Source organism: Bacillus sp. F9_6S_D1_P_5 (assembly GCF_054823925.1).
Window position 1 is genome coordinate 56,702 of the sequence record NZ_JBTREW010000020.1, and the last position, 41,310, is coordinate 98,011.

At 35.7% G+C, this 41,310-nt stretch carries 43 protein-coding genes and 1 riboswitch (1 of these 44 running past the window's edge); of the genes, 13 read left to right on the forward strand and 30 right to left on the reverse strand.

What is annotated here, in order from left to right; genetic code table 11:
- The 5 genes from ACUXEY_RS21655 to phaR all read right to left on the reverse strand — a co-directional run.
- Window positions 1-536, reverse strand: partial view of a TrkH family potassium uptake protein gene (locus ACUXEY_RS21655; RefSeq protein WP_461301570.1) — the 5' portion only. Its footprint begins 814 nt before the window's first position; the window shows 536 of its 1,350 coding nt (coding positions 1-536); its start codon is at window positions 534-536; its stop codon lies beyond the left edge, outside the window.
- Window positions 537-558: 22 nt separating this feature from the next.
- Window positions 559-1,752: an NAD(P)/FAD-dependent oxidoreductase gene (locus ACUXEY_RS21660; RefSeq protein WP_461301571.1), complete on the reverse strand. Its 1,194-nt coding sequence runs from the start codon at window positions 1,750-1,752 to the stop codon at window positions 559-561.
- Window positions 1,753-1,846: 94 nt separating this feature from the next.
- The gene (gene phaC, locus ACUXEY_RS21665) at window positions 1,847-2,932 is read right to left on the reverse strand and encodes a class III poly(R)-hydroxyalkanoic acid synthase subunit PhaC (protein ID WP_087957950.1); all 1,086 of its coding nucleotides are present in this window, start codon (window positions 2,930-2,932) and stop codon (window positions 1,847-1,849) included.
- A gap of 83 nt (window positions 2,933-3,015) precedes the next feature.
- Entirely contained in the window at window positions 3,016-3,759 is a 744-nt protein-coding gene (locus tag ACUXEY_RS21670; protein WP_166704874.1) for an acetoacetyl-CoA reductase, read from the reverse strand.
- A 153-nt stretch (window positions 3,760-3,912) separates the two neighbouring features.
- On the reverse strand, window positions 3,913-4,395 hold the full coding sequence (gene phaR / locus ACUXEY_RS21675; RefSeq protein WP_098344500.1) for a polyhydroxyalkanoic acid synthase subunit PhaR: 483 nt from the start codon (window positions 4,393-4,395) through the stop codon (window positions 3,913-3,915).
- A gap of 198 nt (window positions 4,396-4,593) precedes the next feature.
- Between phaR and phaQ the strand changes: the two genes are divergently transcribed.
- The 7 genes from phaQ (at window position 4,594) to ACUXEY_RS21710 (ending at window position 10,068) form a co-directional block, all read left to right on the forward strand.
- The gene (phaQ, locus tag ACUXEY_RS21680) at window positions 4,594-5,046 is read left to right on the forward strand and encodes a poly-beta-hydroxybutyrate-responsive repressor (RefSeq protein WP_000903018.1); all 453 of its coding nucleotides are present in this window, start codon (window positions 4,594-4,596) and stop codon (window positions 5,044-5,046) included.
- A 42-nt stretch (window positions 5,047-5,088) separates the two neighbouring features.
- The gene (gene phaP / locus ACUXEY_RS21685; protein WP_075308595.1) at window positions 5,089-5,613 is read left to right on the forward strand and encodes a polyhydroxyalkanoic acid inclusion protein PhaP; all 525 of its coding nucleotides are present in this window, start codon (window positions 5,089-5,091) and stop codon (window positions 5,611-5,613) included.
- Window positions 5,614-5,714: 101 nt separating this feature from the next.
- The gene (locus ACUXEY_RS21690; protein WP_461301572.1) at window positions 5,715-6,158 is read left to right on the forward strand and encodes a MaoC family dehydratase; all 444 of its coding nucleotides are present in this window, start codon (window positions 5,715-5,717) and stop codon (window positions 6,156-6,158) included.
- Between the two features lie 147 nt (window positions 6,159-6,305).
- Complete coding sequence (locus ACUXEY_RS21695) at window positions 6,306-6,491, forward strand: alpha/beta-type small acid-soluble spore protein (protein WP_000241212.1); 186 nt, start codon at window positions 6,306-6,308, stop codon at window positions 6,489-6,491.
- 114 nt (window positions 6,492-6,605) lie between these two features.
- Window positions 6,606-7,925 (forward strand): TrkH family potassium uptake protein, encoded by a 1,320-nt coding sequence (locus ACUXEY_RS21700; RefSeq protein WP_429598822.1) that lies wholly within the window; start codon window positions 6,606-6,608, stop codon window positions 7,923-7,925.
- 38 nt (window positions 7,926-7,963) lie between these two features.
- Window positions 7,964-8,129, forward strand: a riboswitch (yybP-ykoY riboswitch).
- A gap of 90 nt (window positions 8,130-8,219) precedes the next feature.
- Entirely contained in the window at window positions 8,220-9,014 is a 795-nt protein-coding gene (locus tag ACUXEY_RS21705) for a TerC family protein (protein ID WP_166704877.1), read from the forward strand.
- Window positions 9,015-9,216: 202 nt separating this feature from the next.
- On the forward strand, window positions 9,217-10,068 hold the full coding sequence (locus ACUXEY_RS21710) for a formate/nitrite transporter family protein (RefSeq protein ID WP_048561446.1): 852 nt from the start codon (window positions 9,217-9,219) through the stop codon (window positions 10,066-10,068).
- A gap of 27 nt (window positions 10,069-10,095) precedes the next feature.
- On the opposite strand, the gene ACUXEY_RS21715 is transcribed toward ACUXEY_RS21710, so the two are convergent.
- The 9 genes from ACUXEY_RS21715 to ACUXEY_RS21755 form a co-directional block, all read right to left on the reverse strand.
- Window positions 10,096-10,407: a cyclic-phosphate processing receiver domain-containing protein gene (locus ACUXEY_RS21715; RefSeq protein ID WP_429598819.1), complete on the reverse strand. Its 312-nt coding sequence runs from the start codon at window positions 10,405-10,407 to the stop codon at window positions 10,096-10,098.
- A gap of 14 nt (window positions 10,408-10,421) precedes the next feature.
- Window positions 10,422-11,144, reverse strand: a complete 723-nt coding sequence (locus ACUXEY_RS21720) for a prepilin peptidase (RefSeq protein ID WP_429598816.1) — start codon at window positions 11,142-11,144, stop codon at window positions 10,422-10,424.
- Window positions 11,145-11,256: 112 nt separating this feature from the next.
- Window positions 11,257-11,967 carry a LutC/YkgG family protein gene (locus ACUXEY_RS21725; RefSeq protein WP_166704881.1) on the reverse strand — a complete coding sequence of 237 codons (711 nt, stop codon included), beginning with the start codon at window positions 11,965-11,967 and terminating at the stop codon, window positions 11,257-11,259.
- A complete protein-coding gene (locus ACUXEY_RS21730; protein WP_000061914.1) occupies window positions 11,967-13,388 on the reverse strand; it encodes a LutB/LldF family L-lactate oxidation iron-sulfur protein in 1,422 nt (473 codons plus the stop codon). Before ACUXEY_RS21730 ends, ACUXEY_RS21725 begins: the two co-directional genes overlap by 1 nt.
- 16 nt (window positions 13,389-13,404) lie before the next feature.
- Window positions 13,405-14,124 (reverse strand): (Fe-S)-binding protein, encoded by a 720-nt coding sequence (locus ACUXEY_RS21735; RefSeq protein WP_461301573.1) that lies wholly within the window; start codon window positions 14,122-14,124, stop codon window positions 13,405-13,407.
- A gap of 168 nt (window positions 14,125-14,292) precedes the next feature.
- On the reverse strand, window positions 14,293-14,982 hold the full coding sequence (locus tag ACUXEY_RS21740) for a FadR/GntR family transcriptional regulator (protein ID WP_269732695.1): 690 nt from the start codon (window positions 14,980-14,982) through the stop codon (window positions 14,293-14,295).
- A gap of 228 nt (window positions 14,983-15,210) precedes the next feature.
- On the reverse strand, window positions 15,211-16,611 hold the full coding sequence (locus ACUXEY_RS21745; RefSeq protein WP_000494792.1) for a sensor histidine kinase: 1,401 nt from the start codon (window positions 16,609-16,611) through the stop codon (window positions 15,211-15,213).
- Window positions 16,612-16,614: 3 nt separating this feature from the next.
- A complete protein-coding gene (locus tag ACUXEY_RS21750; protein ID WP_000049882.1) occupies window positions 16,615-17,286 on the reverse strand; it encodes a response regulator transcription factor in 672 nt (223 codons plus the stop codon).
- A complete protein-coding gene (locus ACUXEY_RS21755) occupies window positions 17,279-18,253 on the reverse strand; it encodes a YncE family protein (RefSeq protein ID WP_461301574.1) in 975 nt (324 codons plus the stop codon). Before ACUXEY_RS21755 ends, ACUXEY_RS21750 begins: the two co-directional genes overlap by 8 nt.
- Before the next feature lie 136 nt (window positions 18,254-18,389).
- On the opposite strand from ACUXEY_RS21755, the gene ACUXEY_RS21760 reads away from it, so the two are divergent.
- The 4 genes from ACUXEY_RS21760 (at window position 18,390) to ACUXEY_RS21775 (ending at window position 23,695) form a co-directional block, all read left to right on the forward strand.
- Window positions 18,390-19,505, forward strand: a complete 1,116-nt coding sequence (locus ACUXEY_RS21760; protein WP_166704884.1) for a CdaR family transcriptional regulator — start codon at window positions 18,390-18,392, stop codon at window positions 19,503-19,505.
- A 117-nt stretch (window positions 19,506-19,622) separates the two neighbouring features.
- The gene (glcD, locus tag ACUXEY_RS21765) at window positions 19,623-21,035 is read left to right on the forward strand and encodes a glycolate oxidase subunit GlcD (RefSeq protein WP_461301575.1); all 1,413 of its coding nucleotides are present in this window, start codon (window positions 19,623-19,625) and stop codon (window positions 21,033-21,035) included.
- A complete protein-coding gene (locus ACUXEY_RS21770; protein WP_461301576.1) occupies window positions 21,032-22,360 on the forward strand; it encodes a (Fe-S)-binding protein in 1,329 nt (442 codons plus the stop codon). The genes glcD and ACUXEY_RS21770 overlap by 4 nt, the downstream gene beginning before the upstream one ends.
- Window positions 22,361-22,825: 465 nt before the next feature.
- Window positions 22,826-23,695: a CAP domain-containing protein gene (locus ACUXEY_RS21775; protein ID WP_461301577.1), complete on the forward strand. Its 870-nt coding sequence runs from the start codon at window positions 22,826-22,828 to the stop codon at window positions 23,693-23,695.
- 41 nt (window positions 23,696-23,736) lie between these two features.
- Here the strand turns inward: ACUXEY_RS21775 and ACUXEY_RS21780 are convergent, their stop codons facing one another.
- The 11 genes from ACUXEY_RS21780 to inhA1 all read right to left on the reverse strand — a co-directional run bounded on the left by ACUXEY_RS21780 (window position 23,737) and on the right by inhA1 (window position 36,874).
- Complete coding sequence (locus ACUXEY_RS21780) at window positions 23,737-24,342, reverse strand: DUF1648 domain-containing protein (protein WP_429598798.1); 606 nt, start codon at window positions 24,340-24,342, stop codon at window positions 23,737-23,739.
- A 91-nt stretch (window positions 24,343-24,433) separates the two neighbouring features.
- A complete protein-coding gene (locus tag ACUXEY_RS21785) occupies window positions 24,434-25,357 on the reverse strand; it encodes an RluA family pseudouridine synthase (protein ID WP_429598795.1) in 924 nt (307 codons plus the stop codon).
- 98 nt (window positions 25,358-25,455) lie between these two features.
- On the reverse strand, window positions 25,456-25,872 hold the full coding sequence (locus tag ACUXEY_RS21790; protein WP_048526774.1) for a hypothetical protein: 417 nt from the start codon (window positions 25,870-25,872) through the stop codon (window positions 25,456-25,458).
- Between the two features lie 101 nt (window positions 25,873-25,973).
- Entirely contained in the window at window positions 25,974-28,166 is a 2,193-nt protein-coding gene (locus tag ACUXEY_RS21795; RefSeq protein ID WP_461301578.1) for an MMPL family transporter, read from the reverse strand.
- A gap of 109 nt (window positions 28,167-28,275) precedes the next feature.
- Window positions 28,276-28,923: a phosphatase PAP2 family protein gene (locus ACUXEY_RS21800; protein WP_429598789.1), complete on the reverse strand. Its 648-nt coding sequence runs from the start codon at window positions 28,921-28,923 to the stop codon at window positions 28,276-28,278.
- 59 nt (window positions 28,924-28,982) lie between these two features.
- The gene (potD, locus tag ACUXEY_RS21805) at window positions 28,983-30,032 is read right to left on the reverse strand and encodes a spermidine/putrescine ABC transporter substrate-binding protein PotD (RefSeq protein ID WP_144613668.1); all 1,050 of its coding nucleotides are present in this window, start codon (window positions 30,030-30,032) and stop codon (window positions 28,983-28,985) included.
- Window positions 30,033-30,070: 38 nt separating this feature from the next.
- On the reverse strand, window positions 30,071-30,871 hold the full coding sequence (gene potC / locus ACUXEY_RS21810; RefSeq protein ID WP_000714198.1) for a spermidine/putrescine ABC transporter permease PotC: 801 nt from the start codon (window positions 30,869-30,871) through the stop codon (window positions 30,071-30,073).
- 6 nt (window positions 30,872-30,877) lie between these two features.
- On the reverse strand, window positions 30,878-31,726 hold the full coding sequence (gene potB, locus ACUXEY_RS21815) for a spermidine/putrescine ABC transporter permease PotB (protein WP_000715494.1): 849 nt from the start codon (window positions 31,724-31,726) through the stop codon (window positions 30,878-30,880).
- Window positions 31,723-32,706 (reverse strand): spermidine/putrescine ABC transporter ATP-binding protein PotA, encoded by a 984-nt coding sequence (potA, locus tag ACUXEY_RS21820; protein WP_000720319.1) that lies wholly within the window; start codon window positions 32,704-32,706, stop codon window positions 31,723-31,725. The genes potB and potA overlap by 4 nt, the downstream gene beginning before the upstream one ends.
- A 238-nt stretch (window positions 32,707-32,944) precedes the next feature.
- The gene (locus ACUXEY_RS21825) at window positions 32,945-34,312 is read right to left on the reverse strand and encodes an aldehyde dehydrogenase (RefSeq protein WP_429598782.1); all 1,368 of its coding nucleotides are present in this window, start codon (window positions 34,310-34,312) and stop codon (window positions 32,945-32,947) included.
- Between the two features lie 171 nt (window positions 34,313-34,483).
- On the reverse strand, window positions 34,484-36,874 hold the full coding sequence (inhA1, locus tag ACUXEY_RS21830) for a M6 family metalloprotease immune inhibitor InhA1 (RefSeq protein ID WP_429598779.1): 2,391 nt from the start codon (window positions 36,872-36,874) through the stop codon (window positions 34,484-34,486).
- A 342-nt stretch (window positions 36,875-37,216) separates the two neighbouring features.
- On the opposite strand from inhA1, the gene ACUXEY_RS21835 reads away from it, so the two are divergent.
- Both ACUXEY_RS21835 and ACUXEY_RS21840 read left to right on the forward strand, forming a co-directional pair.
- Window positions 37,217-37,351: an anti-repressor SinI family protein gene (locus tag ACUXEY_RS21835; RefSeq protein WP_000276219.1), complete on the forward strand. Its 135-nt coding sequence runs from the start codon at window positions 37,217-37,219 to the stop codon at window positions 37,349-37,351.
- A 79-nt stretch (window positions 37,352-37,430) separates the two neighbouring features.
- Window positions 37,431-37,754 (forward strand): helix-turn-helix domain-containing protein, encoded by a 324-nt coding sequence (locus ACUXEY_RS21840; RefSeq protein WP_000578877.1) that lies wholly within the window; start codon window positions 37,431-37,433, stop codon window positions 37,752-37,754.
- Between the two features lie 77 nt (window positions 37,755-37,831).
- Here ACUXEY_RS21840 and calY read toward each other — a convergent pair whose 3' ends face one another.
- The 5 genes from calY to ACUXEY_RS21865 form a co-directional block, all read right to left on the reverse strand.
- Complete coding sequence (calY, locus tag ACUXEY_RS21845) at window positions 37,832-38,425, reverse strand: biofilm matrix protein CalY (RefSeq protein WP_166704893.1); 594 nt, start codon at window positions 38,423-38,425, stop codon at window positions 37,832-37,834.
- Between the two features lie 419 nt (window positions 38,426-38,844).
- Entirely contained in the window at window positions 38,845-39,633 is a 789-nt protein-coding gene (locus ACUXEY_RS21850) for a DUF4047 domain-containing protein (RefSeq protein WP_461301579.1), read from the reverse strand.
- A gap of 148 nt (window positions 39,634-39,781) precedes the next feature.
- Complete coding sequence (locus tag ACUXEY_RS21855) at window positions 39,782-40,369, reverse strand: CalY family protein (protein WP_166704895.1); 588 nt, start codon at window positions 40,367-40,369, stop codon at window positions 39,782-39,784.
- A 62-nt stretch (window positions 40,370-40,431) separates the two neighbouring features.
- Complete coding sequence (gene sipW, locus ACUXEY_RS21860) at window positions 40,432-41,001, reverse strand: signal peptidase I SipW (protein ID WP_166704896.1); 570 nt, start codon at window positions 40,999-41,001, stop codon at window positions 40,432-40,434.
- A gap of 209 nt (window positions 41,002-41,210) precedes the next feature.
- Window positions 41,211-41,306 (reverse strand): IS3 family transposase, encoded by a 96-nt coding sequence (locus ACUXEY_RS21865; RefSeq protein WP_461301580.1) that lies wholly within the window; start codon window positions 41,304-41,306, stop codon window positions 41,211-41,213.
- Window positions 41,307-41,310: the final 4 nt, after the last annotated feature.

A 41,310-nucleotide genomic window follows, 5' to 3' on the forward strand; every position in this document is an offset into this window, starting at 1 on the left:
TCAAATCCGCCGTTCGTAGTTGCACTAACAGCCGCAAAGAAACCGTGAAAATAAGCTTCTTGCCAAGTTGGAAAATAAAGTAGAAATCTTGTACCTAATAGTATTGCTCCAATAAGTTCTATCGAAATAATTACAATTAAAATAGAACGCATCAATTCTACAAGGCCTGATAAATTCCCTTGATTATGGTCTGCCATAATGAGTCGTCTTCTCTGCAAACCGATCTTCTTCCCCGTTATAATCCAAACGAACGTACCAAGTGCCATAATTCCTAAGCCGCCTAATTGTAAAATAAGGGCTAACATAATAATTCCCGCCGTAGTAAATGTATCTGAAATCGTAACGACAGACAGGCCAGTCACACTTACCGCACTAACAGATGTAAAGAGTGCATCGATAAATGTCCATTTCACACCAGCCTTCGTAACAAACGGGAAACTAAGCAATATCACCGATACGACTACTGCTAATAAATAAAACAAAACAATGAGTTGTACAGGACGTAATTTTTGCAAAAACTTTTTTATATCTTTCATTCCATCACTTCGCTACCTTTTTCTATCGATTAAATAAAGAAAAATCTTTACTTTCTTTATTTGTAAATAACTGCTCAAATAATTTGGCAAATACCATTCCATACACAGTTCCATTACCGCCATGTGACAATGCGTAAAATAAATTATGTATCTTTTTGTCTTCTTTTAAAATAGGGAGTCCATCATGACAACTTCCAAATGCTGCCGCCCAATAGTACTCTGCCTGTATATTCTTATACTGCGGGAACATCTCTTTTACAATGTTAATAAGGATATCACGCTTATGCAATAATTTCGTATCACCAATTGTTTGAACTTGCATCGCTTCATCTAACCCGCCTATAATAATACGGTTTTCATATGTTCGAAAATATAAGTAAGGCTGTGCTGTTTCCCAAATTAATGATCGTTCATACCAACCTTCAAATGAATCTACCTTATTTGTTACAACTGCATAAGATGTTTCTACTGTTGTATTTTTTTCTTTCTTTCCGAAAAGTGCTTCATAACCTGTCGCCATAATAATATTCTTTGCTACAATTTGATTTCCTGTTTTCGTATAACAAATTAAATCATTTTGGCGTTTTTTTATATGTATGGCCTCTGTATGCTCATATATAGTAGCTCCCATTTGATTTGCTTTATGCAAAAGGCTATGCGCTAATAAATACGGATTCACCTCGGCATCACCGTGTGTATATAATGCCGCTTGTTTTGTAAAAGAATAACGATCTTTCACATCAGTTTCTGTAAAATACTCAACTGGAAATCCATAATTATGTAACGTATTATACTCCTCTTGTAAAAATGAAACATCCTCACTTTTACTTGCATAATATAAACTACTTCGCGGAATAAACTGGGGATCAATATCGAGAGTCGGTACAACTTGCTCCATCGTTCGTAACGCTTCATAACAAAGCTTATATGCTCGTATCCCTTTTTCTTCACCAAATGTATGGATAAGTGAGGTTAACGATTTATCATGCAAAAATTGTAGTAAACCTGTATTAGCAGCTGTGCTACCGCAAGCGATTGCTCGTTTTTCAATGAGCGTAACACGCATTCCAATTTTCGCTAACAAATACGCTATATGAGCACCTACTTCTCCGCTTCCGACTACAAGCACATCACATATCATATCATTTTCTAATGATGGATAACAAGGTATAGAAACTCCTGTATTCCAAAACAACTTACCAGTCATAAGTTTCATAATTATACTCCTAAAATATAAATTTCTCCTTTCTATAGTTTGTTATTTCTTATAAAAAAATCCAACTAACATACGCTAGTTGGATTTTTTATTTTTAATTAGAACGCTCTTCTAGCCAATTTCCAACCGTCGGATATGTTTGTTTTACCGCTGTTCCACCGTAAACGATTGACATATGTCCCGTCGGTAAACATACATATTGTTTATCTGTGCTAGAAATATGATCTAGCAACGCTTCTACTTGGCATGGCAAAGCGATATGATCACGTTTCGCAGAAATATTTAAGACATTCGCCTTAATATTTGCAAGGTCTACCTTTTGTCCGCGAATAACGAGTTCACCTTTCACTAATTTATTATTTTGATAAAAATCACGAATCCATTGTCTATAAGATTCACCCGGGAATGGAATACCGTCACCAACCCACTTTTGAACTAATTTCCAGCTTTCGACGAAGCGCTCATTTTCTGAACGATCGAGTAAAGCGATATATGGACCTACAAAGTTTGTGATTGGTTTTAACATCTTATTTCCGAAATCAATCATTTCTGGCGGAATATTTCCGAATGTATCAACAGCTTTATCTAAATTGAAGTATTTCTCATCTAATAAAGGACCGTATAATCCTGTTTCAGAGAAATCAAAAGGACTTGTCATAAAGATTAAGTTACGAATTGGCATGTGTGGATGAAGTGCCGCATAAATAGAAGTTAGCGTTCCACCCATGCAATAACCAAGTAAAGAAATCTCGTCCGATTTTGCAGTTCGCATTACTTTCTTCACTGCTTTTGCAATATAATCAAACACGAAATCATCAAATTTCAAATGACTATCTTCTAAACCAAATGTGCCCCAATCAAGCATATACACATCAAAACCACGATCTACTAAATATTCCACTAAACTATTTCCTGGAGTTAAATCCATAATATACGGTTTATTAATAAGCGCATATATTAATAGAATTGGAACTCTCTGTGTTTTTTCTTGTTTTGGAATGTAACGATACAGCTTCGTCTTATTCTTCGTCCAAATAACTTCTTTCGGTGTTAAACCAACTTGTGGTTCTGGTTCGCGTAATAAAACTTCGCTCGCTCTTTTCACACGACGATATGCTTTACGATATTCTTCTGGGTACAACTCCAATTGCTTTTCCCATTCCGTTACGAATGTAGTCATTTTTCTATCTCCTTTTCGGTCGATTTCTTTCTAAAAAAAAGAAGTGCATTCCTGCTATGGATATGCACTTTTTTCTTACTTCATTACATGTATAATCCACCGTTAATGTTTAATTGCTGACCTGTGATATATGCACCATCACGGCATAGGTATACTACACCTTTTGCAATTTCATCAGCTTGACCAAAACGTTTTTTCGGGATTTTAGCAACGATTTTTTGACGTACTTCTTCTGGTACTTCTGCTACCATTTCAGTATCAATAAATCCTGGGCAAATTGCGTTTACAGTTACATTTGTTTTTGCAAGTTCTAACGCTAATGATTTTGTAAATCCTAACATACCTGCTTTCGCTGCTGAGTAGTTTGTTTGTCCAAATCCACCAGCTTGGCCAATAATAGAAGAAATACTAATGATTCTTCCTTCTTCTGCTTCCGTTATGTATGGAAGGACAGCGCTTGTCGTATTAAATACGCTGCTTAAGTTCACGTCAATTACGCGCTCCCAATCTTCACGATTTAACTTTTTGAATGTACGATCTCTTGTAATACCAGCATTATTAACAAGAATATCAACTTTACCAAAATGATTCACAGCTTCTTCTACAAGTCGGTTTGCATCTTCTACTTTCGAAACATCCGCTTGAACTGCATAAACGTCATGTCCTTCTTTTCCTAATTCATTTACTAAGATTTCAGCTGCTTCTTTACTGCTGTTATAGTTAATAACTACTTTTGCTCCCTCTTGTGCTAACGCTACTGTAATTGCTTTTCCAATTCCTTTTGCCCCACCTGTTACGATTGCTACTTTGCCATTTAATTGAACCATTTCTTTTCCCCCTTAAATGAATTTGTGAACGATTGTTATGAATCATTTTGGTACTCATATGAATAGAGTCCATATATTAATTATGTTTCGTTGTTTATACATGAAAAAGAGATTCTCCCCCTCTCTTTTTCACGTTATAAACAAACGCTATTATCATTTTTTATTTTCCGGCTTATTCGCAGGCTTTACTTCTTCTTTTACAGGTTCTTGTAGTTTCGCTAGTACTGCATTTTGCTTTTCTAGCAATTCCAAAATTTGATCCACTTTCGTTTCTAATGTGCGAATATCTTGTTTTACTTTCGTAACATCACGCTTTAATGTAGGAGCTTGTCCTAGTGAATCCACTTTCTCTTCTAGAACTTCCTCGATATTATCAACTTTATTTTCTAAGTTAATAACAAGCGTAGCTACTCTAGCGATATCCTCTTTTGTAGGCACATTCACCTGTTCTAAATAACTTTTTGTTGTATCATTTAACGCTTTTTGATAAAACAAATTCAAGTCTAGAACGCTGCCCATCCAAGCAGAATATTCTTCTGTTTTAATTGTTTCATTGAGCGCTTTTCCCCAAAATGTTTCGGTTTGTTCATAAGCATTTTTCCATGCTTGCAATGGATCGAATTTTTGATCAATCACTTCGCCTACACTCCCTTTTTTGTTTTTGAAACAATTCAACCTATTCACTATTTTCTAATATTCTGAATAAAACTTCAAGTCTATATTTTATTTTTCTTTATTTTCCAATAAATGTGTTGACATTAAAAACAGATAGGTGTAAATTGCACTTATAAGCAAAAAATTCCATCTAACTGATTCATGAGGTGATGCACAATCATGCTACATAATGAACCAGAACACCCAGAAAGTTTGGAAAAAAACCAAGCGAAACAACCAAACTCCATGCCAAAAAACTTCTTAGTTCCTTTCTTACTTCTCTGTCTAAAAGACTGGAGTCTTCATGGTTACAAACTCATTCAAATGCTAATGGACATCGGCTTTTCTTCTGTTGACCAAGGTAATGTGTACAGAACATTGCGCAAGTTAGAAAAAGAAAATCTCATTTCTTCTACTTGGGATACAAGTGAAGGCGGGCCAGCGAAACGAATTTATTCTTTAACAGAATATGGAGAGCAATATTTAACAACATGTGCGACTTCTTTTGAACATTATCAAAATATGTTGCGGACGTTTTTTACGTTATACACCAATGCATTCTTTCCATTTTCTACTTCTCCAGAAAAGGATGAAAAGGATTCTTCATCTTCACCTGGTGGTACAGCAGAGTAATCTGCGTTCACAATATGCAAAAAAACATTTGGAGGTCAAACAATGGAAACTAAACCATACGAATTAGTCGATGCATTTTGGAAAAACTGGTCTCAATCTCTTTCCCTCTTCTCTTCAGCTGGGAAACAATTAGAACAACTTACTTTAGAAACATTAAAACAACAACAAGACGCTTTGCATAAATTAACATCAGGAGTAGATGAACTAGAAAAAGAACTACAACAATTCACTGCTCAGTTCAATAACCAATATACAGATTACGTGAAGCAATTAACTGGAAACTCCTTAAATGATCAAATTAACGAGTGGCAAGGGAAATGGAATGAACTTTCTACTCAGATGCACCAACTTACTGTTTCTCCTACGAAAACATCTTTGTCTATTCTTACTCAAACTAGCGGTCAATTTGAAGAAACAACAAAACAATTTATTGAACAACAACAATTACAACGTGAAGAGGTTCAAAAACAGTTAGAAGTTTTTTTGGGAGAGTTCAAGTCCAAACAACTAGAACTCGCAAAGCAGTTCGAGGAAAACTCAAAAAATTTATTTACTTCCATCAAGTAAGAAAAATGTGGGAGCTAACTGCAGCACAAACAAAACTCTTTCTTCCTCCTACTACATCAAGATGGCTGGCATTTTTCGATATGGAAAAGAAGGAGGCCAAAATGAATCCATTTCAAGAAGCACAAACTGTTCCAGAGCTTCGTTATGATGAGATTCAAGTCGGTGATCAAGCATCCCTTACAAAAACGATTACGGATGAGGACGTTATCAATTTTGCAAAATTAACTGGAGATGTGAACCCTATTCATCTTTTAGATTCTTTTGCAAAAACGACTATGTTTAAAGAACGTATTGCTCATGGCATGCTCGTTTCCAGTTTCATTTCGACGATTCTTGGTACGAAACTCCCTGGCAAAAACACGATTTATTTATCTCAAAACGTTTCATTCCGTGCTCCTGTCAAAATTGGTGATACACTTCGCGTTGTGGCAGAAGTTATAAAAAAACGGGACGATAAAAAAATCATTACGTTGCAAACAAACATATACAATCAATCCGATGATATTGTCGTGGAAGGTACAGCGACAATACTGAAAAAAGAGTAGCAAATTTGCTACTCTTTTTTCTATCCAATAACTTCTAATCACACCGATTACTTCCGCGTATGAGTACGTCGTTTCCACATAAAATAACGTTACCAGTTTAGATAAGTACTTAGCTGAACTGGACTACTCATAAGGATGTGTATCAACATGGTAAAAACAAACAAATTACTAGTTCCAGGTGCGGAACAAGCACTTGAACAATTTAAATATGAAATTGCACAAGAATTCGGCGTAAGCTTAGGATCTAATACAGCATCTCGTTCTAACGGTTCAGTTGGTGGTGAAGTAACGAAACGACTTGTTGCTTTAGCTCAACAACAATTACGTGGATAATACTATAACATATGGCTTAGAGGCAGATATTCTCTGCCTCTTTCTATTTTTAACATACATAATCGTGCTTTTTCACATACTAGTAAGAGCAAACTGAAAGGAACGATATGTAACATGAAACGGATTAACATTAGCATGAGTCCTCCCCGTGTTCTTACTTTGTCTTTTATTATGTTATCAATTATCGGTACATGCTTATTAAAGCTACCAATTGCTACAACAACGTCTATTTCATGGCTCGATGCTTTATTTACAACCGTTTCTGCTTGTACGGTTACAGGGCTCGGTGTTGTGGACACTGGGAAAGTATTTACCTTATTTGGCCAATGTGTCATTTTAACGCTTATACAAGTGGGCGGACTTGGCATTATGAGCTTTGCCGTTTTAATTGCAATTATGCTCGGCAGAAAAATCGGTCTTCAAAACCGAATTTTACTACAACAAGCGTTAAATCAAACGAATATTGGAGGCGTCATTCGTCTTGCCAAAGCGTTATTTTTATTCTCTTTTACAGTCGAATGTATCGCTACTTTCATTCTTTCTTTCGAATGGGTACCAAAATACGGGATTGCTAAAGGGATCTATTATAGTTTTTTTCATTCCATCTCTGCTTTTAACAATGCTGGTTTTTCTGTGTGGAGCGATAATTTAATGTCGCATTCTCATAGCATTCTTGTCAATCTCGTCATTTCCTCCCTCATTATTTTAGGTGGGATTGGTTTTACAGTAATCGTAGATATAAAAAGAAAGAAAAATTTAAAAAACCTTACATTACACTCAAAACTTATGCTCTCTTCTACTCTAATCGTTAATATTATTGCGACCGTTTTTATTTTCATATTCGAGTTCCACAATTCTCTTTCTATGAGAGGCTTTACTCCATTTGAAGAAGGAATGGCCGCTTATTTCCAGGCCGTTTCAACGCGTACTGCCGGGTTTAATACAGTTGATATTTCTGCATTATCAAAGCCTTCCCTTTTATTAATGATGCTTCTAATGTTTATTGGAGCTGGGAGCGCTTCAACTGGTGGTGGAATTAAGTTAACAACATTTTTAATCATGTTTTTTGGGGTATTTAAATTTTTACAAGAACAAGATGATATTGTCGTATTTAAAAAATCTATTAAAGATACTCTCATCGTCAAATCATTGACCATCACTATTATTTCCATTTCATTTATCTTTTTTGCTATTTTAATTTTAAGTATTACTGAGCGAGTTCCCCTATTGATGAGTGCTTTCGAAGTATTTTCAGCATTTGGGACTGTCGGTCTCAGTATGAATTTCACACCACACTTAACGATGATCGGAAAAGCTATTATCATCTTTATGATGTTTTTCGGGAAAATGGGACCTTTAACACTTGCTTTTTCATTTGCACGTAAAAAGAACAGAAAAATAAAATATCCGAATGAAGATATTTTAACAGGTTGACAACCGTATAATTTATCCATATAATGAGAGTACAATAGCATATCTCCAAAGGGGAGTAGCGTCCAAGAATATTTCTTGGAAACAAAGTCGTCATTACGTAGAACTTAGTTCTTCCGGCTTTGTTGGCATTTTCATTACATATGTCTAGCAAGACCTTTGCCTATTAACGGCAGAGGTCTTTTTTGTATTCATTACCAAATTCTTCCAAAGTTAATAGGCAGGAGTATGGGGAAACTAAATAGTGGGGAAATTCTTCACTTATTTAGTACTTATAGAAATGAGAGGAGAATGTACATGGATGTATCATTATTATTGGAGTATGGTTGGGTATTACTCATCCTAATTGCACTAGAGGGGATTTTAGCAGCTGATAACGCTCTTGTTCTTGCAATTATGGTAAAACATTTACCAGAAGAAAAACGTAAGAAAGCACTATTTTACGGATTAGCGGGGGCATTTGTTTTCCGTTTCGGATCATTATTTATGATTTCGTTCTTAGTCGACGTATGGCAAGTGCAAGCAATCGGTGCCATTTACCTTATGTTTATCGCTGGTAATCACTTATTTAAAACGTATGTTAAAAAGAATACGGATGAAGAAACAGAAGAAAAAGAAGCAAAGAAAAAACAAGAGAATTTTTGGTGGACTGTATTTAAAGTTGAGGTTGCTGATATCGCCTTCGCAGTTGATTCTATTTTAGCTGCTGTTGCATTAGCAATGACTTTACCAAAAACAGGCTTAGGTACAATTGGTAGTCTTGATACTGGGCAATTCGTTGTAATCTTTGTAGGTGGACTTATCGGATTAATCATTATGCGATTTGCAGCAACTGCTTTCGTACAAATCTTAAAACGTAAACCAGGACTTGAAACTGCAGCATTCTTAATCGTAGGTTGGGTTGGTGTGAAATTAGCAGTTTATACATTAGCACACCCTGCATTAAATGTAATTCCACATTCATTCCCAGAATCTACACCATGGAAGCTTACATTCTGGATTGTATTAGTCGGAATCGCAGTTGGCGGCTGGTTCTTCTCGAAAGAAGTAGAAGGAAAAGTAGAAAAGAATTTAGACGAAAAAGCGCTGTAATTACAGCGCTTTTTCTTTTTCCTTTCTCCCTCTCAATGTCCAGAAAAATTTCTATTATACTATCTTTTGTAAACGTTTTCTCGATGTATGTATGTCCTTTTTGTGAAACATTGCACAAACTTATTGAAACTATGACCGAATCCATGTACTTTATTCATATAAGGAGTATTTATAGATGATGTATTAAAGGAGCGTATTACTCATGCTAGAACAAGGATTAGATTATGTTGTCAAACTGGCTAAGAGCAAAAAACAAATGCTAGATACAAACCCGATGCAATATTTCATTCGTGCCGCACTTGCGGGTATTTATATCGGTTTTATTATTGTACTATGTTTTAAATTAGGTAACTTTTTTCACATTGCAGATTCACCAGCAACTTATTTAGCAGCTTCTATGTTTTTCGGAATTGCCCTTGTCCTTATTATATATGGCGGTGCTGAATTGTTTACTGGAAACACAATGTACTTCACTGTAGCAACTTTAAGAAAAGAAACAACGATTTCTGATACACTTCGTAACTGGGTCGCTTGTTATGCAGGCAATTTAGCTGGCGCTTTATTCTTTGCCTTACTATTTTATGCAACTGGAATTTTCGAAGCAATTGATCACGGACATTTCATGAATAAAGTAGTAGAAGGAAAAATGAATACACCTACAATGCAATTATTCTTTAAAGCCATTTTATGTAACTGGCTCGTATGTCTTGCTTGTTTCTTACCTTCTCAAGTGAAAGGTGATACAGCAAAAATTATGATGATGATGCTACTCGTTTTCACATTCTTCTTATCTGGTTACGAGCATAGCATTGCAAACTTATCACTGTTTGCCTTATCTTTAGTTTCACCGCATCCGGAGACAATTTCTTTTGCAGGTGCTATTCATAACTTAATTCCAGTTACAATCGGTAACATTATTGGCGGGTCTGTATTTGTCGGTATGGTATACCATTACTTAACAAAAAAAGTACCTGATGTAAAACAAGAAGAAACTGAATTAGTAGCAGCTCAACAAGAAGAGATTATTCCTTTGCAAGCTCATATGAAACATTAAAAACTCCAAAGTTTTACTTTGGAGTTTTTAGCTCCCCACATATTTAACAACAAGGTGAGGATTAATTTCCCCTTCTTCCTTTCCCTTATTAATCCTCCGTTTCATCTTGTGCATACCGATGACATCATTCGTATGAAAGTGCATTTCATTTACATATAAACCCTCTTTACAAAAAGCATCTACAAAATCTAATCCACTTTTTTCTCCCCATCCCATGTTAAAATCAAGGGAAAGAATATTCACATCATAATCCCGAACCATTTGCAAAGCACGTTCTACTGTAGTTACGAGCACATACCCGTATGGACAACTTCTTTGATCATCCATATATACATTCATGTTCTATCCCCTCTCTATTTTGCATACGTGATCAACATGTAACATATTGCCCCAAGGCTAATAAAAGGACCAAACGGAATTTGAGTCCTCATTTTCACACGCTTTAATACGAGACCAACTCCAAAGAAACAAAGACTAAGGCAAGAGGCTAAAAATAAAATCATAAAAACCCCTTTTAGTCCCACTATAAATCCAAGTAGCGAAAGTAATTTTACATCACCTCCCCCAAGCCCTTCTGGATATATCTTTTGCATGCAATATAACAAAATGAATATAACGCCACTACCAACTATACTATCTGGCCAAGTGACTAACGGTACAAAAATACATTCTAAAATGAGTAAACAGGCAAACCAAACTAAAATACGATTTGGGATTAACAGATATATGTAATCTGTAACTGAAATAATAAGAAGTAATGAAAAAAGCGATAAAATGATAATAAGCTCTCGTTCCACCCCGATCATATATACCGTAAGAAAAAATATCATTCCGGTTACAAGTTCAAATACTACGTACAAAATTGAAATCGCCCTCTTACAATTCGTACAACGTCCCCTTTGTATACAAAAAGAAATAATTGGAATCAATTCTTTTGGCTTTAGCACATACTTACAATAATGACAATGTGAACGAGGGACAATGATAGACTCCCCTAGTGGAACTCTCATCGCAATTACCATAAAAAAGGAACCAAACACCATCCCCACTAACAATGCATATACATAAGTGAACATCCCTTCCTCTCCTTTCCAGAAGAACATAGCAAAAAAAGGAGAGAACTTCTACTTCATATTATCTCTATTCTATTAAAAAAGCAGGCCATTTTCTGGCCTGCTTTCCCCTCTTTTATACGATGAAATATACTGCTTTTAATGGTCCATGTACGCCGACAACAAGATTCATTTCAATATCTGCCGAGTTACTAGGTCCTGTAATAAAGTTAATACAAGATGCCACTTCCTCACCATTTTCTACACGTGAGTTCATATCCTCAACTGCTTGTGTAATACGAGGCACAAGTGTTTCACGTGGAATAATAGCAAAGTATACAGTCGGTAAAAAGTGTAAAGAACGACCTTGGCCTTTATGACTTTGTACAACGATCGTACCAGATTCAGCTAAAGTATAATCACTAAAGGCAATTCCAATATTCGCTCTTTCTGCGATACGCATATTCTCTTCTTTTTTCTCAGGATCCCATACATTTACTTCAACATTTTGCTTTGGAAGCTCTTCTTTAAATAAAGAAGTCAATCCATAAGAATCAAAACGTTCATCTGCCGATAACATAATAGGTCCCCCGCCGTTTTCCACGATTACTTTTTGAATATCTTCACGTAAACGGTCGTTTGTCGTTTCCACAACAGTTGTATGAATGTTTGTACATTGATTTTTAAATACTTCTAACAATTCTTCTTGTGAATAATCTTTTAACGTTTCTTTATTCACATTATTTTTCCACACTGGACGTTTTACACCATCCGTTTTACGCGCGCGTCCAAGTTCTTTTGCAATATTCTCTAGAAAGGACTCACGGTTTTGAATTAATCCTGTCATTATTTGTCCCCGCCTTTCTTATGGTCTTTATACCAATCACGGAATCGTTCTTTACTTGGAGCCGGGAATTCACGAATATCTGTCCAGTTTTTAAGTGGCCCAACACCTTTTGATACACGGTTACCCGATGTAAATGGACTCATTGCCGCTGGCGCCATTTTTGATCCCATTTTGTATAAAGCTGCTGAAGATGCACCCATACTAAACATTTTCATTGCCAATTTCTCTGCAAGTGGAGCACGTCCTTCTTGCTCAACGATAACTTGACGATGTTTTAATAATAAATCATGTAATGGAATTTTTACTGGACAAGCTTCTGTACACGCTCCGCATAAACTAGAGGCATAAGGAAGCTCTTTGTAATCATCATATCCACCTAAAAGTGGTGTTAATACCGCACCAATTGGTCCTGAGTATATAGAACCATATGAATGTCCACCAACGTGACGATATACAGGGCATACGTTAACACAAGCAGCACAACGAATACATTGCAACACTTGACGGAATTCAGATCCAAGAATTTGAGAACGACCATTATCGACAACAACTAAGTGGAATTCTTCTGGTCCATCTACTTCCTCTTCTTGAATTGGTCCCGCTACAGTTACATAACTTGTTAACTTTTGACCTACTGCACTACGACATAGTAAACCAACTAAAACATCTAATTCTTCCATTGTTGGAACCATACGTTCCATACCCATTACTGCAATTTGTGTTTTCGGAATCGACATAACAAGATCGGCATTACCTTCATTCGTTACTAAACAAAGAGAACCAGTATTTGCAACAGCGAAGTTACAACCTGTCACACCAATTTCTGCATCCATAAATTTTTCACGAAGTTGTTTACGAACAAACTTCGTCATTTCGTATGGATCATCAGAATTTTCATAGCCAAGCTTTTCTTTAAATACATCACGAATTTGCGTTCTATTTTTATGAAGTGCAGGCGCAATAATATGTGAAGGTGGATCGTTATCTACTTGCAGAATATACTCTCCTAAGTCACTTTCTAACACTTCACAACCGATTTCTTCAAGCGCATGGTTCATACTAATTTCTTCTGTTACCATCGACTTTGATTTTACTACTTTTTTTGCCTGCTTCTTTTTTGCAACGTCTTGAATATACTTTGCCGCTTCCTCTTTCGTTTTCGCAAAGTACACATGTCCGCCTCTTTTTGATACATTTTCACTTAACTGCATTAAGTAATAATCAAGATTTTCTAACGTATGTTGACGAATTTCTTCACCGAGTTCACGCCATTCTTCCCAGTTTCCTAATTCATCCGCTGCTTTTAAGCGATTCGTATATAAGCGTGTTTGTGCAGAAGATACTGCTCCGCGCATAAACGAATCTTGAATTCCATCGCCAACGCGATCATTAAATTTTTTCTCACTGATTTTCATAGACATAGCTTATGTTCCCCCTTCATGAGCGACTATTCAGTACCTCAGCAATATGCATTACTTTTATTTCTTTTCCTAAACGCTCAATACGTCCGCCAATGTTTAACAAACACCCACAATCTGCACCGATTAAATAATCAGCACCTGTTTCCATTGCACTCTCTACCTTTTCATCTACCATTTGCTCAGAAATTGGAGTCATCTTCACTGAAAACGTTCCCCCAAACCCGCAACAATTTTGCACATTTGGTAACTCTCTCACAGTTAATCTTTTTACATTTGATAATAAAATTCCTGGTGCCTCTGTTACTCCAAGCATACGTGTCATATGACATGATTTATGAATAGTAGCAATTCCTGGTAAACTTGCACCAACATCAGTAACCTTTAAAACATCTACAATAAATTGTGTGAATTCATATGTTTTATCAGCAACTTTTTGTGCACGTTTAGCCCACTTCGGATCATCTTTAAAAACATGCGGATACTCATGAAACATTGTCGCACAAGAACCAGATGGCGTAACGATATATTCTGCATCTTCGAAAGTTTCAATCATATGTTTCATCGCTTCTTTTGCTGCTTCTACATGGCCGCTATTATAAGCAGGCTGACCACAACAAACTTGTGCTTCTGGAAATTCAATTTCACAACCTAAACGCTCCAACACTTCAACTGTTGCTTTGCCGACGTTTGTTTCAAACATATCAACTAAACAAGTAACAAATAAAGTAACTTTCATAATTATTACTCCCCCTTTTTACAACTCCACCAACAAACATATGGTCATCAGATGACTAATAAAAGAAGAAGTAGGCTCAACCATGGCCTATCCTCTCCCTCTTCTAAAGAAAACGCTTACTTAATCTCTCTCTATTTTATCAAAAAATTTGATTTTTAAAAGATTAAATTACGAATTTATATCGTTTTTACCTGTGACAATATGTTCTACATTTGTTAAATGATCTAGCATTGCTTGCTGCGCTAATTCTACATCTTGCTTTAACACTGCATCATATATAACTTGATGCTCTTCTATAAGTCGTTCTGATGTTGTTTGTTCACCATATAAAATAATGCGTCTTGATTCACCAATTGTTTCAGCAATCATCTCTGAAACGTGATTCATGAGTTCAAGCAAAATGTTGTTATGCGAAGACTCCGCAATTCCCATATGGAACTGAAAATCTGCTTTTTCACCAGCTTTTTCATCTCCAATGCTCTTTGCCATTTCATCTAACCAATGCTTCATATTTTTCAAATTCTCTTCCGTACGTTTTGCCGCAGCTGCTCGAACTGCCCCCACTTCAAGCACCTTTCGTACTTCTAACAAATTCAAAATATCTTCTTTCTTCATTAATAATCTATTGTTTAATGATTTTGTTAATGAAGAAGAATCGAAATTCTTCACATATGTACCTTCTCCTTGTTTCATCTCAATTAAGCCCATCGCTCTTAGCGCACTTAACGCTTCACGAACAGCAGATCTGCCAACTTGAAACTGCTCAGCTAATTGATGTACAGGAAGTAGTTTGTCACCAGGTTTTAACGTACCATTTTTAATCATTGTTAAAATAGCTTCAGATACTTCTTCGTAAATTTTTTTCGGTTTAATCGATTTGTACTCCAGTTAAATCACCTCAGTATCTTCCAAACAACAATTGAAACGATTTATAAGAACTTTGCATCATAACTATTTTAGAACGAATTGGTAAGAAGTACAAATGTTTTGTTCATAAAATCGTCAAAATTTCGATATTTATTATATATTAATTTATATCTTTCTGTATAACTATTGTCTCCTATACAAAAAAGCATGCCCTAAATATTAGAACATGCTCCCCTCATCCTGTACTTTCAATTTAATAATAACCGTCGTCCCATTTCCTTTTTCACTTTCAATTCGCCACTGTCCATCATGTATATGAACAATTTGTCTTACAATAGCAAGACCTAAACCTGTTCCACCATGTTGGCGACTTCTCGCTTTATCAACGCGGTAAAAACGTTCGCCAAGATTTTCTAAATGCTCCGTATCAATACCGATTCCCGTATCTTTTATGTTCAATTCACAGTAATCATCTATCTGCCTAAGCGTTATCACAATATCCCCATTTGGATTCGTATACCGTATCGCATTATCTAACACGTTATGAAGTACTTGCTGCATACGATCCTCATCAATCATTACAATAATTTCTGGATTTAAATTTGTTGAAATGCGAATTTTCTTTTCTATAAATTTAATCTCATACGTATCTAACACATCTTCAATCAGTTGTGAAAAAACGATAGGTTGTTTCTTTAACGGAAAATGTTCCCCTTCTAATTGTGCTAAATCTAACAAATCATGAACGAGACGCTGCATACGATCTGCTTCTTTATGAATGAGCTGTGTTACTTTTTCCTGCTGTGGTCCCTTCGCTACACCATCTAAAATAGCCTCGCTATATCCTTTTATATAACTCAGCGGTGTTCTTAGTTCATGTGAAACGTTAGCTAAAAATTCCTTACGCTTTACATCTTCTGTCTCTAAAGAATTTGCCATTTTATTAAATGCTTTTCCTAATCGTCCAATTTCATCTTCGGAAGAAATCGTAATTCGTTCTGAGAAATCTCCCGTAGCTAAATGATTAGCAACTCGTTCCATTTGCGAAAGTGGTCTCGTAATAGCAATAATAATCTTTCTACCAATCCATATTGTCAGTAAAGTTATAGCAAGTGCTAACGGTGCCAAAATAAGGCCCATATCATATATTAAGTCTTTTATACTTTTTAAAGGAATATAAGAATATACAATGCCAACTAATTTTTTATTTTCTAAAACAGGGATGACAACCCCCATAATATTACGTTCAAAATGTTCCTCATATCCTATCTTCGTCACAGTTTTCCCATCTAATAATGCTTGCCTGTCCCCTTCACTTATAAGAGAATGATGATGCACATCAAAAGGTAAACATGCGCTTAAATCACGTGGGTTCGATACGAAAAGAACGTCTGAACTAGATATTTGATCAAATGCTCTTACTTTCTCTTCAAAAGTTGATATGCCTTCACGCTTATCATATTGCGCAGCAAGACCCTTCCCCTCCGTTACTAATGAATCTTTTAAATTATCAACGTATAGTTTTTCGTACGAGTATAAAGATACAAAATAAAGAAAAGAAACTGTTACAAATACTGCACATACTACTGTCAGCCAAAGCTTCTGTATCATCGTAAACATACGTTACACCTCAAATTTATAGCCTACACCCCAAACAGTTTGAATGTAGTTTCCACTTTCTCCAAGTTTCAAACGCATCGTTTTCACGTGCGTATCTACTGTTCTTGTACTTCCGGCATAATCATATCCCCATACCTTTTCCAGCAATTGTTCTCGGCTAAATACTTGTCCCGTATGTTGGCAAAGAAAATAGAGTAAATCAAACTCTTTTACTGTAAGAGAAATCGGCTCACCATCCGCCTCAATCTTCCTACTTTTTTCATTAATCAGGATCGGTCCAAACTGAACCTCCTCTTGTTGTTCTTGCTTTGTATAACGTCTTAACACAGCTTCCATACGAGCAATTAATTCTCCAGGGCTAAATGGCTTTACAATATAATCATCTGCTCCCATACGTAAGCCGTTCACCCTATTCCACTCTTCACCTTTTGCTGTTAAAAATATAATTGGTACATCTGACGTCTTTCTAATTTCTTTACAAACTGAAAGTCCATCCATCTCTGGCATCATAATATCTAGTACAACGAAATCATAATGATTCGTCTCTAATTTTTGTAGAGCTTCTTTTCCATTTTCAGCTTCTCCCCACTCGTACCCGAAATTATCTAAGTACATACCAACAAGCTGTCTCATATCACTTTCATCATCTACAACTAGCACCCTATATTTACTCATTGTCCTTCCCTTCTCTCTCTATGAGTTGAAACGGCCCTTTTCCGACTTTAATTGTTTGTTTTATTTTCAAATTCTTCATATCTATGATGCACAATTCATCACTATCGTAGCTTGCTACGTATCCTTCTGCTCCGCTCTTCAAAAATGCAAATGGGTTCGATCCTACTTCTACAGAAGCAACCTCTTTATACGTACCAACATCAAACTTTCTAAGCGTATTCGAACCGTGACTCAATGCATATACATACTTATTATCCTTCGTTATATTCACAGGCATAAACGGAGCGTGTAAAGAACGTACCATTTCTCCGCTCTGCAAAGAATACACTAATACTTTCTCATTCACTTGATTTCCATCACCATGCCCGCCAATCCATATTTCTTTTCCATTCGGACTAATTGTCGCTCCCGTTGACGCTGGGGGAATTATAAAGGATTGGATTACTTCTTTTTTCTTTGTATCAATTGTCGTTAACTTCGTATCATAAAAGTTTAGTACAGATAACTGGTTATCGTGCTCTACCATCGTTATTGGTCCTTTTCCGGTTGACACACTCCCTGCCTCTTTCCCTTTTACCGTAAAAAACCTTACCTTTTGAGCCTTTTGATCAGCAGTAAATAATTGCTTTTTATCTTCGGATACGACCACATTTACAATGCCTTTTCCCGTTTTATATTTTTCCACTTGCCTTCCTTCTGCTAGTGAATATACATACATGTACTCTAACTGCTTGCCATATACAAGTATGTCCTCACCGTTTGGAAGTAGTGCAATTCCTGCCATTGGTTCATTAAGTTCCCATGTCGTAATTAACTTTTTAGTTTGTTTATCTACAAAACTAAGACTACCTTCTTTTATATTCGTTGTTATAATAACACTTTTATCTTTAGCAATCGGTGTATATGAACTTCCTTGACACCCTACTAATAGAAATAAAAAACAGAGAAGAAAAACATACTTTCTCAAAAGATTCCCTCCATCTTCGGATGATTTCGTTATAATTGTAAAATAACAAATAAATGTGTGGAAAGTGTGAAATTTCCCTTTCTTACATCATTTACATATATAATGTACAACAAATAGAATTTGAGGTGTGCAAATTATGCTTTTTCCTGATTTAGCGAATAAAATTGTACGAGAAGTACGCAGACTAATTAAAGAAAATATCATTATTATTAATATACAAGGCGTTATTATCGCAAGTACAGATGTAGAAAGAATCGGTCAATTTCATGAAGGTGCACTCCGATGCGCGAAACAAAAGAAAACTGTCATTATTACAAAAGAAGATGAACGACGTTTGCAAGGCGTAAAGGCGGGTATGAACCTCCCCTTACTATTTCATGACGAAGTAATTGGTGTCATTGGAATTACAGGTGAACCTGAAAATATTTCGCAATACGGAGAAATATTACGTAAAATGACCGAACTACTCATTCACGAAAACTACTTTTTAGAACAACTAGAACTTGAACACCGTTCTTATGAAGCATTTGTCTTTGATTGGCTTCAAAATACAGACTGGTCTCCAAGCTTTCTCGATCGCGCAAAAACACTTGGTATTGATTTATATAAGAAGAAACAACTTATTTTGTTCTCAATCGATCAAAATGACACGATGCTTCAGCGTAAAGTTTGGCAACACGTACGTAATCTATTAACAAAGGAGCATCTATTTGTTCGCTGGGGAAATGATCGATTTATTTTATTTACAGCCACACACTCTAAAGAGCAAACGTATCAATTTTTAAACCGATTAAAACAAGACTGTGAAACTTTATTTTCTATTCCTTTATATATTGGGATTGGACAATCCGTTATGCCAAACAATATGAACTTATCGTACGAACAAGCATTACAAGCTCTTTCTGTATCACTTGAAACGAAAAAAATTGTATTTAATGAAGATTTACGTTTAGAAATGTGCTTGCAAGATATTTCTGCTGAAACGCGGGAACAGTTTCTAAGACGCACGATCGAAAACTTACTATCATCGCCTGAACTTATGCACACTTTACGTTTATTTATTGATTATAACCAATCTTATAAACAAACAGCTGAGCAATTACATATACACATTAACACATTGCATTACAGGCTTAAAAAGATTGAGGAGCATACAGGACTTGATCCGAAACAATTCAAAGACTTAAACATTTTATACTTCTCGCTCCTCTTATTAGATAATCATACAAAAAAGAATGATAAAACAGATTAATCTTTAGATGATTATACATAGAAAGAATCCCCCAACTTTTTTATCATTATAATGAAAGCACTGTTACAACGTTTTTTATTATGACTAAATACGTTAACAGTTTGAGGGGGATTTCCAATGTTAGAAAAGCAAATTATTCATTCATTCGTATCCATTGTTGGCGAAGATAATGTAGATACATCGAATATGGGGCGTTTAACGTATAGTTATGATGCCACTCCAAACTTCCAAGCAATGCCTGATGCAGTCATTGCTCCTCGTAATACAAATGAAGTAGCTGAAGTATTAAAAATATGTAACACTCACAAAATTCCTGTATATGTTCGTGGGTCTGGAACAAACCTTTGTGCAGGTACATGTCCACTTGAAGGCGGTATCGTCCTTATCTTCCGCCATATGAATAATATTTTAGAAATTGATGAAGAGAATTTAACAATTACTGTCCAAGCTGGTGTCATTACACTTGATATTATTAAAGCAGTAGAAGAAAAAGGTTTATTTTATCCACCAGATCCAAGCTCGATGAAGATTTCTACAATCGGCGGTAACATTAATGAAAACTCAGGTGGATTACGCGGATTAAAATATGGCGTCACACGTGATTATGTGATGGGTCTTGAAGTTGTCTTACCAAATGGCGATATTATTCGTACTGGAGGTAAATTAGCTAAAGATGTAGCTGGTTACGATTTAACTCGTTTATTTATCGGTTCTGAAGGAACGCTGGGCGTCGTAACAGAGGCAATATTAAAACTTGTTCCTATGCCTGAAACGAAAAAAACGATGCTTGCGCTATATGAAGATATAAATGAAGCTGCACGTGCAGTTTCTTCTATTATTGCAAATAAAATCATTCCAGCGACACTTGAGTTTTTAGACCAGCCGACAATTGAAGTTGTAGAAGAGTTTGCACAAATTGGTTTACCAACTGACGTAAAAGCAATTTTATTAATTGAACAAGATGGCCCGCCCGAAGTTGTCAATCGAGATATTGAAAAAATAGCTCACGTTTGCCGCTCTATGAATGCAGTCGATGTTCGCGTTGCAAAAGATGAAGCGGAAGCAGATGCGCTTCGGACAGCTCGCCGTAGTGCACTATCAGCACTTGCAAGATTAAAACCTACAACAATACTGGAAGATGCAACAGTACCACGCTCACAAATTGCTCCGATGGTTGAAGCTATTAATGCCATTGCAAAAAAATATAATATTCCTATTTGTACGTTTGGACATGCTGGTGATGGTAACCTACATCCAACTTGTATGACAGATGCTCGTAATGAAGAAGAAATGCACCGAGCTGAACAAGCTTTTGCTGAAATATTTGCGAAAGCAATCGAACTTGGCGGCACGATTACTGGTGAACATGGTGTTGGCGCGATGAAAGCTCCGTATTTAGAAATGAAATTAGGTAAAGAAGGTATTGCTGCTATGCAAGGAATTAAACAAGCCTTCGATCCAAATAACATTATGAATCCAGGAAAGATGTTCGCGAAAGACACTCGTAAAAGAGTGGTGGTTGAGCGATGACAACATTAAATAAAGAAAACATTCAAAAAGAATTTAAAGAACGATTAAGTGAAGATGAACTATTAAACTGTATGCGATGCGGTTTCTGCTTACCAACTTGCCCTACTTACATTCAATCTGGATATAAAGAATCACATTCACCACGAGGACGCATCGCATTAATGAAAGCAGTCGTTGACGGTTTAATTGAGCCAGATGAAGATGTTGAAAATACATTAAACGTTTGCCTCGGCTGCCGTGCTTGTGAACCTGTTTGTCCATCAGGTGTGAATTATGGACATTTATTAGAAGAAGCTCGTGATATTATAAATCAAAATAAAAAGTTCTCGGTACCAGTGAGAGCCGTTCGTAAAGTCGTTTTTGAAGGACTATTCCCGCATCAAAATCGAATGAGAGCATTAACAGGATTAATTGGATTTTACCAACGTTCTGGTTTACAAACGCTAACACATAAAACAGGGATTATGAAGTTATTCCCTGAAACACTTGCAACGATGGATCTCGTTTTGCCAAAAGTTCCTAAAATGAAAGCAATGAAAGATCGCCCAGCATTTTTACCTGCTGAAAGTACAAAGAAGAAACAAGTTGCATTCTTCACAGGTTGTTTAATGGATACGATGTTTTTAGAAACAAATAACGCAACGATGAAACTTCTTCAGTTAGCTGGTTGTGATATCGTTATTCCGAAAACACAAAGTTGCTGCGGGGCATTACATGGGCATGCTGGTGAAAAAAGCGGAGCAAAGGAACTAGCGAAACGCAATATAAAAGCATTCGAAGATTTAAACATCGACTATATTATTACGAATGCAGGTGGTTGCGGAGCTTACCTCGTAGACTACGATTATCTTTTAAAAGACGATCCACAGTGGGCTGAACGCGCAAAGCAGTTCGTTTCTAAAATTAAAGATATTACCGCTATTCTAGTAGAACTAGATTTCCATAAACGAAAAGACTTACGACTCACACCGCAAATTATTACGTATCAAGACTCTTGTCATTTACGCAATGTTATGCGAACATCTTCAGAACCTCGTAAGCTACTAGAAGCAATTCAAGGTGCAACATACCGTGAAATGAAAGACGCGGATCGTTGCTGTGGTTCCGCTGGTATTTACAATATTGTTCATTCAGAGTTATCAATGGAATTTCTAGATTACAAAATGGACCGTGTGCATGAAACAGAAGCAGCAACCATTGTTACTGCAAACCCAGGTTGTTTATTACAAATGAAATTAGGGATTGAACGAGAAGGTCTTTCTCATAAAATGAGAGGAATTCACATTGTAGATCTATTATTAGAAGCAATTGAAACCAACTCGTAATAACTCGTAACATACGTAATAATAAGAAAACGGCTATCTCCTTCGTCTACGTAAAGAGATAGCCGCTTTTTTGTCCGCTACAACATTAAAAATATGTTACTTTATTATAAAAAAGAACAACAGAAACATTACAGTTTTGTAAAAATCAATCCAGTATATTCCTCAAAAAAATGCTCAAACCATTGATACAATAGGATTCTTCATTTTCATTATAGGTACATTTATCCAAAAATCCCCTCTTAAAACGAAGTATAAAAATGCTGAAAATTCCTTTTATACTCTATGTTTCTCTTATTTCCCCTCCTTTCCCCTCTTAGGATAAATTAGGTAAATTTTAAGTCTATGAATTTTTTTCCATCTTTTTTCTTGCAAATTGTATGCTACGATGAATTTGTCAGTCAGACAGGCTGTCAAAAACAAATCGTGTGAAAACAAATTAAAACTTTATATAGGGGGACACACATCATGAAAAAGCGTGTTTTATTATCTGTAGCTGCTGCAACAGCTCTTACTCTAGGAGTATCATCTTTAGATGCACAAGCTGCAACAGTACAACCGTCTAACATAAAGGTTCAAAATATTCAGCATTCAAAAGTGATGATGAAGCAAATGAGCCAACAAGAATTACAAGCATTCTTACAATCTATGGGAGTTGAGTCATTAGCACAATGGCAACAAGGAAATTTCCAACCAAACTGCTTCATTCCTGGTCAACAACCAACTGAAAATGTTGTAACTGAGCAACCAACAGCTAAGCCAGAAACTCAAAAGCCTGTTGAACAAAAACCTGCTGAGCAAAAGCCTGCTGAAAACAACAATACTCAAAAACCTGCTGAACAAAAACCTGCTGAGCAAAAGCCTGCTGAAGAAGTTCAAAAACCAGAAACTCAAAAGCCTGCTGAAAACAACAATACTCAAAAACCTGCTGAGCAAAAGCCTGCTGAAGAAGCAAAATCTTTAAGCGAATTCGAACAACGTGTTGTTGAATTAACAAACGCTGAGCGTACAAAACAAGGCTTACCAGCATTACAAATCGATACTGAATTAAGCAAAGTAGCACGTATCAAGTCTGAGGATATGCAAAAAAACAACTACTTTGATCATAACAGCCCTACATACGGGTCTCCGTTTGACATGATGAAGAAATTTGGTATTTCTTATAAGTCTGCAGGTGAAAACATCGCTCAAGGCCAACGTACACCTGAAGAAGTAGTACAAGCTTGGATGAACAGCGCTGGACACCGTGCAAACATCTTAAATAACGGCTTCACTCACATCGGTGTTGGTTATGTAGAAAGCGGCAACTACTGGACACAACAATTTATTACGAAGTAAATAGATTAAAAGAGTCTTCTCATAATGAGAAGACTCTTTTTTTACGTTTCATAACTTTCTATTATGTATGAGTACAATATGTAGAACATAAACAAAATAGAGCCACAACTTATTACAGTAAGTAACACATAAAATCCCCATTTCAAGTTCAAAAACAATGAGAACAATATACTACATGCCATTACTTGAAAAATCCGCCTGCTCACTAAACGAATTTTTTGTAATTGAATTGGGTCTTTTTCCGTACTCTTAACTTCTTTAAACCCTTTACTAAGCATAAAAAGAAACATACTAATCCCAATTGTTAATCCTGTCTGAAAGGATATCACACTTCCAAAATTAATATAGAGAATGAGCATATGGATAAACAACATAAATAAAGTAATCGTCTTTAGAAATCCACTTATAATGATATGCTCACCTTCATTCAACTTATATATATTATGTGAAATAATATACACGCATCCATGTAAAAAAGTAATAAGACAAGGAATAAATGCTATAACAACTTGTTTACTCATAAACTCGTTCGGTCCACCATTTTCATTCCAATGTACTGCCATACGATTTGGTAAATATGGATAGAGACATAGAGTAACTAAAAGACAAGCGAAAAATATTCCTAGTATATATTTATATTTGACCAAGTAATTCTCACCTCTCTTTTCTCTTAACGGCTTCGCTTCTTTTAGAGAAATCCCTGCAAAAATTTACTTTTCTCAAATTTAAACTTACATTTTACGCATTCATTCTTTGAAATTCTTTCATTGTATTATTTAATTTTATAGGAAATGGTACATCCACTTCAATCTCTTCTTTCGTAATTGGATGTAAGAAGTTTATTTTCATCGCATGTAATGCTTGCCCGGACATATATTGCGTTTGCCCACCATATAATACATCCCCGACTAATGGATTACCATTGTAGCTCATATGAACACGAATTTGATGTGTTCTACCTGTTTCTAATTGTAACGTTACGAGCGTAGCATTTTGTTTTTTAAAGTACTTCTCTACTTTATAATATGTGATTGCTTGGTCTCCCTTTGGAGAAACACGTCGTCTCGTCGCATGATGGCGATCTCTTCCAATCGCCGCGTCAATTGTTCCTTGTTTCTTTTTCACTTTTCCTTCCACAAGCGCCGCATATGTTCTTTTAATTTTTCGTTCCATTAATAAACGATCCATAATTGCACCCGCAATTCTATGCTTAGCAAACACGACACCGCCTGTCGTATCTTTATCTAACCGATGAATATGACGAACCTTCGTCTCTAAACCTTGCATTTGAAAATGAAAAGCAACAAGGTTTGCAAGTGTTCCCGTCCCGCCTTTTTCAGCAGGATGCGTATCCATCTTCTCAGGCTTATTTACAATAAGTACGTGATCATCTTCATACACTACATGTAATTCACCATACTCAGGCTCTACATCGTATGCTTCCTCTATAAACATATGCACTTGTAACTTATCGCCCTCTTTTAAAAGTTCATTCCATCTTCTCTGTTCCCCGTTAACGGTAACACCTTTTTCCATACGAAGCTGATGTAACAACTTTTTCGGTATTTCCCATTCTATTTTTAATAATGACTCAATGCTTATACCATTCCATTTCGCTGGAATAGTAATTTCGCACCATTCACCCTTCTTCTTCGTTTCCATACTGCATCACCTTATTTCTATTGATTCTCTCATTGTAACGGAAAATACAATTTGATGCACCGTCAAAAATAGAGGACAGTATTCTAATAGACTGCCCCTCACGCTCTACGCTTTTTCATTTCCTGTAATACTTCTTCCGCTTTTTGTTCATACGATAAATCTTTAAAGAAATCCGCCAACCTTTTATAATCATTATACGTATCTAATAAGTCATCCATCTTTTCTACTTTCATAACTTGTTGCTTTTGCTTCATTTTTACCGGATAACGATAGCCCGATACCTCTTGTATTTTGTAATACTCATCCTCTACTTGAATAACCTTTACAAGTTCCTCTTCTTCCGCATCCATCGTATACCCATCAAAATCTCTAAGCAATTCATAAATAATATGAGTCCATTCATCTTTTGGATAAAACCCTTTTTCTAACCGATAACCGACAATGCGATACATATGCCCATCGTTTTCTGCAAACTGTACTGTATCATTTAGCTTAAACTTAAAATAACGAAACATTGCCTTCACCTACTTATATGTAATGTTCTTATCACATACTATTTGCAAAATGTAGGTCTTGCTATTCATAAAAAAATACTCATCTATGGGATGAGTATTTTTTACGATGATTTTTCTCTTTTCTTTCGAAATGGTAACCACCAATTCCAGTCTCCAAACAATTTCATTAAACTTGGTACAAGCATAAGACGAATAATTGTTGCATCAAGAAATATCGCTAATGCAACGCCAAGCCCCATTTGCCGTACTGGTAAAATATCAGTAAAGGCGAACGCACCAGTTACAACAATCATAATTAGTGCAGCGGATGTAATGATTCTACTTGTTGACACAAGTCCTTCTAACGTCGCTTGATCGTTATCTCCTGTTTCTTCATATAACTCATGAATACGTGAAATAAGAAAGACTTCATAATCCATGCTAAGCCCAAATACGAGGCCGAAAATGAAGATTGGTAAGACAAATAGAACCGGACTTGCTTCTAAACCAAAATGCCCACCTTCAAATAACCAAACAACAATTCCAATTGTTGCGCTTAAACTAAGTATATTCATAATAATTGCCTTAATTGGAATGAGGATAGATCGGAATGCAAATAATAATATAACAAAGGTCGATCCAAATATAACAGACATACCAATTGCAACTTTATCTTTAATTTCATCTTCTAACTCTTGTTGGAACGTCGTCATTCCGCCTAAATAATACGTAACATCTGTTTCTTTATAATTTTGTTTAAAATCACGAACCCATTGTTTAGCAGTTTCAGTACGTGGTTTTGTTTCTAGAAAGATTTCTATCGTCGTCTTATTCCCTTTCGTATATACTTCAAATACAGGAGCTAGTTTCGCAGCTTCTGGCGACACTAATATTCCAGCAACTTGATCTGCTTTCATACCTGTTAATCCGTCGTATAAACTTCTTACTTCATGCACTTTCTTATCGTCTTTTAACTTTTGAACGACTTCTTCTACCTTTTGTAAACTTTCTTTTTCTTTCATATCTTTTTTCGTCTCTACCACTAACGTAACATCAGCATGTGTTTTTGCCGTTTCATTAAATGCCTCTTCGTACTTCTCATATGCAATTCTTGTATCACTTTGTTTAGGTAAAGCTTCCACGTCAGGGAACTGCAAATTAGCTGTACGTAACGGTAATAAGCAAATCACAATAAATGTTGTAACAACAATAATCATCGCAATTGGATGTTTCATTACAAATTGTGCAAATGTACGCCACGCTTTTGCCGGCGTATGTGCTACTTGATTCTTTTTTAATATCCGTTTCCCAATTAATGACAATAGCGCTGGAAGGAGTGTGAGTGAAAATAAAATACTCATAATCACTACAATCATTCCGCTAATTGCGACTGACTGAATATAATCAATTTTAAAGAAGAACAAACCGGATAATCCAACAAATACACATAATCCTGAAAATACGATTGCACGCCCTGCTGTCTGATATGTAATTGCTATCGCTTCTTTTACCGTTCGCTTTGCAACTTCCTCTCGAAAGCGATTTACAAATAATAGCGCAAAATCAATAGATAATGCAAGTCCGATCATCGGTGCAACATTTAACACAAAGATAGATAGTTCCTTATCACTACCTATAAAGTATAATATGCCCATCGTACTAATAACACTAAATGCCCCATTTACAATTGGTAAAATAGATGCCAAAAGGCTACCAAATGAAAATAGTAATACGAGAAATGCAATTGGTAACCCAATCATCTCTGCTACTTTCAAATCATTTTGCGTTCTTTCATTAATCTCTTGATTAATTTTTGGAAATCCTGTCGGCGTTACTTTTAACGCTGCATTACTTTCCTTTTCGATTTTATCAGCAAATTGTAACGTCTTTTCCATTCGTTCCTTATTTGTTTTCCCGGAAAATAAAATTGTCGCATAGCCGATATCATCTTGTAACATTTCTTTATTTTGCACTGGGTGATGGAAAGATTCATAAGTCTCTTTCTCTTGTACATTCTTTACAATTCCCTCTACTTGCTTTTGAAATTCCTCATGTGAAACACCTTTATTTTTTTCAAAAACGAGTAAAAGTGTATCTTGAGACCTCTTAAAATCTTTATCTAAAATTTCTTTCGTTTTTTGATAGTCCCCTTCTGTTTGGAAACCGTCACCACCTAATACTCCTGGTAGCTTTGGAGCGAAAATACCGAGCCCTATCGCTAGCAATAGTAATGCTACAATTACCGTATAACGAAACTGATACAAAAAAGCGCCTAACTTCCCCCACTTATCTACTTTATGTACATTTGTTTTCACACATTTTCACCTACTTTAAATAATTCAATTGTCATTTATACTGTATCACATCTTCGTACAAACAAAAAACGTCTGGAAACACTATAATGATAGTTTTTCCAGACGTTTTTTATCTCTCTTTATTAAGTCCCAATCTCTCGGTGAGTAAACGATGGCAATAAATCGCTATAATTAGCAAAATACCACCTACGCAATAACCAGCTAAAATATCAGTTGGATAGTGTACATTTAAAATAACTCTACTTAATCCAATCGATACAATGACTATTCCCATCAAAATCGTTATAACATATTTCCCTGTTACACTCTCCAAATTAGCAGCAATAATATAAGCAAGAAACCCGAATGTCATAATAGATAACATTGCATGCCCACTAGGGAAACTATACCCAAGTGCATCCAACGCTTCATTTAACGACGGACGCTCCCTTCTCGCAATTTCTTTTATCCCTTTATTTACAAGATGTGTTACTAAAATACCAACTGGATATACGATCATCGCACCATAATAACGTTTTCTCCAAAAAACAAGTAAACTTATAACGAGCGTAGTTACAATCCCAATAGCAGACCCTAATTTTGTATAGTGTGAGAAAAATGTAAGCGAACGTTCTGCTTGTAATCCTTTTACTAATCCTCGGATGTATGTATCCATCGCTGTGACACCACCCGCATGTACGCGCCAAGCAACAATGCCAAATACAGCAAGTAATAAAACGATACATACTACCTCATATTGATGTAACTTCTTTTTCAAACGATTTCCTCCTACTATGAAAAAATGCGATTTCTACTTTAGAAACCGCATTTTCTTACTTATTTACCTTTTGTTTTTAGCTCTGTCCAATAACGATCATAATCTTTTAACTTATCGTCTACATCAACAAGCCATTCTGTACGATCTAATTCTTCTTTCGTTAAGAAAATCATATGGTTATCACGATATTCTTTACTATGAAGAGGATGAGCTTTTTCATTTGGATTACTGTATCCAATTGACTCGTAGTTTTTCACACTTACTTTCTCATCTAGTAAGTAGTTCATAAACTTCTCTGCAAGCTCTTTGTTTTTCGCACCTTTTGGAATTGCTAACGTGTCAGCCCAAATTGTGCCGCCTTCTTTTGGTACAACGTACTCTACATCTTTATTATCTTTAGCGATAAATGCTGCATCTCCAGACCAAACTGTTCCGATCCAAGCATCTTCTGTAATGAATTTTTGTTTAATATTATCTGTATCAAATGCTAATAAGTTTGGAAGCAGCTTCTTTAAATCATCTGCTGCTGTCTTTAACTGCGCATCTTCTTTCGTGCTGTTTGAGAAACCATGCTTCTTAAGACCCATACCTAATACTTCACGAGAATCATTTAATAAAGTTACATGCCCTTTATATTTCTCATTCCATAAGTCAGCCCAGCTTGTAGGAGCTTCTTTCACATACTTTTTATTGTATGCAATCCCTGTTACACCCCAAGTGTATACTAAAGAATATTTATTCTCTGGATCAAACGCAGGTGTTTTGAAATTAGAAACCATATTTTCGATATTCGGGATATTCTTTTTGTCTAACGGCGCTAATAAATCCATTTTTGCCATTGTTTTAACCATGTAATCTGATGGCTGAATTAAATCATACTTCGCACCACCAGCTTGTAATTTCGCAAGCATTTCTTCATTACTTGCGTACTTATCATAGTTAATTTTTACGTTATATTTCTTTTCAAAATCTCTTAGCACTTGCTCATCAAAATTGTCAGCCCAGCTATAAATGTTTAACTCTTCTTTCTTTTCACCACAACCAGCAAGTACACCAGCAACAAGACTAAAGCTAATTGCTGCGCCGGCTAATCTTTTCATTAATTTCATCGGTTTATTACCCCCTCTTACTTTCTATATCGTTCGTATTATAAAGGAAGGTGTCCTCCAGAGTTTTCTTCACCATCTGCACCTTTGTTACGGAAGATTTCAGATAGAACCATTAATCCTACGATAGCTACAATTAAAATTGTAGAAAGTGCATTAATTTCTGGTGATACTCCGCGCTTAACCATACTGTAAATGTATAATGGCAATGTTGTTGATCCTGGTCCTGATACGAAGAAACTAATTACAAAATCATCAATTGATAATGTGAATGTTAATAATGCGGCTGAAATAACTCCTGGTGCAATTGCCGGGAACGTTACAAAGCGAAACGTTTGCCAAGGCGTAGCTCCTAAATCATTCGCAGCCTCTTCTAAATCACGTCCCATGCCAGAAAGACGTGCTGCTAAAATAACGACAACAAATGAAATACTAAATGTAATGTGCGCAATAATAATTGTTGTTTTACCAAGTTCCATACCTAATTGACTGAATAAAATAAGTAAAGATAATCCCATTAAAATATCAGGAATTAAAATTGGTAAATACACAAGACCGTTAATGGCCCCTTCATAACGATATTTATAACGATGTAATGCAATCGCGAAAATCACACCAAGAACAGTCGTTACAATCGTCGTTACAATCGCAATCGTCATACTATTTACAAATGCATCAATAACATCTTGTTTTTGAAATAAATCTGTATACCAATGGAATGTGAATCCTTCCCATTCTGCATTAATGCGCGAATCATTGAAGGAATATACCATTAAAACCATCATTGGAAAATACAAGAACAATAAAATTAACCAAGAATAAGAAACTAAAAACTTCTTCATCTTTGCCTATTCCCCTCCGTTCCCATCATATTTATATACTTTCGTTGCACGATAATATAAGTAAATTAACAGAACAGAGAATAGAACAACAATCATAGATAACGCAGATCCAAACGGCCAGTCACGCGCTCCTAAGAATTGATTTTGAATTACGTTTCCAATTAATGCTACTTTCGATCCACCCATAACGTCAGATACAACAAACATTCCGATAGAAGAAACAAACACTAAAATAGAACCAGTAGCAATTCCTGACATCGTCATCGGTACTGTAACATTCCAAAATGCCTTTACTGGTGTTGCTCCTAAATCATAAGCTGCTTCTAGCTTACGCTTATCAAGCTGCTCAATTGCTGCATACACTGGTAAAATCATAAATGGTAATAAAGAATATACCATTCCGAGTATTACAGAAGGTGTATTATATAGTAAATTTAAAGGTTCACTAATAATACCTAGTTTCAATAGCAATGTGTTTACTAGACCTTGTGAACGTAAAATAACAATCCATGCGTATGAACGAACAAGGAAGTTAATCCAAAACGGGATCGTTGCCAATAATAAAAGAATGGAACGATATTTACGATCAACAATTGTAATTGTATACGCAAACGGATAACCAATTAGTAAACATATTACTGTTGTAATAACTGCAATCTTAACAGTTTCCCATAACGTCCCCATATATAATGGATCAAATACACGCGCTATGTTTTCTAATGTAAATTGCATTTCCACTGTCCCATATGCTCCGCGCTGCATGAAAGCAAATGCCAATACAAACAGAAGGGGAATTAGGAAGAAGATTAACAGCCACGCGACTGTCGGTAGTGCGAGTAATTTCCCTTTTTTCAATTTAAGGTCACCTCGTCCTCTTGCTCCCAGCCTACGTATACATTATCTCCAATGCTCCACTGCGCTGCTTCTTCAGCAGTTTGATATGCCATTAGTAATTCTGATGTTTTCTCATCACGTACATAAAGCTTTTCCATATTTCCAACAAACTCAATGTCTTCAATATGTCCAAGATGGTATTCTTTTAAAATCGGTTCTTCAACCGAACGCACTTTTACGTTTTCAGGGCGAATTGCTACATAGCCTTCCCCGTTTTTCACAATATTATTTTCACCGATAAACGTCGCAACGAACAACGTTTTCGGCTTATTATAAATTTCTTTTGGCGTTCCGATTTGTTCAATATGTCCTTTATTCATAACTACGATACGATCACTCATGCTCATCGCCTCTTCTTGATCGTGCGTTACGTATATGAATGTAATTCCTAAATTACGTTGTAAGTTTTTCAATTCACGTTGCAAATCTTTTCTTAACTTAAAGTCTAACGCCCCAAGTGGCTCATCTAGTAATAGTACACGCGGATTATTTACAATTGCTCTCGCAATTGCTACACGCTGCTGTTGTCCACCAGAAAGCTTTGCAGGTTTACGATTACGGAACTCAAGTAACTGCGTTAAACGCATTGCCTCTTCAGCACGCTCTTTTTGCTCTGCTGCCGGTACTTTCTGCATTTTCATACCGAAACAAATATTTTTCTCCACATTCATATGTGGGAATAGCGCATAATGTTGGAACACTAGGTTCATATGACGCTTATATGGTGGCAAATCGTTAATCTTTTCATCATCTAATAAAAGATTCCCTTTAGTTGGAGTTTCAAATCCTGCGATCATACGAAGTAATGTCGTTTTCCCGCAACCACTCGGCCCTAAAATTGTTAAAAATTCCCCTTCTTTAATATCTAAAGAAAGCGGTGGGATAATCACTTGATTTCCAAAATGTTTTTCTACTGCTTCAACTTTAATAATCTTTTTCATTTTCCCGTCCTATCTACCTTAAATTTAAATTTTTATATTCATGAATAAATATTTATGTTCTATAGACTATTTTTTGTTTCGATCCAAACAAAAATGGTTATTTAGCAAGCGTTCACTTCTATTCTTTATGTAGTATGTTTGATTCATTTTCGCATGATACATAATGTCGAACAGAAAAACCCCTTCCATTACGAAGGGGCTATTATCATACGGCTACGCCTACTGATAAACACCATCATCATTTTAACAACTTTCGTATGAATTTTAAAGCACTTTTTGTAGAAGAATAACGAATTTTCATATCGAATGCCGTAGATTGGGCTAAAATGCTTTTATAATGTGAAAAAGTCCGAAAACTTTCTTCCCCATGATAACTCCCTAATCCACTACTTCCGACGCCCCCAAAAGGTAAATATGGCGTTGCAAGATGATAGACAACATCATTAATACAACCTCCGCCATATGAAATATTACTCGTCACCTTCTTTTGTACTTCTTTATCTTCAGAAAATACATATAACGCTAATGGCTTTGGATGTTGCTGAATTGTATCAATTACATCTTCTATGTTGTCGTATTCTACAATTGGTAAAATCGGACCAAAAATTTCATCTTCCATAACAGCATCTTTCCATGTAATATTCGTTACTACTGTCGGCTCAATGTGTAATGTATCTTTCTTATAATTCCCGCCAATTACGACTTGACCATCTTGTAAAAATCGACATAATCGTTCAAAATGACGTTCACTTACAATGCGTACGTAATTGTCATTTTGCAACGGTTCTTTCCCATACTGTTCCGCAATTTCGTCTCGTAACGCCTCGATTAGCTGTTCTTTCACTGACGTATGCACGTACATATAATCAGGCGCTACACACGTTTGGCCTGCATTTAAAAACTTCCCCCACACAATCCGTCTTGCTGTTATGTCTATTTTTGCATCTTTATGTACAATACATGGGCTTTTTCCGCCAAGTTCTAACGTAAGCGGCGTCAACTGTTTCGCAGCTGCCTCCATGACAACTTTCCCAACGCCCACACTACCTGTAAAGAAAATATAATCAAATGGTTCCTTTAGCAAAGCTCTACTCTCTTCTACACCGCCTTCTACTACCGCTACAAGCTCTTCTTGGAATAGTTCACCTAACATTCTCGTTAGCACTTTAGAAATGTTTGGCGTTAACTCTGACGGCTTTAAAACGATTGTATTTCCAGCTGCCAACGCTCCTACAAGTGGTGCAATTGCTAATTGAAACGGATAGTTCCACGGTGCAATAATAAGTGTCACACCGTACGGTTCTGGCACTACTTTCCCCTTTGATCCAAAGTGAGTAAGTGCTGTTCGAACTCGCTTCGGTTTACTCCACGATGAAATGTGCTTCAATTGAAAGGAAATTTCTTTTAATACATATCCAACTTCCGTTGTAAACGACTCATGAACTGACTTATTTAAATCTAATTTCAATGCCTGAAATATTTCCTCTTCAAAACGCTGAATGCCTTCATAAAGCTTCTTCAAATTATTCTTTCTCACTTCTATACTTCTCGTATGGCCATTATAAAAGTATGCTTTTTGTTTATTTACAATAGAAGAAACACTCATCCATTCACCTTCTCCCACTATTTTTATCCAATTCTTTCATTATTTATATAGACTTTATATGTAACTAATTTTCATCCGTAAAGTTACATTATATATAATTTCTTGTTGTATATAAAATTCATTGCTCACAAAAAAACTACCGAAAGAAAATCTCTCGGTAGTTTTACAGTATTAACGATATAAACGAACAGCACCTGCAGAATTATCGTCAGCTTGTCCTACTACTTCAAACTTCAAACCAAGCTTCGGTAAAATACGTCCTGCATCTGGAATTTGTTGATTAATATACGTTTTCGAATCATCAAACTTCGGTACACCCGCTAAGCCATCATACGTATACGTTCCGCGCGTTGGAGATACGACTTTCCAAGCTGGTGTTTTATCAAATGAAAACGCCGCATCAGCGATTTGGAATCGTGTACTACTTTCAACTGTTGGTTTACCATTTAAAGTTCCTACAATTGCTTCTGGGTGAGAATCAACTACCCCAAGGAAACCGTGTCCTGGATGTACACCTACCCAGTTATCTGTGTAAGCTGAATCCGCATACCATACAACCATACCAGTGTTATATACTGGACCGCGTGCAAATTTAAACGCGTTATCTGAACCAGCATAGTTTCTCCACTCTACATAGTAGTTATGTTTTTTCTTCTCAGTTCCGTTAGATACAGCGAATCCATCTAATTTGAACTGCGGTGTACCTTCTGCATCATCAGAAAATACTACTTTACCATCTACTGTTAATGAAGCGTTATCAAGTAGGAAACCATTTAACGCTAAACCACCATCAGTAATGTAATCAAATGTTAATTTCACTTTCTTACCTTTGAATTGGCTTAAATCATATGATTTGTCAATCCATTTTCCATTTGTCGAATCTGCATTTCCACTATTAGCTTTCTCACCAAGTCTTTCAATTAACGTTTGTTGACCATCTTCTGTTACAGCGTGTACTTCAAGGAAGTCATACTCTGCTTCAATTTCATATAATGATTTGAAATCAAATTTCGCAGTCGTTGCATTCGTTAAATCGAAAAGTGGTGTTTCCATCTTCGTATGAAGATCATCACCTTTTGTGCTGTAGTAATACTGTTTTCCGAATGCCGGATCAATTGTTTTTATATCTTTATCTGGTAAGTTAACACGAATCATACCTGGACGGTTAGATTTCGTAACACTTTGGTCTAAATATGTTGCTAGACCGATACCTTTATTTAATTTCTCGTAATCTACTTCTACGATATTTGCCCAATTACCACCGATTGTTTTTTGGAAAAACTCTTTATTTTGTGGTGAGAAACTTGTTGGCGTTGTTCCAGCGATTTTTCCAGCCCAGCTACCGCCACTCATAACAGACCAAGCTTGAATTGGCTCACCAGCGCCGCTATATTGCGTATCATACTCATCTGGAAGACCTAAATCATGGCCATATTCATGTGCGAATACACCAACTGCGCCATCTTCCGGTTCAATTGTGTAGTCGAATGCTGCCATCTTTCCGCCCCAATATGGAACTTTCGCTTGCGTGCCTTCAATTGCGAATGGTTTTGGTCCAACTGTCCAGCGATGTGACCAAATTGCATCGTCACCTAATTTACCACCGCCAGCTTCTTGTCCAACACCCGCATGAATAATCATTAAGTGGTCAATTAAACCATCCGGTTGATTTTTATTTCCATCACCATTTACATCATATTGGTCAAATTGATCAAACTCTGATAGATCAAGGCCGCTATCTACAGCTGCTTTTAATGCATCTTTTACTAAATCACGTGGTCCTTTTGGTCCTTTATTATCATGACCACCGCCTGCAGCATCTGCACCGTAATCAGCAGCTTTACCAGGAACTGTTAACCATTTTGTAACTGTTCCATCTACAGTGTAACTACCACCAGATTGCTCTTCATAATATTGTTTAAACGTTTCGATTTTACTTCCATCATCTAATGTGAATGGCTCATCACCGAATAACATTTTTTCATAATGTTCTTTATTAAAGTCTTCCGAATACATATAACCAGGCTCTTTATCAATATTATTATGTTTAAAGTCAGCGTACTCTACAAGTAAAACGAGTACTTTATCTTTACGCACATCACCATTATACGCTTTTTGCTTTGCTGGAGATGTTGGTACTTTACCATTTAGACCACCTTTAACTGGCCCTGTCGCTGCAGGTGTTCCTGTTGCAGGTTTATCTAACTTTTCTTTCGTATCTGCTTTCGCATCTTTCACTTTCTTTAAAAAGTCAGATGCATCTTTCGTAAGTGGGTCCCCATTTGTTACTTCTTTCCCAGGATTTTCACCCTTTTTGTTCTCTACATATTTTTCGACAGCTTTCTTTGTTTCTTTCTCTGAAGCCTTCGAATCAATTACCCCACGTTTTTTTAGCGCATCTGCTAAACGTTCTTCTGGAATTAAATGATCATCAACCGGGCTCGTAGCTGTTTTATTCTCAGGCGTTTCAGCGTATGCAGATTGAGTACCAACTCCGAATGAAAGGCCTAATACAGCAGTCAAAGCGATTGATGACAAAACTTTGAACGGTTTCTTGTTCATCCCTTATTTCCTCCCCTAATAAATAATATGTATTACAAATTGAATTTTATTAAAAATTCAATATTTTTTCAATATTTAGTCATATTATGTAATGTTTTTAATATATTTGTAAAAATTCCATAGTTAGCATACGAATATATCACAATTCAACAATGTTTTCTGAAAATATTGAAAATATTTGTCAGAAACTTTATAATCGCCATAGAGGGAGTTTAATGGGGATTTTATCTTTGTTTCATCTACACAATATCTGATAATTCGATGTATAAAACACAAAATTCGATTTCATTATCATGTATTTTGTAGCAGCAGTTATGACCGATAATTAGGGAGGAATTATACTTGTACAAAGATAAGACAGACGCACTGGATCAAGAATGGATTGATTTAATACTTGAAGCTCTAGATGCTGGTATCGCCATGCAAGACATCGAGCAATTTTTCCAACGTATGAAGCCATCAAGTCAGGCTCAATAGGTTTGTTCTTTTTAACGAAGTTTATGTTATAATAATGACATCATAAGACAACTACATATTGATAGAAAGGTGCGCAAATATGATTGGAGAACGTATAAAACGCCTTCGTTTACAAAAAGGAATTTCATTAACTGAACTTGCCGAAAAAGCTGGCGTTGCTAAATCTTACATTAGTTCTATAGAACGAAATTTACAAAAGAACCCTTCCATTCAGTTTCTTGAAAAGATCGCAGCAGTTCTACAAATTCCAGTTGATACTTTACTTCATGATGAAACAACAAAGGAAGCTAACCTAGACTCCGAATGGACACAGCTCGTCAAAGATGCAATGAACTCTGGTGTCTCCAAAGAACAATTTCGTGAATTTCTTGAATTTACAAAATGGAAGCAAGATCAAAAATAATAAATAGAAAGAAGTGCTTACAACCAGCACTTCTTTTTTCTTTATAAAAAAGCGGGGAATCCCCGCTTTTGGATTTATTATCTTTCTTCGCCATCTGCTTGATGAGCGTTGAATGTCCATTCTAAGTTTAATGCATCACCTTGGAATTTATTTTGATCTTCTTGATTATCTGTGAATTCAAATTGTACCCATAAATAGTCCTCTGTACCAGCATCTAAGCCACCGTTTTCTCCCCACTCAGGAGCAAAGATTGCTTTAGCTAAAACATCTGGCTTTTCATTTTGTAACTTAGCTAATGTTGTTTCATATACAGGCTCACTTTGTTTATCCCAATTCCAAATGAATTTCACCTTAATATGTTCACCAAAGTCTACACCAGCATTGTCACCTTGTGCATCTGTCACAGTATACTTTGTTGCTAATTGAACATCTTTAATTGCTATCGTACCACTATTCTTTAATAAGAACTCTTTCTTTACAGAATCCCCTGGTTTTAAATCTTTAATATCTACAAGCGTTTTAGGGTCTAATGTAAGATCTAATGTCCCAGCTGCAAATGTATTATTTGATACTTCTTTATCGCTAAAGTATGCAAATGTTCCTCCACCAATTAAAGATAACCCCAGTGCTGCTGATGCAACTCCCATACCTAATTTCTTTTTCAGACTCACAATCAATTCCCCCTAGCTGTTTTTTATATTTTCACCCCTATAATTTTTCAATAAGGGACATAAAGAAAACTATATTAGCTTCGCTAACGTTCGTTCTCTTTTAAAAACCTTAAGTTCATTATAACGAACAACACTATATAAATACAACATTTTTTTATTAGTATTTTCAGTTATTTTTATTTCTCAATGTCATTTTGAATTTTCGAAAAAATGTTGAGAAATAAAGAAAAGCGTCAATTAATTTTCCCTATCTATACTAACTATTATTCTTCACGGTCATGCTACCAACTAGTTTTCTCATATCTGCTATGTATTGACATGTTTTATTAAAATAAAAAAGACACGCTGAATAGGTGAGTCGCAATGCTCTCACCTATTCGGCTTTAGAACCTCTATTCGCTCTGAAATGTTGCTGTATTTTACTTGCTATCTTTAGTTTTCTGTTCTTCTTGTTTCTTCTGTTCTTCTTGTTTCTTCTTCTCTTCCAGCTTTTTCGCTTCTTCTTGCTTCTTCTCTTCTAGTTTTTTCGTCTCTTCTTGCTTCTTCTCTTCTAGCTTTCTCGCTTCCTCTTGCTTCTTCTCTTCTAGCTTTTTCGCTTCCTCTTGTTTCTTGCTCTCTTCTAGTTTTTTCGCTTCCTCTTGTTTCTTACTCTCTTCTAGTTTTGCTGTTTCATCTACTAGTAACTTCTCAAAATCTTGAATTTGTTTATCAATCACTTGTAAATTAATTTCTTTGTCAACATACTCACAGTTTTCTTTCACTATATGATAACCAGCATTCACATACGAGAATACTTGCTTATTCGATTCATTTTTATTTCCTTTTAACTGTTCTTGTACTTGGTTAAAAGGACCTTCTATTGATACGTATACTTTTTGTAACAATTCTCTCTCAGCAACTATTTTCTCCCGCCCTTGCTTCCACGTAACAAGCGTCTGTTCTAACTCTTGAGTGGAAGTAACAGTTACTTTTAATTTCATTCCTTCATACTCATGCAAAATAACTTCCTTATGTTTCTTAGCTTGTTCTTTTAATTGATCAACTGTTTTTGGAAAAATACTTGCTGTAGAAATTGTAGCCGCTACTTTCGTTTCATGAATGAAAGCTGCTTCTGTGTAAGTCATCATTTGAGAGCCTAAATAAAAAGTAATAGAACATAAACATGGCAATATAAGCATCTTTTTGAATTTACGAGGTGGCTTCAGCATTTTAATCTCTCCTATCGAACAACTTGTTCTTTATCAAGAACTATACCTTTATTATAATAAAGTGAATTATAAAATGATATAAGAAATTATCTTTCTTTTAACAGAAAAGGAGACTATCATTTTTGATAGTCTCTTTTTCCTGTCATTATTATTTTGCTTCAGCGTCGCCTTGTTGTGCGTCAAACGTCCAAGTTAATTGTAGCTTATCACCCTGGAATTCATTTTGATTTTTTTTATTATCAACGAACTCAAATTTCACTTTGAATTTATCAGATTTACCTGCAGAAATACCTTTTTCATCCCAGAACCAAGCAGCTAAATCATTATCTACTGCTGTAAGTGTATCACCCTTCAATTTATCTAATGTAGTTTGTTTCACAATTGTCTCATGCTTATCTACATTTTTTAAAAATGTTACTTTAATATGTTTACCAAAATCATCTTTATTATCTTTCTTCGTATCTTCTACACTATAGTCTGTTTTTAATAAAACTTTTTTAATATCTAATGTACCTTTATTTTCTAATTTAAATTCTTTTTCAACTGTATCACCAGGTTTTAAATTCGATACATTAACAACTGTTGATGGATTTAATGCTAAATCAAGCGTACCAGCCGCGAATGTATTGTTTGATACTTCTTTATCACTAAAGAATGCAAATGTTCCTCCGCCAACTAATGCCGCTCCCAATACAGCTGACGCGATACCCATCCCTAATTTTTTCTTTAAAGTCATGTCCATATCCCCTTGATTTATATATTTGCCAACTTCCTAAACGGAAAGTATAACCAAATGAACTAGACGGATTGTTCTACTTTTTTCTCTTTCTTTTCCCCGTCAATGCTACGAATCGCACTAAAAATAGTAATAGCGGAATATCCTAGTAAAAAGACTCCTGGAATAATAAGAAGTAAAGCAGCTCCAGCTTTTGAATTCGCATAATTTAATGCATACCCTGCATAAGGAACTGTAATATCCGCATATTTTCCAATTACATTCTCCGCAAGTACTGGTTCTAAATCAGCACCGTTGTTGTTATCCCCTTTTGTTTCATACATTACTTTTCCATTTGTATCTTTCACACCGATAATACGGTGAGTGATAATTTTTTCATCTTTCTCTTTAAAGGTAATAACATCACCTTTTTGATATTTAGAACCATCTTTCGTCGGCTCTATCGCAATGATTGATCCTGTTAAAAATGTCGGTTCCATCGATCCTGATAACACTGATTTAAATTGATATCCCATCACTGTTGGATCTCCGCCACTCGCTTTTGAAGAAATAACTACAAAAGCTAAGCAAATCATCAATGCAAATAAAACAAATGAGATAACGTTGCTAATCACCTTCCAAATTAATTTCATCGTTTCTCTCCCTCTCCGTTGTTTTATATTATTTGAAGTATGCAATATTCGCCTTAGTTCTTTAACAAGAACACAAGTAAATAATATAACGAACATAGCGTAAATGCAATAAGAAAATTTACAATTATTAGTTATTTTAAATATAAAAAAAAGACTGTGCCAAAGTCTCTTCTGGTCTTATCCCTGTCAAGTAGACAGTATTAAAAAGACTAAACAGCCATCGAGATTCGATATTCTATCGGAGCTCGATGGTTGAGTCGTTTTTGGAAACGTTTATAGTTATAAAAGTAAATATATTCTTCAATTGCT

What these genes read in the sequence shown, in the direction of transcription:
- ACUXEY_RS21660 (WP_461301571.1), bottom strand. Translation starts at nt 1,752, where the DNA reads ATGAAACTTATGACTGGTAAGTTGTTTTGGAATACAGGAGTTTCTATA.
- phaC (WP_087957950.1), bottom strand. Translation starts at nt 2,932, where the DNA reads ATGACTACATTCGTAACGGAATGGGAAAAGCAATTGGAGTTGTACCCA.
- ACUXEY_RS21710 (WP_048561446.1), top strand. Translation starts at nt 9,217, where the DNA reads ATGCTAGAACAAGGATTAGATTATGTTGTCAAACTGGCTAAGAGCAAA.
- phaQ (WP_000903018.1), top strand. Translation starts at nt 4,594, where the DNA reads ATGCTACATAATGAACCAGAACACCCAGAAAGTTTGGAAAAAAACCAA.
- ACUXEY_RS21785 (WP_429598795.1), bottom strand. Translation starts at nt 25,357, where the DNA reads ATGGAAACGAAGAAGAAGGGTGAATGGTGCGAAATTACTATTCCAGCG.
- potD (WP_144613668.1), bottom strand. Translation starts at nt 30,032, where the DNA reads ATGAAATTAATGAAAAGATTAGCCGGCGCAGCAATTAGCTTTAGTCTT.
- ACUXEY_RS21775 (WP_461301577.1), top strand. Translation starts at nt 22,826, where the DNA reads ATGAAAAAGCGTGTTTTATTATCTGTAGCTGCTGCAACAGCTCTTACT.
- ACUXEY_RS21770 (WP_461301576.1), top strand. Translation starts at nt 21,032, where the DNA reads ATGACAACATTAAATAAAGAAAACATTCAAAAAGAATTTAAAGAACGA.
- inhA1 (WP_429598779.1), bottom strand. Translation starts at nt 36,874, where the DNA reads ATGAACAAGAAACCGTTCAAAGTTTTGTCATCAATCGCTTTGACTGCT.
- ACUXEY_RS21840 (WP_000578877.1), top strand. Translation starts at nt 37,431, where the DNA reads ATGATTGGAGAACGTATAAAACGCCTTCGTTTACAAAAAGGAATTTCA.
- ACUXEY_RS21720 (WP_429598816.1), bottom strand. Translation starts at nt 11,144, where the DNA reads ATGTTCACTTATGTATATGCATTGTTAGTGGGGATGGTGTTTGGTTCC.
- ACUXEY_RS21670 (WP_166704874.1), bottom strand. Translation starts at nt 3,759, where the DNA reads ATGGTTCAATTAAATGGCAAAGTAGCAATCGTAACAGGTGGGGCAAAA.
- ACUXEY_RS21730 (WP_000061914.1), bottom strand. Translation starts at nt 13,388, where the DNA reads ATGTCTATGAAAATCAGTGAGAAAAAATTTAATGATCGCGTTGGCGAT.
- ACUXEY_RS21715 (WP_429598819.1), bottom strand. Translation starts at nt 10,407, where the DNA reads ATGAATGTATATATGGATGATCAAAGAAGTTGTCCATACGGGTATGTG.
- ACUXEY_RS21690 (WP_461301572.1), top strand. Translation starts at nt 5,715, where the DNA reads ATGAATCCATTTCAAGAAGCACAAACTGTTCCAGAGCTTCGTTATGAT.
- phaP (WP_075308595.1), top strand. Translation starts at nt 5,089, where the DNA reads ATGGAAACTAAACCATACGAATTAGTCGATGCATTTTGGAAAAACTGG.
- ACUXEY_RS21735 (WP_461301573.1), bottom strand. Translation starts at nt 14,124, where the DNA reads ATGAAAGTTACTTTATTTGTTACTTGTTTAGTTGATATGTTTGAAACA.
- ACUXEY_RS21700 (WP_429598822.1), top strand. Translation starts at nt 6,606, where the DNA reads ATGAAACGGATTAACATTAGCATGAGTCCTCCCCGTGTTCTTACTTTG.
- ACUXEY_RS21705 (WP_166704877.1), top strand. Translation starts at nt 8,220, where the DNA reads ATGGATGTATCATTATTATTGGAGTATGGTTGGGTATTACTCATCCTA.
- glcD (WP_461301575.1), top strand. Translation starts at nt 19,623, where the DNA reads ATGTTAGAAAAGCAAATTATTCATTCATTCGTATCCATTGTTGGCGAA.
- ACUXEY_RS21850 (WP_461301579.1), bottom strand. Translation starts at nt 39,633, where the DNA reads ATGCTGAAGCCACCTCGTAAATTCAAAAAGATGCTTATATTGCCATGT.
- ACUXEY_RS21745 (WP_000494792.1), bottom strand. Translation starts at nt 16,611, where the DNA reads ATGTTTACGATGATACAGAAGCTTTGGCTGACAGTAGTATGTGCAGTA.
- sipW (WP_166704896.1), bottom strand. Translation starts at nt 41,001, where the DNA reads ATGAAATTAATTTGGAAGGTGATTAGCAACGTTATCTCATTTGTTTTA.
- potA (WP_000720319.1), bottom strand. Translation starts at nt 32,706, where the DNA reads ATGAAAAAGATTATTAAAGTTGAAGCAGTAGAAAAACATTTTGGAAAT.
- ACUXEY_RS21760 (WP_166704884.1), top strand. Translation starts at nt 18,390, where the DNA reads ATGCTTTTTCCTGATTTAGCGAATAAAATTGTACGAGAAGTACGCAGA.
- ACUXEY_RS21855 (WP_166704895.1), bottom strand. Translation starts at nt 40,369, where the DNA reads ATGACTTTAAAGAAAAAATTAGGGATGGGTATCGCGTCAGCTGTATTG.
- potC (WP_000714198.1), bottom strand. Translation starts at nt 30,871, where the DNA reads ATGAAGAAGTTTTTAGTTTCTTATTCTTGGTTAATTTTATTGTTCTTG.
- ACUXEY_RS21695 (WP_000241212.1), top strand. Translation starts at nt 6,306, where the DNA reads ATGGTAAAAACAAACAAATTACTAGTTCCAGGTGCGGAACAAGCACTT.
- ACUXEY_RS21750 (WP_000049882.1), bottom strand. Translation starts at nt 17,286, where the DNA reads ATGAGTAAATATAGGGTGCTAGTTGTAGATGATGAAAGTGATATGAGA.
- ACUXEY_RS21725 (WP_166704881.1), bottom strand. Translation starts at nt 11,967, where the DNA reads ATGACAGGATTAATTCAAAACCGTGAGTCCTTTCTAGAGAATATTGCA.
- ACUXEY_RS21790 (WP_048526774.1), bottom strand. Translation starts at nt 25,872, where the DNA reads ATGTTTCGTTATTTTAAGTTTAAGCTAAATGATACAGTACAGTTTGCA.
- ACUXEY_RS21825 (WP_429598782.1), bottom strand. Translation starts at nt 34,312, where the DNA reads ATGAGTGTTTCTTCTATTGTAAATAAACAAAAAGCATACTTTTATAAT.